Below are 55,878 nucleotides of genomic sequence, written 5' to 3' on the forward strand. Positions count from 1 at the left end.
TCATTGTGAAACCAAAACGACCGAAGTCGCTTTCGACCACAACCACCAAGCACCCACACTTATCGGTTGTTCAATTTTTTAAAGAGCGACAGACATTCATCAACTGTCTTTTTGCTTGAATCCTGCTTACGTCGAGCGCTGATTTTTCGCACAACATCTAACAGAACTCTCACTCCCCTTAAGCGCCGAACTCTTTTTGAAAAGTGTTTTTCGTTCAGGAGAGCCGCGCATTATAGAGATAAAAAAACGCCGGTCAACAGGAAATCAATAAAACTTCCTTTTGCGCCTATCGGAGCGGAACTTGGAGAGCACACGGCCTTGCCCGCGACACTGATGCACTCACCCTTCAGCTTACCGGCGGCCCGCATCGCCCCCCGTAACCCGAGTCACGAGCGGGCCAAGCTTGAGCTCAACTACCCCACTCTCGCACTCACCCAGAACGCTGGCAGCAAACCGCCACTCCTTGGACGCCGGCCGGTAGATCATGCCGGTGCGGACCTCGAAGAGTTCGTCGCGCTGCTTGATGCGTACCGGGCACACCTCGACGACGCGAGCAGTGAATGGTGTGTCGGCCGGGACCCGGAGGTACTTGCTCGGCTCCGAGCCTTGATCGAAGGGACCGTAGGCAACCACGCGAATCGGCACCCGATCGTCCTGAGCTCGCTTCAAGCCCGTGCAATCCTGACTTGGGGGGAAGACCACAGTCCGAGCAGCGCCCACCTGGCGCAAGGGGATACCCAACCAGGCGGGACCGAACTCGAACGCAGCGTCAAACGGCGCCCGCTGCTCGGACTCCTCTCCGGAATAACGCCTCTCCATGGCAACGGCGTTGCCAGCAGCGCCCCTTGGCCGAGCATCTGAATAGGCACCCCCGGTGGAAGCCGGCACAAGCCACACCTCCGCGGCGTGCACGGGCAGCCCCAGGTCGGCCAGCCGTGCCTCGTCGACTGACGCCGGGTAGTCAAATGCACGGCTGTCAAGCAACCATGCCGGCGGCTTGTCGCAATCAATCGGCCGATAGAGCGCCACCTCCACCCTTACCAGACTCATGACCGGGATGGGCGCCTGCGCATGATCGACGGCATCGCCTACCACCATGGGCGCACGCAGGACCTTGTTGATGGCCAGCGGCGTACCCTCGGGCCAGCGCAGATGCATCCGGGGGTCTGCCACCCGGGCGCCTTGCAGCGGATCGGCCAGTTCCAACTCCGCCTCCCTCGATTCGAGCAAGCGATCGCCACAGCCGGCGAGGAGCAGTGCGGCAGCAGCCACCCGGATGATTGTTGTGCCAGCGCGGACATGTCGAGTGCGATGCGTCATGGCCTTTCCATCATGATCCAGATTCGGTCGCGCTCAGGGTCGATTGACCCAACCTCGAGCACGACGTTGCGGATGAGGTCATGCCGCCTTGATGCACAAGCCTGCTTCATCGCCTGGCCAAAGGCATCGGCAGAGCACGCGCGCGCGCTGCACCAGCCACCGTCGAACACGATGTCGCCGTCGCGAAAGGGCACGGCCGGGTCGCTCGCAATGATCTCGGCCTGAGCCGCGATACGGATACCCTGGTAATGACCGTCGATGAAATAGGGCTCGCCCTGAATCGGGCGCTGGATGCGCCCAAGGACCTTGCACAGCTCGGGCGCGGATGTTCTCGCGCGCGACGGATCACGTCTCATCCACCGCTCGATCGAGAGCGGGACATCGCTCGCATCGGGAAGGTCGGCGTGTGCACTTGCAGCGGACTGACGCACTGGCGCCTCTACGACCCCTATCGTCTGCCGCGCACCATCGGTCATGTGACATGCCGCAGGCTCCAGCCGGCACAGTGCAGGATTCTTCAGCCCCTGACTGTCTCGTCGAGCACGCAGATAATCACCAAGTGAAGGGTTGAGCATGGGACGGGGAACGAGATCTGGAGTCGAGTAAGCACGCAGTTCGACCGGCGGTGACGACGTGGCACCCGCTTCAGGCTCGAAACTGACGAGATGACTTCCGTAGTGGCTGAAACGCAGCATGCCGGGCGCGGCCCGAGCCCCCTCATCGAGTGGAAAACCTGGGCGGATTTCATACAGCGCTGCTGGATCGGCCCCATCCGGCCGATCCGGGGAAATCTCGCGCGGCGGGAACACACTGGCGTCTAGGATGATCGGACGACCGTTGTAGCCGTCCCAAGCTACTAGCAGCCTGGCATCATTGCTGGCGACGTAACGCGTGCGCACCAGCACGTCCACAGCCTCGAGCATGGCGCCGGGCGGCAGGAAGGCCCTGCGGGCACGCTCCAGCTCCCGGGCCTTTGCGCATGCGCGCAGGCTCTGCGTTGACGTTCCGGCACATGCTGGGGTCGAGGCCCCCTGCGCAACCCATGCCCGCGGCGCCCAACTTCCTGCGTCGGAATCGTCGGACAGCGCGACGCGATGAAGCGCAGTTGCGCTCATCCCCAGCAGTGTTGAACCAAAAGACACCCAGGCAAACGGACTATCGTGCAGGACCCCCGAGGCCGACGGCGTCAAAGGCGCAGACGGATCGGCCCGATCAAGGTCAACAAGGTAGTAGCCTGGCAAGGGCTGCTGTCGCGTCGAGCGCGTAAGGAACGCAAGCCAGCGCTCGTCTGCGGAAAGGGCTATCGCCCCTTGTTGCATGCTCCACGCGTAGCCATCACGGAGCTGGTCGAGCTGACGCCCGTCCGGCACTGCGATCCGGCGCAGATTTCGCTGGCGCTGATCCCAGACCATCAGGTAGCCGTCGTCGAGCGAGAAAACAGCAAGATTCACCGCGTTGGTGCGATGAGCGCGGACATGCTCCGCCTCCGGAAAGCGCGCCTTGAAGATCATCCTGTTGGCAGCGATGTCCCAGACCTGGAACTCAGTCACCGAGACGTCCTTGTCCTTGGTGAGCACCGCAAGATGAGCGCCGTCTTCGCCGAGCAGCGCGAAACCGTAAGCATCCTCCAGAGTGAAGGCAAGCTCGCCGGACGCCATGCGCCACACATAGCTGTGCACGCGTCGACTGGAGGCCTCGCCCGCCACCGTCCGGCTATGGACCACGGTCTGGCCCAACGGCGCGACAACCGTCCGAAGCAACCCCTGGTCAATCGGGAACAATCGCAAGCGATCGTCGGCGCGCTGTATCAGAGCCTCCGGTAAGCGCGGACTCATCGGCAGCACATTGAGAATACGTCCGTTTGCGGGATCGAGTACGAGCAGATCGTGAAAGCGGAAGCCTTGGATACCACCGCGTGCTTCCACCACGACGAAGTCCTGCACCGGTGCCGACATGGGATCATCGGCGTACCCGGAAAGCGCGAAGCACAGGATCAGCGCTACCCCCAGCACCTTGATGCCGCAAGCCCAGGTGCTTGCCGGGCGCGAGCCATATGCGCGCTCCTCCTCCGATGCAACACCTGCGCCGGCCTTCATCGGAAGAACGCCCGCAGCCCGCTTCCGTTACGCAGCAGTGTCATGATGCGAAACGGGATCGACCCGACCACGAAGACGCTGAACAGCGTCAGCCACGCACCCCCCTTCCACAAGATGTAGCCGTTGATTCCCCAGAACAGCCAAGCCAGCGAACTGCCAAACAGGAGATAGCACAGTAAGCAGGCAGAACCGGCGACGAACAGCACATAGAAGGTGAACATCACCCTGTCGCGCGCGCGTCCAGCCCCGAGTCGGATCATGAGCAGGGCTACGACGGCCACCACGAGCACGAAAGGCAGCAGGGCGAGCACGTAGGCGAGCAGTTCCACGAGCGCCCCCGCCACGAAGGCCTCGACGCTCGCACTTAAGGGTTCGGCCCATCGCAGCCAGTCGTGATCGCTAAGCCACGCTGGCGCACTGGCGTTGAAACTCGAGACCCAGGTCCGCGGTACGATGCTCGACAGCACCAGCCCCCAGAACAGTGTGTTGAGACACAGCACCAGCAGCGTCAGCATGACACGCCGGCCGGCGCCCATGGGCTCTCCCGCCGACCGCTCACCCCAGCCCTCGAACCGAGCGCGCCATAAAGCATGCGCTGCAGTACTCAAGGCACCGAGAGCGATCACCCACTTTGCGTGCGTCACGAGCAGAAAGACAAACGCAAACGGAGACACCAAGGCAATGAGCAGGCTCACGACAAGCTCAAGCACCCCGGTGGCCCTGCTGATGCGCTCGCCGATCGTCGACCGCGCCGATACCCCGAGCATCATCACGCTCGGGTCCGCACGGTGATGCGTCAGCGGTCGGGGTTGTGGCATGCAAGAGCGCCCAGCAGGAGTGCACACGCACCCCGAGAGGAGCGCATCGTCACGTCATTCGCGGTCGCGTCGCCGGCCGCAGCATGGCCAGACCAGACACGATCAGGATGGCATGGAAGTCGACCAATTATAGTCAGACTGGCTGGACGCAGTCTTCGATCTCGACGCGACGCTCATCGATTTGTCGGAGCCTGCCAGAGTTTTTGATCTAGACGCCCTACCGACTGGAGCACAAGGCGCCAGGACGGTCAGTTGTCCAACTGGGCGTCGACAGGCGCGAAACCATAGTACGAACCGTAGGCTGAAGGCTCCGGCGCGTAGGCCGCGACCTTTATTGCGTCGGTCAAGGTCACGGTGTCGGTGAAACCGTCAATGCCCCGCTCGTCCGCCAGCCATGCGGCTTCGACCTGCTGGTCAGACATGCCCTCGAGGCTCAGATTTGCGTTCAGGCGTGCCGACCGGTACTCGAAGGCCGTATCGTGGGCAATGAACAAGGTGTGCTGGCAAGCCGTGATGCGGGTTTCGTCGAGCGGATCGGCGCCCATGACACGCGTACCGCAGAACGGACAGTGAACAGGCGTGTAATAGAACGTTTTGAGTTCGGTGCGTTGTATGAACTGGGACATCGGGATCTCCTTGAGCGCGCTGATGATGTAGCTGCGTGCACCGCACAGCGAAGCTGCAGCGCACGGGCCTTGTTGGTGAGCTCCCCGTTACGGCGAACCCCTTCTGTAACGCAAGGCATTGGCGCCTGTCTTGCCGCCGCTGAATGCGCTTCGGGTTATCGGGTTTCAAAAAGCAAAAGGCCCGGCGCTTGCCGGGCCTTGCGACAGCCTGCGCTTTACGCGCGACGGCTGGGATGCAACTCAGTTGGCGGCGCGAATGTTCGACGCCTGCAGCCCCTTGGGGCCGGTGGTCACGTCGAAGGTGACGCGCTGGCCTTCAGCCAGGGTCTTGAAGCCTTGGCCCTGGATGGCGGAGAAGTGCGCGAACAGGTCGTCACCCCCGGCCTCCGGCGTAATGAAACCAAAGCCCTTCGAATCGTTGAACCACTTTACGGTACCAGCTGCCATGTCTTGAATCTCCTGAAAACGGGGAAAGCCCCCTGGATGGGGCGAGTATCAAGACAGCAAGGTATGACTTGGGGGAATACGGCCGAACGGTGCGACCATGAGACCGCAACCGAAAATCGGATATGCCAACAAACAAACTGCACGACTTGAATATCGCTGGGCCACAGTATGCGCGCATCGGGCCAATAACGACAGCAATTTCTCTACCGATCGTAACCTGTCAGTGCGCTCCCCACCCGCGATGCCGCGCAAGGCGCAAGCGAGAGCACGCTGCCCGCCCCCACCCATGATGCCTTAAATCTTCCCGGACACACCTCCGCACGGGCGTTACAATTGCAGGCTTTCCAGGCCGCAACCGGAGCCTTCGCAATGCCGCTCACCCAGACCGAAAACCTCAACGTCCTCGCCTTCGATCACATGCCGTCGCCGGACGAGATCAAGGCCCGCGTCCCGCTCACCGAGCGCGCTGCTGCGTCGGTGGTCGCCGGGCGCAAGGCGGTGATGGACATCCTCGACCGCAAGGACCCGCGGGTGTTCGTTGTCGTCGGACCGTGCTCGATCCACGACCCGGTGGCCGGCCTCGACTATGCGCGCCGACTCAAGACCCTCGCCGATGAAGTATCCGACACCCTGCTACTGGTAATGCGGGTTTACTTCGAGAAACCGCGCACCTCCACCGGCTGGAAGGGCTTCATCAACGATCCCTTCATGGATGACTCGTTCCGCATCGACGTCGGCATGGAGCGTGCTCGCCAGTTCCTGCTCGACGTTTGCGAGATAGGCCTTCCCACCGCAACCGAGGCGCTCGACCCTATCGCACCGCAGTACTACGGCGATCTCATTTCATGGACCGCCATCGGTGCTCGCACCTCCGAATCCCAGACCCACCGCGAGATGTCATCAGGCCTGTCCACACCGGTCGGTTTCAAGAACGCTACCGACGGTGACCTTGAAGTGGCGATCAACGCCATCATCTCGGCCGCAAGCCCGCACAGCTTCCTCGGCATCAACAGCCAGGGCCAATCGGCCATCACCCGTACCCGCGGCAACCGCTACGGTCATGCAGTGCTGCGCGGCGGCGGCGGACGCCCCAACTACGATTCGGTGTCGATCTCGCTCGCGGAGCAGGCGCTGGCCAAGGCAAAGTTGCCAAAGAACATCGTGGTCGATTGCTCGCATGCCAATTCCTGGAAGAAGCCCGAGTTCCAGCCGCTGGTAATGAAGGACGTGATGCATCAGATTCGAGAAGGTAACGAGTCGGTGGTCGGACTCATGATCGAGAGCAACATCGAAGCCGGCAACCAGCCGATTCCAGCCGACCTGTCGCAGCTCAAGTATGGCTGCTCGGTGACCGACGCTTGCGTGAGCTGGAACACCACCGAGGACATGATCCGCAACGCCGCTGCCGTGCTGCGCGAGGTGCTGCCGGCTGTGGAGCGGCGCGCATGAACCTGGTCGTGCTGGCTGCCGACGTCGATAGCGTCGCGCTGAAGAACGTCGCCAAGCTCACCGAAACGCGCGAAATCCAGCAGATCACCCCGCGCTCGTTCCGCTTGCTCGGCGCCCGGCCGCACGAAGGTCTGGTCACGGCTTGTGCCGAGGGCGGACTGGACCATGTGTGGCTCCCCGAAGGCCGCCGGCTGGGCGACTTCGGCCTTTTCGTCACCGACATGGATTCGACGCTGATCAACATCGAGTGCATCGACGAGATCGCTGACATGCAGGGCCTCAAGCGCGAAGTGGCCACGATTACCGAGGCCGCGATGCAGGGCGAGATCGACTTTCGCGAATCGCTGACGCGCCGCGTAGCACTGCTCGCCGGACTCGACGAGCGCGCACTGGCCGAGGTGTTCGATCACCGCCTGCAGCTCAACCCCGGCGCCGAGCGCCTGCTGCAGGGACTGCAGCGCGCGGGCATCCGCAGCATGCTGGTGTCGGGCGGATTCACCTACTTCACCGAGCGCCTCAAGCAGCGTCTCGGCTTCGACTACGCTTACGCCAACGAACTGGAAGTGATCGACGGCAAGCTGACTGGAAAGGTGATCGGCGACGTCGTCGATGGCGAGGCCAAGGCAAACCATCTGGTACGCATGCGTGACGAACTTGGCCTGAAACCTGAGCAGGTGATTGCAGCTGGGGATGGCGCCAACGACATTCCCATGTTGCGCGCGGCAGGCTTTGGCGTTGCATTCCATGCCAAGCCTGTACTACGTGACGTAGCCCACTGCTGCCTTGACCACTCCGGGCTGGACGGCATCCTCGACCTGTTCGGCAACGACGTGGGTTGATCATCCGGAGCAGCCTGCGCTCAGGCGGGCGCAGGCTGCTCCGCCAAGCGCCCGGCCTGCATGCGCAACACACGCCCGCAGCGGCGAGCCAGGGATTCGTCATGCGTGACCAGGATCAGGGTGGTGCCAGCCTCGCGGTTGAGGCGGAACATCAGTTCGATCACCGATTGTCCGGTTTCCGCGTCGAGATTGCCGGTCGGCTCATCGGCCAGCAGCACCCGAGGATTGGGCGCAAAAGCACGTGCCAGTGCCACGCGCTGCTGCTCTCCCCCTGAAAGATGCTTGGGATAATGACGCAGCCGGCCACCCAGACCCACCCGTTCCAGCCACTGCGAAGCGACCGTTCGAGCATCGGCAACGCCGGCAAGCTCGAGCGGCAGCATCACGTTCTCCAGCGCCGTGAGCGCGGGCAAGAGCTGAAAGGACTGGAACACGAAGCCGATCGATTCGCCTCGCAAGGCCGCCCGCGCATCCTCATCGAGCGCAAACAGATCGGTACCCTGCAGCCGCACCGTGCCGCACACGGGAACATCCAGGCCGGCGAGCAATCCCAGCAGCGTCGATTTGCCCGAGCCGGACGCGCCGACAATGGCGACCGACTCCCCCGCCCCCACCGCGAAACTCACGTCCTGCAGAATGTGCAGATCGCCCTGGCCATCAGCCAGCCGCACCTGCTTGGACAGGCCATCGACCTCGATGACCGGACTGGAGAGCTCAATGCCGCTACGATCCATCGCAACCTTCTTCGTCATGTTGTTGTTCACCGCCATGGCCCACGCCGCACCCTCCATCCTGGTCTGGGGTGACAGCCTGTCGGCCGGCTACGGCCTCAAGCCTGGCGAGGACTGGCCCGCCTTGTTGCAGACGCGTCTGCGACAGGAAGGGTTCCTGCACGAGGTCGTCAATGGCAGTGTATCGGGTGAAACCTCTGCGGGCGGACGCACGCGCCTGCCCGCAGCGCTGGCGCGCCACCGGCCGACCATCCTCATCCTCGAGCTTGGTGCCAACGATGGACTGCGCGGGCTGCGCCCGCAACTCATGGGCGACAACCTGCGGGCGATGATCGCCGACGCGCGCACGGCAGGCGCACGCGTGCTGCTCGTCGGCATGCAGATGCCGCCCAACTATGGCGCAGCCTACACCCGCCGCTTCGCCCAGACCTACGTCGACGTCGCCGCCGACACCAAGGTGCCACTGATACCCTTCCTGCTCGAAGGTTTCGCCGACCGCCCCGAAATGTTCCTGGCGGACGGCATTCACCCGAGCGCCGAGGCACAGCCTCTGATCCTCGATACCGTCTGGAAGGATCTTGCGCCAATCCTGCAGTAAGGCCGCTCAGGCCACTTGCACTCGGACGGCACCCGCCGCCATGGTACCGATGACGGTACCGGGCACCCCCTGCTCGGCACAAATGGCCGACTGCACGGCATCCACCGCGTTCGGCGCGCAGGCAATGAGCAAGCCGCCTGAGGTCTGTGGGTCGGTAATCAGCTTGCGCCGCCACTCGGGTGCGTCGGCAGCCAGATCGATGCTGTCGCCGTAGCTCGCCCAGTTGCGTGCAGACGCGCCCGTGGCCGTGCCCGCCTGGACCAGCGCCAATGCTTCCGCAATCACCGGCAGCGCATCGAAGCGCAGCATGGCGCCAAGCTTGGCACCGCGGCACATCTCCAAAAGGTGGCCAGCAAGGCCAAAGCCGGTCACGTCGGTCACCGCGTGTACGCCATCGATATCGGCCATGCGCGCACCGGCCCGGTTGAGCGTGGTCGTCCAGCGCAACATCTCGGTGTAGCCCTCTGCCGACAGCGTGCCCTTCTTGAGACCTGCAGACAGGATACCGATACCGAGCGGCTTCGACAGGATCAACACGTCGCCTGCCCGTGCGCCGGCATTGGTGCGCACCCGCGCCGGGTCAACCACACCAAGGCCCACCAGGCCGTAGATCGGCTCGAGCACATCGATCGAATGCCCGCCGGCGATCGGGATGCCCGCCTGGCGACACACCTCGGCCCCGCCCTGCAGGATCTCGCCGATCACCGCGCGCGGCAGCTTGTCGAGCGGCATGCCGACGACGGCCAGCGCGAACAGCGGCGTCGCACCCATCGCATACACGTCGGAAAGCGCATTGGTGGCGGCAATGCGACCGAAGTCGCGCGGATTGTCGACGATTGGGGTGAAGAAGTCAGTGGTGGCAACGATCGCCTGGCGCTCGTTCAGTCTATAAACCGCGGCGTCGTCTGCGGTGTCGGTACCGACCAACAGGTCGGCGGGCACGACACCGGCAGGCATCGCAGCCAACAGTTCGGTGAGTACGCCGGGCGCGATTTTGCAGCCGCAACCGCCACCGTGGGAGAATTGGGTCAGTTTGATTTCATTCATGTTCAGTGAGGAGTGACGGCAGGCCGGTGCGCACACCGGATGGAGCCGCATCAACCATGCAAAAAGGCGTCGCGACCGTAGCACAGCTGTCCGGGTTTGACGAGATCATTGACGCCCGCACGCCGGCCGAGTTTGCAGAGGACCACCTGCCCGGCGCAGTCAACCTGCCGGTGCTCGACAACGAGCAACGCATCATCGTCGGTACGATGTACAAGCAGCAATCCGCTTTCGAAGCGCGGCGTGTCGGCGGCGCGATGGTGGCCGCCAACATCGCGCATCATCTACAAACCGCACTATGCGACAAGCCTCGCAGCTGGCGCCCGCTCATCTACTGCTGGCGCGGCGGCCAGCGCAGCGGCTCATTCACCACCTGGCTGCGCATGGTGGGCTGGGATGCCTGCCAGCTTCAGGGGGGCTACAAGGCCTTTCGCCACCACGTCATCGCCGGTATCGAGCAGATTGCGCCAGGGCTCGATCTGCGCGTCGTCTGCGGCCCCACCGGCAGCGCCAAGACACGCGTACTCGAGGCCCTTGCCACGCTTGGCGCGCAAACACTAGATCTGGAAGATCTCGCTGCCCACAAAGGATCGGTACTGGGCGCCCTGCCCAACCGCCCGCAGCCTGCGCAGAAGCACTTTGAGACGATGCTGCATGCTCAACTCGTCACGCTGAACCTGGCACGCCCGGTGTACATCGAAGCCGAGAGCCGCAGGATCGGCATGGTGTTCGTACCCGAGCCGCTGATCATGCGCATGCGTGCCGCGCCTTGCATCATGATCGACGCGACGCGGGACGCCCGCCTCGAGTTCCTCATCCGCGACTATGCCTACCTGGGCGACGACGTGGCCGGCCTGCAACGCAGCCTGCAAAGGCTGCGCGAACTGCAGAGCCGCGACACACTGGCACGCTGGCATGCACTCGCTGAAGCGCACGCCCTGCCGGCGCTGTTCGGCGAACTCATGGACCTGCACTACGACCCGCTCTACCGCCGCTCGCAGAACGGCAACTACCTGCGCTACGCGGACGCCCCCAGCCTGCACACCGACGACCTGAGCCCGGCCGGAATACACGCACTGGCCCGGCGCATCCTGGAGCTCGGCTGAATACGGGGCACGGCTTCGGATCGGACGCCGGGGCCCGAGCCCATGTTCAGGCCGCAGGCAGCTGCGGCTCGACCTTGCCGCGGATCGCACATATGCGCTGAACCACTGCAGGGCGTGCGCCCTGCACTTCGCCCTGTTCAAAGGCAACCAAGGTCCAGTCGCCCTCGAGACGGTCGATGAGCTCCATGGGTTGGAGCAGGAAGTCGGCCCGCGACGGTTTGCCGAAGCGCTCGTTGCCCGCCATGAAGGTTTCATAGATCAGGACGTCGCCTTGCCCCAGCAGAGCAAGCATGTCCGCAAAGCGCGGTCGGTACAGATAATTGGTCACGACCACCCCCCGATAGCGCTCGCCGGCCAGCGGCCAGTCGGCACCCTCCAAGTCGAGTACGCGCGTCCGGATGCCGGGGATGTCCCGCAAGGCCTCCAGCGCAAGGGAATCGCGATCGACAGCAGCCACCTCGTAGCCCGCGCTTGCCAGCCAGCGCGCATGGCGACCATTGCCGCAGGCGTAGTCGAGCACACGCGAACCGGCGGGGATCAGTGGGGCAAAACGCAGCACCCAGGGCGACGGGAGCGCAAGGCCGGGATGGGCGTGAGTGTTCGAGGTGGAGAGGGGCATGTCTTGGTCCTGCCGGGGTTGTCGTGCGCGTTGACCGGACGCAATTCTATGCGCTGTTGATCCGGTACCGGTGGCGCGAAGTCGATCTGTGATATACAGGAAGTCGCCCACGAGCGCATGCCCGGGGCACCCCTGCCTACCACGATCGTGCTTCCGTGACTGCCCGACCGCAAGACCGCGAATCGCCCCCCGAGGCCCCCACCGAGTCGCCGGCCCCAGCTCGCCCGCCCATTACTGGAATCTCAGCGCCAGCGGACGACAGCGCACACTGGCTCGAGATGCTGCAGTCGGTGAAGCAGGTGCTGTTCCGCACCGACAATATCGGTCAGCTGACCTTTCTCAACGACTTCTGGAAGGTGCTATCCGGCTTCGCGATCGAACAAAGCCTCTGCCGCCCGCTCGCCGACTTCCTGCACCCGGACGATTGCCAGCGGGCGCGTGCGGCATTCGCCGAACTGCTCGACGGCCAGCGCCAGGAATGGGCCGACGAGCTGCGGCTGCGCACCCACGGCGGCGAGATCCGCTGGATCGCGATCAATGCACGCCGGCCGAGTGCGGGCAGCGGATCGCCGAGCTGGATAGCCGGCACCCTGGATGACATCTCTGCGCGCAAGATCGCGGAGATGACCCTGCGCAACCTCAACCTCGAACTCGAAGCCCGGGTGCGAGCGCGAACCGCCGAGCTCGAGGCCGCGAACCGTGAGCTGGAAGCCTTCTCCTACTCCGTGTCGCACGACCTGCGCGCACCGTTGCGAGCCATCGACGGTTTTGCCCGCATCCTTTACGAGGACGCCGCTGACCGGCTCGAGGCGCACCAGCGCGAGCAGCTTGGGCGCATCCGCAAGGCCGCCGAGCGCATGGCCATCCTCATCGATGCACTGATCGGGCTGGCAACGGTGGCTCGCCAGCCACTCAAGCGCCAGCAGGTTGACCTGTCGGCACTGGCCGAATCGGTCATTCAGGAGCTCCATGCCGAGGACCCGGAACGCAGGGTCGAAGTCGAGATCACCCGGGATCTGAGCGTGAATGCAGACCCTGGACTGATGCACGTCATGCTCGACAACCTGCTCCGCAACGCCTGGAAGTTCACACGCGACACCCGTATGCCGCGCATTGCCTTTCTTGCTCGCCAGGAGGGTACACGCACGGTGTACTGCGTCGAGGATAACGGTGCCGGGCTCGACATGCGCTATGCGAACCGGCTCTTCGAACCCTTCTCCCGCCTGCACACCACGGAATCGTTCCCCGGAACGGGCATCGGCCTTGCCACGGTCAAGCGCATCGTCACTCGTCATGATGGCCGGATTTGGGTGGAGTCCCGCCCAGGCGAGGGAGCACGCTTCCATTTCACCCTGAGCCATTGAGTGAATCGAGGCAATGCGGGCTAAAACGGAACCAGTTCGCAAAAAGCAACAAGCCGACGAAGCGACTTTTGTGCACCGCAGTATAATGCCCGCAGACTCCAGGCTGACGCGCCTTGCCGCGCCCTCGGAGCGGATGCCGCACACCAGACCCTGACCTCTCCCCCTATTCCATCCCCAGGTTTCCATCATGAAAGAGAAACACTACCTGACACCGCTGCTGGAGCCACGCTCGGTAGGCATCATCGGCGCCAGCGAACGCGAGGCGTCGCTCGGCAGCGTGCTGATGCGCAACATGCTCGAAGCCGGCTACAAGGGCAAACTGTTCGCGATCAACCCCAAGCACGACAAAGTGCATGGGGTTGCCTGCTACAAATCGGTGGAGGACGTGCCGCAACGACTCGATCTCGTCGTAATTGCGGTGCGTGCCGAGAAGGCGCCCGCAATCATGGAGAGCTGTGGGCGGGCCGGCGCCAAAGCGGTAATCATCCTGTCGGCAGGCTTCTCCGAGGCCGGACCGCGCGGCGCACTGCTCGAACGCCAGGTGATCGATGCTGCTCAACGTCACAAAATCCGTCTGCTTGGCCCCAACTGTCTGGGCGTGATGCGCCCGCAACTCGGCGTCAATGCCACCTTTGCCCATGCCAGCGCACTCAAGGGCAGCATTGGCCTGATCTCGCAATCGGGTGCGCTATGCGCGGCGATTCTCGACTGGGCAAAGCCGAACAACGTCGGTTTCTCGTCGGTCGTCTCCCTGGGGTCTTCCTCGGACATCGATTTCGGCGAGGTGCTCGAGTACATGATCTCGGACCCGCGTACCGAGAGCATCTTTCTCTACGTCGAGGGCATCCGCGACCCACGCCGCTTCATGAGCGCCCTGCGCGGCGCGGCGCGAGTGAAACCTGTGCTGCTGATCAAGGCTGGCCGCCACCCCGAGGCGTCGAACGCCATCCTGTCACACACCGGCGCCCCCATCGGTGACGACGCCATCTTCGACGCGGCACTTCGTCGCGCCGGTGTCATCCGCCTGTACAACCTCGGCCAGCTCTTCGCCGCCGCCAATGCCCTGTTCTCGCACTTCCGCCCGCGCGGCAACCGTCTGGCGATCATCACCAACGGCGGTGGCCCCGGCGTGATGGCGGCCGACCGCGCGCTCGACATTGGCATCCCGCTGTCCCAGTTCTCCGAAGGCACGATGGAGAAGCTCAATGCAGCGCTGCCTGCGAGCTGGTCGCGTGGCAACCCGGTGGACATCCTTGGCGACGCCGACCCGGAGCGCTACGGCAAGGCGCTCAAGGCAGTACTCGAAGGCCCCAACGTCGATGGCGTGCTGGTCATGCTGACCCCGCAGGCAATGAGCAACCCGACGGGCGTGGCCGAGGTCATCATCGAACTGGAAAAAACCGCAGACAAGCCTGTTGTCGCATGCTGGATGGGCGAGGACCTCGTCGGCGAGGCACGCCAGAAGTTCAGCGCGGCGGGCATCCCGCACTTCCGCACTCCCGAGCCGGCGGTCGAGCTGTTCAGTCACATCTCGGCCTACTACCAGAACCAGAAATTGCTGATGCAGACGCCGTCCTCGCTGTCGGACCTGCCCGCACCGTCGATCGAGAGCGCACGCCTGGTCATCGAGATGGCGCTCAACGAGCGCCGCAAGAAGCTCAACGAGATGGAGTCGAAGGCGCTGCTCGCCGCCTTCCGCATCCCCATCGCGCAGACCGTGGTCGCGCGCTCGGCGGCAGAGGCCATGGTGCTGTCGGCCGAGATCGGGCTACCAGTGGTCATGAAGATCGATTCGCCAAACGTCAAGCACAAGTCGGACGTCGGCGGCGTACGCCTGAACATCCGCAGCCTGGCTGCGGTGCGCTCGACTTACCAGGAGATCCTGGACGAAGTGAAGCGCGCACAGCCCGAAGCGGTGATCAACGGCATCGCGATCGAACCGATGATCCAGAAACGCAACGGCCGCGAACTGGTGGTTGGCGTCAAGCGCGACCCCGTGTTCGGCCCCGCGATCAGCTTTGGCGAGGGCGGCAACCTGGTGGAAGCCAACCGCGACATCGCAGTGGCCCTGCCCCCGCTCAACAGCTTCCTGGTCCGCGACATGATCCGCTCCACGCGCATCGCGTCACGCCTGGGCGAGTTCCGCAACATGCCTGCAGTGGACATGGATGCGCTCGAACTCGTGCTGCTGCGCGTATCGGAGATGGTCTGCGAATTGCCGTGGATCACAGAGATGGAGATCAACCCGCTCATCGTCGATGAGAACGGTGTGGTGGCGGTCGACGCCAGCATCAGCGTGGAAAACGTATCGCCGACGGCGGATCGCTATGACCACATGGCGATCCACCCCTACCCGTCGCACCTCATCAGCACCTGGACCGTGCCCGACGGGACGACGGTGACCATCCGCCCGATCAAGCCCGAGGATGCCGAACTCGAAGTCGAGTTCGTGCGCGGTCTATCGGCCGAGACCAAGTACTACCGCTTCATGAACACGATGCGGGAGCTGCCGCCGGCGATGGTTGCGCGCCTGACACAGATCGACTACGACCGCGAGATGGCCTTCGTCGCCACGCTGATGGTCGAAGGCGTCGAGAAGGAAATCGGTGTGTGCCGCTACGCGGTCAACCCGGATGGCGAATCCTGCGAGTTTGCCGTGGTGGTCGCCGATGACTGGCAGCACCGCGGCCTGGCTCGCAAGTTGATGGGTGTACTCATCGAGACCGCACGCAGCCGAGGCATCCAGTACATGAACGGCGTCTTCCTCGCCAATAACGAACGCATGCTCAAGTTCGTGCAGAAGCTTGGCTTCGTGCTCAGCAACGACCCTGAGGACAGTTCGGTCAAGCTCGGCGTACTGCCGCTTCAGGACTGAACGATGAAAGCCGGCATCGAGCACATCGACTTTCATGGTCTGCCCGCGCTGAGCCTGAGCACGCGTGCAGGCGCCCGCGCGGTCGTCAGCCTGTTTGGCGGCCAGGTCCTGTCATGGACACCACCAGGCGGCGGCGAGCGCATCTACCTGAGCCCCACGGCGGTCCTGGATGGCCACACGCCGATCCGTGGCGGCATACCCGTATGCTTTCCTCAGTTTGCCACGCAAGGCGCGCTGCCACGCCACGGTTTTGCACGCAATGCCATATGGCAGGTAGAGACCGAACGCAGCGATGACGACTTTGCCCTCGTTACGCTCGGCTTGCGCGATGATGTTGCCAGCCGCGCGCTGTGGCCGCACGCATTCCACGTCGAGTTGGGCATCCTGGTTGAAGACAGCCGCCTGGACATCGAGATCGAGATCGAGAATACCGGCGATGCGGCCTTCGAGTTCACTGCAGCGCTGCACACCTACCTCGCAGTGCGCGAGGTCGAAGAATCCCGCCTGGAGGGGCTGCACGGCCACATGTTCCACGACATGAACGCTGACGGGCAGGTGGTGCGGGAAAGTGGCGACGTTGTGCTGGTCGAAGGCGAGGTCGATCGTATCTATCGCGACGTCAAGCGCCCCTTGCTGCTGCGTGAGTATGACCGCAGCCTGGGCATCAACACCGAAGGCTTCCCCGATGTCGTGGTATGGAACCCCTGGGAGGAGCGCAGTGCGGCGCTTCCCGACATGCCGAACGACGGCTTCCGCCGCATGCTTTGCGTCGAGGCCGCAGCGGCAGTCGCCCCGGTGACGCTGCCTGCGGGCAAGATCTGGCTCGGCAGGCAGACCCTGGTCGCGCTCTGATCAGCGCGGGGCGCCATCCGCAATGGCGGCGCCCCTCAAGCCCCGGACGAGCGGCCACGAGAATGCGCAGGCTGCCAAAGTGAACGCACAAATGCAAAAAGAGGCCTGAGCCTCTTTTTGCATTTGTGCGTCGCTAAATCAACGACGCACAAGAATATCTGGAGCGGGAAACGAGTCTCGAACTCGCGACCTCAACCTTGGCAAGGTTGCGCTCTACCAACTGAGCTATTCCCGCTTTAACGACAGGGCGCAAATTATAGCAACTTTGCAACCACATCGCAACACTACAAAACTACTTTTTACTACTGGAGGCGCGACTCGGAATCGAACCGGGGTACACGGCTTTGCAGGCCGCTGCATAACCACTCTGCCATCGCGCCACGACCATTTTGGTCGGCTGCCCCTGGCCTCAGCCCGGAGCCGCCTTCCAGACCAAGCAAAGCGCTTGACCAACGAATACTTGGAGCGGGAAACGAGTCTCGAACTCGCGACCTCAACCTTGGCAAGGTTGCGCTCTACCAACTGAGCTATTCCCGCTCGGGAAAGACCGCCATTATAGGCAAGTTTTTTAATTCGTCAACCGCAATCACAAAATTAGTTCGTGTTCGTTGCATTCACTGGCGTAGCGCAACACTCAGTCACCGCCCTTATCAAGCAACAAAGGCATCGCTCGGTGCAAGTAGTAACCCATCGACCACAGGGTGAGGCCTGCTGCGACATAGATGAGGATGGTACCAACCAGCACCATGTCGATACCGAGCACGGGGGCGTTGAACAGCAGCATGGGGATCGCCGCCATCTGCGCCGCAGTCTTGAGTTTGCCGACAAAGGCTACGGCAACACTTGCCGATTGCCCAACCCTTGCCATCCACTCGCGCAGTGCCGAGATCGTGATTTCGCGGCCGATGATCACCACTGCAATAAGCGCATCTACGCGCGACAGTTGCACAAGCAGGATCAACGCCGCCGCCACCATCAGCTTGTCCGCTACCGGATCGAGAAAGGCACCGAAAGCCGAGGTCTGCCCCAGGGCGCGTGCAAGGTAGCCGTCGAACCAGTCTGTGACGGCGGCTACCACGAAGATGATCGTGGCGATCAGGTTCTTGGTTTCGACCGACAACGCCCCGTCGGACAAATAGAAGACGCCGACGAAGACCGGGATGAGAACGATGCGCGCCCAGGTCAGCGCGTTTGGGATGTTGAGCGGCATGCCGGGGGGCGTTTCGCATGAGGAAAGGGGACGCGCAGTATATCAGTCCCACTCAAGCCGATGCCCCGGACGGCGTCACCTGGATCGCCGGGCGGGCATCAAGGCTTGAGCGGCTCCCAGCCAGGGTGGTCGTATTCACGCCCGTAGTAGTTGAGTGTTTCAACCACTCGCATCAAACCCAGCCGCTTGGCCGGCGCGCGCGGCGCATCGCGCATCAACTGTACGCCATCGGTAATGTCGCCGAGCAGCCACTGGAGATGACGGCCTGCCCTGTTGTGAAAGTCACGTCCGGCACTGATGGCCTGCACCTGCTGTTCGATCTTTGCAGCCAGTGCGACGTAGTCCGCTTCCGCGACCGGCTGCCCGCCCTCCATGCCCTGTGCGAGCAGAGCGCGCAGATCAAGCATGCCGGCGCGCAGGCGCTCATCGGCCGGACGGGGAATCTCGTCGGCAGGGGTACTCAGGCGGGGCGCCGCACGCGAGTCGGAATCCGCGTATACCGGCGCAGGCCCCGCAAACCCGAGGCCGACCACCACTGCAAGCATGGGTAGGAACTGCATGCTGACTCTCCAGGAGGAATCGAATTGCGTCCATGCTATCGACTTCGTCCGCCGTACTGCTTGAACTGGATCAAGTTCATTCAGCCGCATGAGGCGATACTCGATATTCACGGTAGCGGCGGCTGCGCTCGCACCACCGCAACACGCTGCTTGAGCGCATCGGCGTACAGCAGCAAGCTACCGTGTGCCCACTGCCCGACGTGGATCACATCCGCCCAGCCGGCATCGTCAGGCAGCAGCTGGGGCAGGACGTTGGGTCGATCGAGCAACCGCGCCTCATCGAGCATGTTGCCCTCCAGCCTGGGGAACAGGGCGAAGTACAGCAGGTCGCCTTCGATGAGCTCGTTCAGGAAGTGCGTCCCGAGTGAGACATCGGGGATCAGGTTGTCGTGCATGGCCACGATCTCGCACAGTGCGGCGATGTGGTTGATCTCCGAGAACAGCACCGGTATGCCGAGAAACGGATCGCGTGATCCCCAGCGCCCGGGGCCCAGCATCAGTACGCAGCGTCCTGCTGCAAGCCCATTGAGCCGGCCGATCACCCGCGTGACGGCAAGGCGCTGCGACTGGTTGAGTACCCCGAACGCGGCGGGCCTGACGTGAATGACCCAATCCGGCTGGATGACTCGACTCGGGCCGATCACCGCACCACGGGCGCACACAAGTTGCTCTGCCTCCGCCGGAGGCTCCGCATCGGCCACTCCTTCTACACTGCGGACCTGCATCGGCCGGCACTGGAGCAGGTTGACACGGTAGCTGCCATCGGCGAGCACATTGAGGGCGAACTCTGTCTCCACGGGATGTGCATAAGCGGCATGCAGCGTTGCCAGCAGCGCTCGCAGATCAGCGACAAAGGGCGTGCGTGCAATCAGACCATCAAAGGTCAGGAAAGGCGGACGCCCCGGTTCCTCGCGGGTTGTGAACAGATCGAAGGGGAACCCTTCCTGGCCCCTGACCAGGTCGGCAAAGACACCCGAGACGACGGCATTGCGCTCGAGATCGAGCGTATCCATGCGCCTTTGTGCATGGCGGGCGATCGCGCCGAAGTTTGTCTCCGGGCGGAGTTCCGGCGCGTTCAGCGCCACCAGCCGGGTATAGTCGTCATCCGAGCGATCCACTGCACGCGTACCCAAGCCTGCAACCAGCCTTACCACGCCTGCCCTCATGTCGATCTGCGGGTTCCATGGATAGGGATTGACCGACAGCCCCACCCCTGCCGCGTGCGGATGGAAGTAACGGCCGCCGGCCGTTCCCGAGACGCGCATGATCAGCAAGGCCATCTGCTCGTGTTCGTCGAGCAGGCCGCGGCGCTTGCGGTAGCGCAGTGCCTGCTCGGACAGACTGCTCGCATAGACAGCCCTCACCGCGTCGAGCAGATCGGCGAGCCGCCGTTCGCGCGTACCCTGATTGACGCAGAACACGCTGTCGTACTGTCCCGCGAAAGCATTGCCATAGCGGTCTTCAAGGCGCGAGCTGGAGCGCACGATGAAAGGCCACTCGCCGAAGTAGTCCAGCATGGCCTCGAACTGGCGCAAGGTGCTATCCGGGAAAGTCCCCTTCAGGATGCGCTGGCGCGCACCCTGCTCGCCGTCCAGCCCCTGCAGGAAGCCCGCATCCTCGCGCTGGCGCCGCCGCACCCACCACAGCCCATTGCTGACGAAGAAGGTGTCGAACACCTCGGCGCCGACATAGAAGGAGTCGTGCGCCTCCATTCGCGCGTGCAGCGCGGGGGCATCGCGGCGCAGCACCGCGCGCGCAACCAGCATGCCCGCGGCCTTGCCGCCGATCGTACCGATACCAATCATGCGCGCGCGGACGGCGATCAGATCCTCGAGGCCAAGGTAGCGCGCGATCAGCCCCTGCAGACCTGGTTCGTCGGGAAACAGCATGCACGCAAGACGTGCGAACGCTTCGGCCTCTGCGGCCATGTCCGGCACACCCGCCTCGCGCAGGGCGACGAGCGTACGCGCAGCGTCGAACAAATGCTGCCAGTGGCTTCGGATCTGCTCGTCCTCGAGCCCTGGCCAGCCCGACCCGGCGAGGATCTCAGCGACGGTGCCGCTGTCTGCAACTGGACGGAAATGGTCGCCCGCGTCCCAGGCGTGGATCAGGTTCATCACCGCCGCGGAACGGTGCTGCACCTTGATCGGCCGAACATAGAGCCGGTCGCGGCAACGGAAGACGTCGAGCAGGTACTGCGTTGTTTCGGTGATCATGCCCATGCCCGCGCGTGCATGGCGGTGCCGCAGCACGGCGAAGTAGGTCACTGTATCCAGATCGAACAGGCGCGGGCAGGTAAGCCTGAAGAAGTTGCCCATCATGCGATCCGACTGCCAAGCATCTGCCAGTTCCGACAGGCAATCGAAGATGTACATCGTCTCGGGTCCGGCCGCCTCGATCACCGAGTGCACCTGATCGACGAAGGCGTCGAAACCCGCCGCGGGCTGCGGATAGTGAATCTCCGCCCCGCTCCCTGCATCGAGCAAGGCGCGATGGGACGCGAAGCGAAAATAGACCAGACGCCGACACTGCGCCCGCGCGGCATACGCATAGGGCGTCACCAGCGCCTGGTAGTCGTCGAGCGACTGGACCTGCCAGACGATGTTGTCACCGCGCGCCACCCCGCTGATGACGGCATCGAGTGAGCTCAGGCCGGTGGTGGGAGCGAACTCGGCGGACTGGGAAACAGGGTGCGGCGCCATGAGGACCCCCGGCAGCGAGTAAGAGAAGCCGGCGCGAAGAAGGGAACTTCATCCGGCGTAGACAGACCCAGACGCGATGGTATTCCTTTGTCCAGCCCACGGCTGCAGACACCTCTCGCCGGACTAGCCCAGACAAGCGCGTATACTGCGCGCCCCACTAAGGATCGAACCGATGCACCGTATGAAACCGACCGCCCGCATTGCCCTGACTGCCCTGTTTGCGCTGAGCCTGACGGCGTGTTCGCAGAAGGTCGAGGATACCCACCCGGACCAGCCCGTTACCAAGCGCCAGGAAGCCTTCAAGGCCATGCTGCGGACCTTCGAGCCGATGGGCACGATGCTGCGTACCGAGCGCTTCGACGCCGACGCATTCGCGCGCCTCGCGCAGCAGTTGAACACCCTGCGCGACCAGCCCTGGGCACACTTCGGTGCGGACACGAACTACCCGCCAACCAAGGCCAAAGCCGCCGTGTGGCAGAAGCCAGACGAGTTCGAAGCCAAGCGAGTGCGTTTCTTTGAAGCAACGGATGCCTTGCTGGCAGCGGCCGAGCGCCGCACCCAGGCCGACGCCCGCAGCGCATACGAGGCGGTTCAGAACAGCTGCAAGGCCTGCCACAACGACTTCCGCCGCTGACACCACCAGCGCAAGAAGGTTGCCACGGCGAAGCGAGCGCGAGGGAAAAGGCGAAGCGGGCCCGCGGACTCAGTCGTGGCGACACTGCCGGGGGTGGATCGCTGAGGGGGGACGATCGTACAGTTTTCACGATGCGGCCCCGCTTCGCAGTTCTCTTAAAAGCAAGCATCATGCCAAAACTTTGAATTCTTTCGATTCAAACACTTGCACGATCGACCGGCTCGTTTGAGCTGACACAGCACTGCCTAAATCTGCAGATCTACCGCCACCAATGACAGAAGTGGCAGCATCTGGCAGCGGCAACCTCCTGCGTGCCTCACGCGAGCGTGGCTGCTCCATGATCAACCAGACCCAGTTCCTTGAGCCGTCGATACAGGGTGCGCTCGCTTATTCCGAGGCGTGCTGCAAGCTCACGACGGCTGCCGCGGTGGCTGCGCACCGCCCGCAGTAGCGCCTGGCGCTGAACTTCGAGCAGATCCAGCACGGGCGCCGTAGGCTCGATAGCGGATTCGCGATCCGAGGCCCCTGCCCCAGTCAGATCCAGGTCCACCTCCGGATACAGTAGATCCTCTGCCAGGTGCTCGAGCCCGATGGTTTCGCCGTCGCACATCAGGCTGGCCCGCTCGAGCACGTTGCGCAGTTCTCGCACGTTGCCCGGAAAGGGGTAGCGCGCAAGTGCCTGCAACGCGGCCGCGGAGAGCGCCAGACGGCGGTTAGGTGCCACGCGCTCGAGCAATGACGCGATCAGCAGCGGCAGATCCCCTTCGCGCTCGCGCAGCGCCGGAACCCGAATCGGGAACGTGTTGATACGGAAATACAGATCCTGACGGAAGCCGCCCTCCACGATCATGCGCTTGAGCGGCCTGTGCGTTGCCGACACCAAGCGAATATCGGCCCGGCGCAATTCGGTGGAGCCGACACGACGATAGGTGCCGGTCTCGAGCAGGCGTAGCAGCTTGACCTGCATGCCGAGAGGAATGTCGCCGACCTCGTCCAGGAAAAGTGTCCCACCACTCGCCGCCTCAACCAGGCCGGGCTTGCGTGCGCTGGCGCCGGTGAACGCCCCGCGTTCGTGGCCGAAGACCTCACTCTCGAACAAGGTCTCTGGCAGGCCGGAACAATCGACCACCACGAAGGGACGGTCGGCGCGCCGACTCGCCTCATGAACCGCGCTGGCAAGGAGCTCCTTGCCCGTACCCGACTCGCCCTGCAGCAGCACACTGGCGTCAGAAGGCGCAACCCGCGCAATGAGCTCCAGCATGCGTTGGAATGCTGGCGAGCGGCCGATCAGGCCGCGATGATCCGAAACGCCGCGCGCAACATGCATTGGCTCCATCTTCTCGATGAACCAGGCAATCTCACCATCGGCGTCGCGCACCGGCGAAAGTTCAATGTTGACGTACTCCTCTCCGCGCGGCGTGTGATGAAGGTGCAACACGCGCTCGCGCTGCCCAGAACTCAGGCTGCGCGCCAGCGGGCAGGACTCGCCAGCACGGTCACAGGGTACGCTGTAGCGGTGAGAAACCTCGTAGCAGGTCCGCCCCACGACGCTGGCACCATCCGCGCATGAATGCCGGTAAGCCTCGTTGGCGGCAATGATGCGGTAATTACGGTCGCACAGAATGTGCGGTTCAGGCAGCGTCTCGAGAAATGAGACCAGCTCAGGCAGCGGGCGCGAGTCGTGTGGCATGGCTGTCACCAATGGCAGATGTCTGCCGAAAGTCTGCCGGCTGCGAGCCCTGACGGTCAATGATCACGATCGAAGGCGCGCAAGCTCATTTAGCGCCCCCTCCCCGCTGCGACACTGATACCCCTTCTACTAGTAAGTATTTCCTTATATAGTTATGTTTAGAACTATTCGAGTCCCTGGACCCCACGGAGATGAAGGAGGAACACATGAGACAAACGGCATCTGACAAACCCGACGAGCGGCCTTGCGACAGCACACGGCGTCGGCTGCTATTCGGCGCCTCTGCCCTGCCGGTTGGGCAGGCTTGGGCTTGACCGTCCCCGCAGGGAAAGCGGGTGCGAGCATCAAGACCAGCGCACGCATCGTGATCGCCGGCAGCGGCTTGGCTGGCATCGCCGTGGCGAACCGCCTCGCCCGCGAACTGGACGGCGCCAGCATCACCATTGTCGACCGCAAGGAAGTTCACAACTACCAGCCTGGCTACACCTTGGTCGCCACTGGCGTATGGCCGGTTGACAAGGTCATCGACCGCAACAGCGATCTCCAGCCCCGTGGCATCGAGTGGGTGAAGGAGATGGTCGCCGAGTTCGACCCCGACGCCAATGCCGTGGTCACCGACAGCGGCCGCCGCATCGGCTACGATTACCTCATCGTCGCCACCGGCGTCCACCTCGACTACAGCCAGATCGAGGGCATGGACGTAGACGCGATCGGCCGCAACGGCCTGACCAGCGTTTATCCGAGCTCGGACGCTGCCGTGGCAACCTGGAAGGCGATGGACGAATTCAGGCGCAAGGGCGGCAAGGCCTTGATGACCTTGCCTGCCACCCCGATCAAGTGCGCCGGGGCACCGCTCAAGACGACCTTCATGCTGGTCGACCGCCTGCGCCAGGCAGGTACGCTGGCGTCGTCCGAGGTGTCCTTCCATTCAGCTCTTGGCGTCGTCTTCAGCGTGCCCAAGATCAACGACAAGGTGCTGGCGGACTGGGCTGCACAGAACGTCGAAGTGGTCTTCAACAGCAAGCTCGTCGGCGTCGACATCGCCGCCCGCCGCGCCACCCTGGTCACGCCGGATGGTCAGCGCGTCGAGGAAGACTACGACTTCATTCACGTCGTGCCGCCCATGCGTGCGCCGGACGCGGTCAAGAACAGTCCGCTCGCCTGGCAGGAGGGCAACTTCGCCGCTGGCGGCTGGCTTGAGGTCGACCGCCAGACCCTGCGCCATCGGCGCTACCCGAACGTCTTCGGCCTCGGCGACATCAACGGCACACCGCGCGGCAAGACCGCCGCCACCGTCAAGAAGAGCGTGCCGATGGTCACCCAGAACCTGATCGACGTCATCGCCGGTCGCGAGCCCTCGCAGCTGTTCGACGGCTACACCTCGTGCCCGATGATCCTGCGCGAGGGCTCGGCGATGCTCATCGAGTTCGACTACGACGGCAAACTCACCCCATCGCTACCGATGATCGACCCCATGCAGGAGAGCTACTTCGCCTGGGTCATGAAATATCGCCTGCTCAAGCCCGCCTACATGGCGGTCGCCAAGGGCCGGGTCTGAAGGGAGACGAGACATGTACGAAATCTGGTTGACGCTGAATATCCTGTTCGAACTCGGGCTGATGTACCTGCCGGTGGTGGTGGGCACCGCCGCACTGTGGCTGGTGCTCATGGTGGTCGCCGCCCGCCGCGGCAAGCCGGCCTGGTGCAAGGCCATCAAGCCCGCGATCGTGGTCGGCCTCGTTGTCACCGCGATCACGTTTGCGATCACCCCCGGGCTGACGCAATCGTCCTTTGCCAACGTGAGCTACTGGGTGGACTGGGGTAACCTGCTGCTTTATGCCGCCTCCTTCGGCGCCGTCGGTGCGGCACTTGCCTGGCCGCTGGCGGCGACGATGTGCCGGCAGGCCTGACCCAGCCGCACGGCACCGAACGCAGGCTGGGCCCGGCACCGAGGGCGCGACTGCGCTAAACTCCGTGCGCTCGCGGGGCGCCCCGATGCGGCGCCCCGGCTGAACAACATCACGGAGAAACGAATGAGCCTTCTGGCCCAACTCAAGAAGGATTCCCTGCTCGCACGCAAGGCCGCCGACGGCGTGCGCGCCACCCTGCTGAGCACCCTCATCGGCGAAGCCGAAATGGTCGGCAAGAACGCCGGAAACCGCGAAAGCAGCGACGACGAAGTCCAGCAGACGATCCGCAAGTTCCTCAAGAACAACCAGGAAGCACTGGGCGTGATCAAGGACGCGGGCCGCCGCGCAGTGCTCGAGCAGGAGTCCGCCATCCTCACCGCCTATCTGCCGCCGATGGCAACCGAAGAGGAGGTGAAGGCCTTCATCGCCGACACCGTCGCCGGTCTGGCCGAGCGCAGCCCCAAGCAGATGGGCGTGGTGATGGGCGCGCTGAAGGCAAAGTACGGCAGCGGCTTCGACGCCAAGCAAGCCAACGCCTGGGTGAAGGCCGCACTCGGCTGACGCCGCTCCCGGCCGGCGCCGCGCCCGCCTGCCGCCGGGGGCCGCAGCCTGCGATCAGGCTGCCTCGTATAGGCGCCCCTGCCAGCTTCCCCGCCGCGCCAGCTCGGCGCTGAGCCGTGGCGCCAGTTCGGCCAGCCGCATGTTCCACTGCGGGGCAAGCTTGAGCGCAGGCGGTACCTCGCTACCCAGGCGCTGCAACATGATGTGCGGCGCCAACCGCTCCACGAAATCGGCCAGCAGCTCGATGTACGCCTCCTCGTCCAGCAGGGGTACGGAGGCGGGATCCCGCTGCCAGTCGCGTGCCATCGCCGTGCCGCGCACCAGCTGCAGTTGGTGCAGTTTCAAGGCTGCCAGCGGCAGCACGGATAGCCGCCGCGTCGCATCGAGCATGCCCGTGCGGGTCTCTCCGGGCAGGCCAAGGATCAGGTGGGCGGTGCTCTCCAGGCCGCGCGCAGCGGCGCGGCGGATGGCGTCCTCGCTGCAGGCGAAGTCGTGACCGCGGTTGACCCGCCGAAGCGCCTCGTCGTCGCAGGACTCGACACCGATCTCCAGCTCCACGATATGCTCGCGCGCAAGTTCAGCCAGGTAGTCGAGCACCGCCTCCGGCAGGCAATCCGGCCGCGTGCCGATCGCCAGTCCGCTGATGCGCGGATGCGCGAGCGCCTCCTCATATACCGCTTTCAAGCGTTCGAACTCACCATAGGTGTTGGTGTAGCTCTGGAAATAGGCGATGAAACGCACGCTGTCGGGATAGCGCCGGTCCAGAAAGCGCAGCCCGGTGTCGATCTGCGCATGGATCGAATCGCGGCGATCGAGATAGCCGGGGGTGAATCCGGCATTGTTGCAAAAGGTGCAGCCGCCCTGCCCCAGGGTGCCGTCGCGGTTCGGGCAGGTGAAGCCGGCGGCCACCGACACCTTCTGCACGCGCCCGCCGTAGCGCCGCTTCACATGGTCATTCCAGGCGTTGTAGCGGCGCCCACCGAAGGGCGAGCTGATCTCGGTAGCAACGGATGCGGCGGCGAGGTGCATGGGTACGGCCTGGGCGGGGCAGATCGGAGGCGGCGCAGTATGCGCCCGGCCCCGGCCGCCGCCCTTGACCAGGCGCAAATCGCTCCCCGACTTCAATGCAAAGCAGCGTGGATCTGTTCGGCCAGCTTGCGGCTGACGCCATCGACGCGGCACAGGTCTTCCACCGTGGCGTCGCGCACACCGTCGAGGCCGCCGAATGCGGCGAGCAGGTTGCGCCGGCGTGACGGGCCGACGCCAGGGATGTCCTCGAGTTTGGAGCCCACGCGCGCCTTGCCGCGCTTGGCGCGGTGGCCGGTGATGGCGAAACGGTGGGCCTCGTCGCGGATTTCCACGATCAGGTGCAGCGCGGCCGATTCGCCGCCAAGTGCCAGCCCCTCGCGACCGTCCGGGAAGATCAGCGTTTCCAGCCCGGCCTTGCGACCCTCGCCCTTGGCCACACCGACCATCGCCACCGACTCGAGGCCGACCTCGGCGAGAATGGCGCGCGCGGCGCTGACCTGGCCCTTGCCGCCGTCGATCAGGATCAGGTCGGGACACACTCCCTCACCCGCCGCGACCTTGCCGTAGCGGCGCTCCAGCGCCTGACGCATCGCGGCGAAGTCATCGCCCGGGGTAATGCCGGTGATGTTGTAGCGGCGGTACTCGGCGCGCTTCATGGCGCCCGCCTCGCACACCACGCACGACGCCACCGTAGCCTCGCCCATGGTGTGGCTGATGTCGAAGCATTCGATGCGCTGCGGCGCCTCGTCCATGCCCAGCACCTCGCGCAGGGCTTCAAGGCGCTGCTCGAGGCGGCCGGTGTCGCGCGCACGAGCCTGAATGGCGAGGCGAGCGTTCTTCTCTGCCATCTCCATCCAGGCTTTCTCGGCGGCGAAGCGCGGCGACACCACGCCGGGCGGGCGGTCAGTGATCTCGGCCAGCGTTTCCTTGACCGCCTCAGGCGGGAGATTCACCAAAATGCGCGCGGGGATGGGGTGCTGGCTGTAGTGCTGCTCGACGAAGGCGAGCAGGCTGTCCGCAGCGCCCGACACCGCCGCACCGCTGGGAAACTGCGGCCGGTCGCCGAGGTGGCGGCCGCCGCGTACCATGGCGATGTTCACGCAGGTCATGCCGTCCTCCTCGATTGCAGCAAGCACGTCGACATCCTCATCCTTGCGGCTGTCTACGAACTGCTTGTGCAGCACCGCCTGCAGCACACGTACCTGGTCGCGACAGGCGGCGGCCTCCTCGAAGGCGAGGCGCTCGGCGGCAGCCTGCATGCGGTTCGTCAGGTCATCGATCACCTCGCTCGCCTGGCCGTCGAGAAAGCGCGTTGCTAGCCGGACGTCGGCCGCATAGGCCTCGGCTTCGACAAGGCCGACGCAGGGCGCAGTACAGCGCTTGATCTGGTGCAGCAGGCAGGGCCGCGAGCGGTTCGCGTAGACGGTGTTCTCGCAGGTGCGCAGCTGAAAGGTCTTCTGCAACAGGTGGATGCTCTCGCGCACCGCCCAGGCGTTCGGGAAGGGGCCGAAGTAGCGCGCGCCCTTGGTGAAGGCGCCGCGGTGGTAGGCCAGACGCGGAAACTCGTCAGCCGAGAGCTCGATGTAGGGGTAGGTCTTGTCGTCGCGGAAGAGGATGTTGTAGCGCGGCGCCAAGCTCTTGATGAGGTTGTTCTCGAGGATCAGGGCCTCGGCCTCGGAGCGCGTGGCGGTGATGTCCACGCGCAGCACCTGGGCAACCATCATGGCGATGCGCGGGCTGGAAACGGTCTTCTGGAAGTAGCTGGAGACGCGGCGCTTGAGGTTCTTGGCCTTGCCGACGTAGAGCACCTTGTCGTCGGCGCCGATCATGCGGTAGACGCCGGGCTCCTCGGTGAGGGTGCGCAGGAAGGGCTTTGGGTCGAAGGCGGCTGTTTCGTTCTTCGGGTCGGACATGCGCATACTCGTCGGCTGCTTCTGGCGCCAGCGGCGTTGGTGATGAAAAGCCGCTGCCTATGGGAATTATCCGTCCTGGCGCAGGACTTCGGTACGCTGCTGGCCGATGGTGGCTGCTGTCATCGCCGGGGCTGCGCTCATGTCTTCGGGAATGGACGCGATAAGCCCGCGGGCCTGGACATAGGGGGCGTGCAGTTCGAGTGCGAAAGGGTCGACAACCCAGGCGGGGCGGGTCGTACCCGGCCCGATTGCGGCCAGGCGGGCAAGGCTGTCGGCGTCGGCGACCGGGGCCCAGCGGTCGAGCAGTTCGGCGGCGAGGTCCGGTCGATTGCACACCAGGAGCATGTCGCAGCCGGCGCCATATGCGGCCCTGGCGCGGCCGACGATGTCGCCGGCGACACGGGCGCCCTCCATGTTGAGGTCATCGCTGAAGATCACGCCCTTGAAGCCCAGACGCTCGCGCAACACATCCCTGAGCCAGAACGACGAGAAGCCCGCCGGATGGGGTTCGGTGCTGGGGTCGGCATTGGGATAGATGACGTGGGCGGGCATCACACCTGCAAGCTGGCGGCCGAGACGATGGCGGTAGGGGGCGATGTCCTCGGCCCAGAGGGTATCGAAGTCGCGTTCGTCGACCGGTACGTCGTGGTGCGAGTCGGCCTCGACGAATCCGTGTCCGGGAAAGTGCTTGCCGACGCAGCCCATGCCGGTTTCGGCCATCCCCGCGCACAGTGCCTGCGCAAGTGCGGCGACGGCCTGCGGGTCACGGTGGAAGGCGCGGTTGCCGATGGCGCTGCAGCAGCCGTAGTCGAGGTCGAGCACCGGCGTGAAGCTGAGATCGACGCCATGCGCCAGCAACTCCGCGGCAAGCACGAATCCGGTGGCGCGGGCGGCATCGAGCGCGGCGAGGTGGTCCCGCTCCCACAAGGCACCGAGGCTGCGCATGGCCGGCAGGCGGGTGAAGCCGTCACTGCGAAAGCGCTGCACCCTGCCACCTTCGTGGTCGACCGCGATGATCAGCGCCGGATCGCGCAGCGCGCGGATCTCGGCGGTGAGGGCGCGCAGTTGGTCGGAACCGATGTAGTTGCGCGCAAACAGGATGACACCGCCGACCAGCGGGTCGAGCAGGCGTTCACGCTCCTCATCGGTCAATGCAGTGCCGGCAACGTCGATCATGACGGGGCCGCGCGGGCGGTGGATGGGCTGGGTCATGCTGTCGGCTCCGTTGCGCTCAGACGCGCTCAATGAGCGCAAATGCAACGACGTTGTCGTCCTCATCGCTGATGCTCAGGTGCGCGCGCAATCCGTGCTCGCGCATGTGGGCAGCAAGGCGGTCATCATAGAGGTAACCAGGCTTGCCGAGCGCGTCGTGGCCCACGGCGACCGCGTGCAGCGTGGCAGGCACGGCAACGCCGGTGCCAAGCGCCTTGCCAAAGGCCTCCTTGGCGGCGAAGCGCTTGGCTAGAAACCGCCCCGGGTCGCGATGGGCGCGCCAATCCGCCACCTCGCTGGCGGCGAGGATGCGCAAGGCAAAACGCTCGCCGTGGCGCTCGAGCGCGGCGCGCATGCGCTGCACGCGCACGATGTCGGTGCCGATGCCGTGGATCACGCGCAGCCCTCCGCGAGCATCAGGCCGTGAGCGCGGCTTCGCGCAGCAGCCGCTTCATCTCGGCCACCGCTTCTCGCAGGCCGACGAAGACCGAACGGCTGACGATCGAATGGCCGATGTGCAACTCGCGGATACCATGCAGGCCGGCAATCGGCTGGACGTTGTAGTAGTTCAGCGCATGGCCGGCGTTGAAGCGCATGCCGAGCTGGCGCACTGCTTCGCCGGCGATGCGGATCTTGTCGAGCTCGTCGACCACCGCCGGCGCCTCGGCATCGCGGCCGGCGGCATGGAAGGCGTGGGCGTAGGGGCCGGTGTGGATCTCGCACACGCGCGCACCGATGCGCGCAGCGGCCTCGATCTGCTCGAGCTCGGCATCGATGAACACGCTGGTGACGATGCCGGCGTCGGCCAGGCGGGCGATCACGTCACGCAGGCGCGTCTCCTGCGCCAACACATCCAGCCCGCCCTCGGTGGTGACCTCGTGGCGTCCCTCTGGGACCAGCATGGCCATCTGCGGCTTGGTGCGGCAGGCGATGTCGACCATCTCGTCGGTGGCCGCCATCTCGAGGTTGAGCTTGACCTGGGTGAGTTCGGCGAGGCGGCGCACGTCGTCGTCGTTGATGTGGCGGCGGTCCTCACGCAGGTGGATGGTGATGCCGTCCGCACCGCCGAGATGGGCCTCGACCGCGGCCCACACCGGGTCAGGCTCCCAGGTGCGGCGCGCCTGGCGCAAGGTGGCAACGTGGTCGATATTGACGCCGAGTTCGATCATCAGAGTTCCTGCAGTTCCTTGAGCACCCGGCGCGATTGCAGCGGCTGGCCGCCCAGGGTGTGGTTGATGAGCATGCGCAGCAACTGCTTGGACTGGGCCAGCGTTTCCGCGCGCGAGAAATCGTCGGCGGCCATGTCGAGCAGGGTCTGCCCGGACAGCAGCGCCTGGTCACCGAGCGCAGCGGGGTCGACGCCCTCCCCTTCAAGGGTTTCCAGGCGCAGCGGGCCGCGTTCGATAATGTAAATGTAGCGCCCTTCGGGGCGCACGGTACCGCCACCGTCGGCCTCGTTCGCGAGCCCGGCCTCGTAGCCAAGGTCCTGCAGCAAGGCAAGCTCGAAGCGGCGCAGGATCGGTGGCTCGGATTCGCCGCGACCAAGGGCACGCACGGCCTTGGCGTAGGCGATGAAGAGCTGCGGGTGGGGATCTTCTCGGGCGGTCAGGCGCACCAGCAACTCGTTGAGGTAGTAGCCACAGATCAGCGCACGACCAGTGAGCAGTGGCTGTCCGCCCTGCCACTCGGCGCGCACGAGCGTCTTGACCTCGCCGCCGCCCGACCAGTCCATCGACAATGGCTGAAAGGCCATCAGCACCCCACGCAGCTGCGAATGCGGCCGGCGCGCCCCCTTGGCGACGAGCGCAACGCGGCCATGATCGCGCGCGAACACCTCTACGATCAGGCTCGTCTCACGCCAGGGATAGGTGTGCAGCACCCAGGCCGGTTGCTGCTCGACGCGCTGCTTGGCTCCCGCCATTGCCCTGCGCCCGGATCACTCGTAACCGAGGCTCTTCAGCGCGCGCTCGTCGTCGGCCCAGCCGCTCTTGATCTTGACCCAGACCTCGAGAAAGACCTTACCGTCGAACAGCTTCTCGAGCTCGACGCGCGCCTCGCTGGAGATGCGCTTGAGCTTCTCGCCGCCCTTGCCGATCACCATCGCCTTGTGGCCTGGCTTGTCGACGATCACTGCAGCGTGGATGCGACGCAGGTTGCCCTCGACCTCGAACTTCTCGATCTCCACCGCGATGCCGTAGGGCAGCTCGTCGCCGAGCAGGCGGAACAGCTTCTCGCGCAGGAATTCGGAGGCCAGGAAGCGTTCGCTGCGGTCGGTGATCTCGTCCTCCTCGAACATCGGCGTAGCCACGGGCAAGAGCGGCGTCGCCGCCTTGACCAGGGTGTCGACGTTGCGCCCCTTCTCCGCAGACAGCGGCACGATCTCGATGAACTCGCGTGCCTGGCGCACCTGGTCGATGAAGGGCAGCAGACGGGCCTTGTCCTTCAACTGATCGACCTTGTTGATCACCAGAATGACCTTGGACGTCTCCGGGATCACCGACAGCACCTTGCGGTCATCGTCGGTGAAGCGGCCAGCCTCGATGACGAAGAAGACCAGGTCCACATCGGCCAGCACCTGCGACACGGTGCGATTCATCGACCGGTTGAGGGCGTTGCGGTGATGCGTCTGGAAGCCCGGCGTGTCGACAAACACGAACTGCGCATCGGCTTCGGTGAGAATGCCGGTGACGCGATGGCGGGTGGTCTGCGCCTTGCTGGAGACGATACTGATCTTCTGCCCGATCAGGCGATTGAGCAGGGTCGACTTGCCGACGTTGGGGCGGCCGACAATGGCGACAAAGCCGGCGCGGAAGGCGCCGTCCGAGTTGCCGTCGGCCGGGCTGTCGAGAGTATGTTCGTTCATTGCTTCCTGAGTGCCGCGAGGGCGAGTTCGGCTGACTGTTGTTCGGCGATACGGCGGCTCGGGCCGCGGCCCAGCGTACGCACGCCAAGCTTGGGCACTTCGCAGGCCACCTCGAATTCCTGCGCATGGGCCTCGCCCAGCGCCTGCACCATCGAATAGGTCGGCACCGCGATCCTGCGCGCCTGCAGCCACTCCTGCAAGGCCGTCTTGGCATCCTTGCTCGGCCGCCGCGGATCGACTTCGGAGAGCAGTGGCGCATAAAGGCGGTCGATGACCTGCTTTGCAGCGTCGAAACCACCGTCGAGAAAGACCGCCGCAAAAACGGCCTCGAGCGCATCGGCCAGTATCGATGGCCGCTTGCTGCCACCCGACTTCAACTCGCCTTCGCCAAGGTGCAGGAACGCACCCAGCTCTAGCTCCAGGGCAATGCGATAGAGCGCGTCCTGGCGTACGAGAGAGGCACGGACGCGCGACAGGTCACCTTCGCGCAAACCACCGAAACGCTCGAACAGCGCAATCGAGATCACGCAGTTCAGGATGCTGTCGCCCAGGAACTCGAAGCGCTCGTTGTTGGGCTGGCCGAAGCTGCGGTGGGTCAGGGCCTCGCGCAGCAGCCGGGGATCACCGAATACGTGGCCCAGGCGCGACTGCAACTGATCGGGCGCCATGGGGTCAGCGCGCCTCGCTGTTCGGCTCGAAGTCGAACAGCAGGCTGACATTGGCAATGAGTGGCACCGTTCGCGAGTAGCGTGCGGAGATCTGCGTGCGCGACGCGGTCTTGTCGATCTTGAGGTCCGCGCCACGGATACTCTTCACATCGTCGATCTGGCGTCGCGTGTCGAAGCCTCGGCGAAGATCCGCCACCGTTGCCCCTTTGTCGCCCTCGTCTGCAAGCACTACGAGGATACGTTTGATGGCGAGGTATTCGTTGAACACCGGTACCGTGCGAAAACCGAGGATCAACAGGAACGCAGCCAGTGTGCCGACCACGAGAACCCCGGTCAGCGTGACGCCGCGCTGTGACTTCATGCGCATGCTGATACCCCTCGATCAGTGGAAGCCGCCAATGCGCTTCATGTCGTTGAAGTTGAACCAGATGAAGAAAGCCTTGCCGACGATGTTCTGCTCCGGCACGAAACCCCACACCCGGCTGTCGCTGCTCGCATCGCGGTTATCGCCGAGTACGAAGTAGTGCCCCTGAGGCACGGTACAACTGACGCCGGCGCTGGTGTAGGTGCAGTTCTCACGCCCGGGGAAATTCATCACCTGCGGGATGAAGGCCGGAGCATCGCGCTCGATCAGGACCGAGTGCTCGACTGCGCCAAGGCGCTCGGTGAACTGAGGCGAATAGTACAACCTGTCCGGATGCAGGTAGGCGCCGACCTCCTCGATCGGCACCGGCTGGCCGTTGATGCTGAGACGCTTGTTCACGTATTCGACGCGGTCGCCCGGTAGCCCGACCACGCGCTTGATGTAGTCCAGCGAAGGGTCGGCCGGATAGCGGAACACCATCACGTCACCGCGCTCGGGGGCGTTGATATCGATGACCTTTTGGTTGATCACCGGCAGCCGGATGCCATAGGTCCACTTGTTGACGAGGATGAAGTCGCCAACCAGCAGCGTCGGGATCATCGATCCGGAGGGGATCTTGAACGGCTCGACGACAAAGGAGCGCAAGCCGAACACGATCAGAATCACCGGGAAGAAGCTCGCGCCATATTCCACCCACCAAGGGTTCGGCGCGCCTGCCGCGCGCAGCTTGCGCGCATGGAAGCGATCCAGGAACCAGAGCGCACCGGTGGCGACAAGCAGCAGGAAGAGGATGAGTGCAAAATTCATGCGCTATCCGTCACTTGCCTTCGTCAGTGCGCAGCACGGCGAGGAAGGCTTCTTGCGGGATCTCGACGTTGCCAACCTGCTTCATGCGCTTCTTGCCTTCCTTCTGCTTCTCGAGCAGCTTCTTCTTGCGGCTGATGTCGCCGCCGTAGCACTTGGCGAGCACGTTCTTGCGCAAGGCCTTGATCGTCTCGCGGGCGATGATGTGGGCGCCGATCGCAGCCTGTACCGGCACGTCGAACATCTGGCGCGGAATCAGGCCACGCAGCTTGCTCGCCAGCTCGCGGCCGCGGTACTGCGCGCTGGCACGGTGCACGATCACCGACAGCGCATCGACCTTCTCGCCGCCGACCATCAGGTCGAGCTTGACCAGATCGGCCGTGCGGTATTCCTTGAAGTCGTAGTCCAGTGACGCGTAGCCGCGCGACACCGACTTGAGCTTGTCGAAGAAGTCCATCACCACTTCGTTCATCGGCAGTTCGTAGATCAGCTGCACCTGGCGACCGTGGTAACGCATGTCGACCTGGTTGCCACGCTTCTGGTTGCACAGCGTGATCACCGGGCCGACGTAGTCCTGCGGCAGGAAGATGGTGGCGGTGATGATGGGCTCACGGATCTCCTGGTACTTGCCGGGTTCGGGCAGCTTGGCCGGGTTCTCGATGCGGATGATGCTGCCGTCGTTGAGCACGACCTCGTACACCACCGTAGGCGCGGTGGTGATCAGGTCCATGTCGAATTCGCGCTCCAGGCGCTCCTGCACGATGTCCATGTGCAGCAGGCCGAGGAAGCCGCAGCGGAAACCAAAGCCCAATGCCTGCGAAACCTCGGGTTCGAACTGCAACGAAGCATCGTTCAGGCGCAGCTTCTCGAGCGAGTCGCGCAGCTGGTCGTACTCGGAGGACTCCACCGGATACAGGCCGGCGAACACCTGCGGCTTGATCTCCTTGAAGCCGGGCAGCGGCTCGCTCGCGGGCTTGTTGGCGAGCGTGATGGTGTCGCCGACCTTGGCCGCCTCGATCTCCTTGATGCCGGCGATCACGAAGCCGACCTCGCCCGCGCGCAGTGCATCCCGGCTCACCGAGCGCGGCGTGAACACGCCCACCTGGTCGCAGGGGTACTGTGCGCCGTTGGACATCAGCAGGATGCGGTCCTTAGGCTTCAGCTCGCCGTCGACCACGCGCACCAGCATCACCACGCCGACATAGTTGTCGAACCAGGAGTCGATGATCAGCGCCTTGAGCGGGCCATCAGCCTTGCCCTTGGGGGAAGGGATGCGGGCGACGATTGCCTCGAGCACGTCCTCCACGCCCAGGCCGGTCTTGGCCGAGCACAGGATAGCCTCCGAAGCATCGACGCCGATCACGTCCTCGATCTCCTGACGGGCGTTGTCCGGGTCAGCCGCCGGCAGGTCGATCTTGTTGAGCACCGGCACCACCTCGACATCGAGATCGAGCGCGGTGTAGCAGTTCGCCACCGTCTGCGCCTCCACCCCTTGCGAGGCATCCACGACCAACAGCGCGCCTTCGCAGGCGGCCAGCGAACGACTGACCTCGTAGGAAAAATCCACATGGCCCGGGGTATCGATCAGGTTCAGGTTGTATACCTGCCCATCCTTGGCCTTGTAGTGCAGGGCTGCTGTCTGCGCCTTGATGGTGATGCCGCGCTCACGCTCGATATCCATCGAGTCGAGCACCTGGGCTTCCATCTCGCGCTCGGACAAGCCGCCGCAGAAGTGGATGAGTCGATCGGCCAGGGTCGATTTGCCGTGGTCGATATGAGCGATGATGGAGAAGTTGCGGATGTGGTTCATGCGAAACGAAAAGGGTGCCTTGCAGCACCCGTTTTCGGAATGGTTGGCCTTGTCAAGCCCGTGATTCTAGCGGAAAACGGCTGCAATAAGCGCGCACCGCAGGCTCATCGAGGTGGTAGTGGCAGAGTTCGTGCTCGCCGTGAAGCAATACAGGGACAAGTTCATCCCAGCGTGCCTCGAGGATCGCATCCTGGTCCACGTCGACCACCTCGATCCGCCAGCCATGCTCAGCCGCGATGGGCTCGAGCGCAGCGACAAGGTCGTGACAGAGGTGGCACCACTCCCGACTCAGCACGGTAAATACCCTGCTCCCGGCTATCCCCGTCATTTCTCCGCTCTCAAGCTCACGTAGGAAACAAAGTCGGCTCGCCGGATGAGCACACTCACCTGTTGACCGGGGCGCAACTCACCCAACACATGATTGTACGCATCCAGGGTGTCGAGCTTTACATGACGGCCGGCAACCACCATTGCAAGTGCAACGTCGCCAGGAACGATCTCGGCCCGCGCTGCGGCACCCTGTACGCGCTGCACCAATAACCCCTGGTCGACCTTGCCCTCGCGGCGCTGCGCAGGTGTCGGCACCACCAGATCCAGGCCGAGTGCATTGGCTGCCCCACCGGGATCGCCGCCGAGCTCCTCGGCCTCTTCCGCCTCAGGATCCTCCCACTCGCCAACCGTAATCTTCAACGAGCGTGCCGCGCCAGCGCGATGGATGTCGACGTCGACCTCCTGCCCCGGACGTGCCGCTGCCACGATACGCGGGAGATCGGCCGAGTTTTCCACCGGGCGGCCATTGAAGCGGACAATGATGTCGCCCTGCTCGACACCGCCGCGCGCGGCAGGCCCTTCGGGCTCGACGGCACTTACCAATGCCCCTGCGGCACGCATCAGCCCAAAGCTGTCGGCAAGTGCGCGCGTGACCTCCTGGATCGACACCCCGATGCGACCGCGTTGCACCCTGCCCGAGGCGCGCAGTTGCTGCTGGATATCCATCGCAAGATCGATCGGGATCGCAAACGACAAGCCCATGAACCCACCCGTACGGCTGTAGATCTGCGAGTTGATACCGACGACCTCACCCCGCAGATTGAACAATGGACCGCCCGAGTTGCCAGGATTGATCGCGACGTCGGTCTGGATGAAGGGCACGAAGTTCTCATCCGGCAGGCTACGCCCCTTTGCACTCACGATGCCTGCGGTAACCGACTGTTCGAAGCCGAAGGGAGAACCGATCGCGAGCACCCACTCGCCAACCTTCAGCGCATCGGGATTCCCGAACACGACGTGAGGCAGATCGCTTGCGTCGATGCGGATCAATGCGACGTCACTGCGTGCATCGGCGCCGATGACCTCGGCGCTGTACTCACGCTTGTCAGCGAGGCGAACGAGAATCTCCTCGGCCTCCTCGATCACATGTGCGTTGGTCAGGATGTAGCCATCGGCACTGATGATGAACCCTGAACCGAGCGACTGGTTGTCAGGGTCACCACCCGGCGCCTCCGGGGTGCGCGGAATGAACTTGCGGAAAAAGTCGAACATCGGGTCCGACTCGTTGAGCTCGGGAATCTGAAACGGCAAGCGGCTGGCCGCCTTGCGCGCCTGCCTGGTGCTGACATTGACCACAGCCGCACCCTGCTTCTCCACCAGACGGGTGAAGTCCGGCAAGGCGGCACTGGCCGCCCACGTCGGCGCACCGAAAGCAGTGAGGCACGCGAACAGAACCAGCAAGCGCAGGAGCGCCCCCACGCCGGGCACAGCGGGCATCCGCGCCATCACCGTTGTGGGCCGCCCTGCACACACGCAGAGGCCGGCGCCAGGTCCATGCGCAGGCCCAGGCGCCAGTTCCTGCTGCGCGCGAGCACCCTGTTCGTCGCCCACGCCAGCAGCAAGCCGGCAAGCCCCCCCGCGAGCGCATACGTATCGCCCGAACGCCCATCAGCGAATAGACCACCAAGACCTGCGCCCGAAACCAGCAGCACGGTCGCCAGACCATAACTGGCAAGCGCCGCGCGCAGCGCCGCGCCGTCGGGGATACTGATCACGACGTCGTCGCCCGGACCGATGCCGGGAACCAGCGGCAGCGCAAACTCATCCTTGCCGGCACCGAGCGCCTGCGTGATCTGCATTGACCGGCAGCCACCAGGTTCGTCGCAACGCCCGCAACCACCCGCCTTGTCGCTCAGCTTGACCCAAGCCTTGCCACGCTCGACCCTCAGCACCCGCGCCCGAGCCTGCATCACCGCGACACCGGACGAATGTGGTCGCCCACATGGCGCACCGCGCGCTCGGGCGCCTCGCCCAGCGCCGTTACCAGATGGCCATCCTGGGCGCGTTTGTAGATGTTGATGGCCCCGGTCGACACCGGCCCCAAACCGATCTCGGACCCATCGCCAACCGGTTCGATGAAGACCGAAATGGCCGCCAGTCCGTCACTGAACACCATGTGCACCGCCTGCCCGCGGTCACGCCCCAAGGGCCGTTTCATGACCGAAGTGAGCAAATAACCCGGCAGCGGCTCGGTCAGCACCCACCCGGCTTCTGTCTTGGGCATGTCGTCGCCGCGCGCGTTGACAACCTTCCAGTCGCCATCGGGCGTGAAGCGGGATTCGAGCAAGGCCGCATCGACATCGCCGCCAATGCGGATGTCGCTGAAACTGAACTGCTCTATGAGCAAGCCATGCTCGTCCACCATGCGCGATTTGAGCAACAGCCCGCTCTGCACTTCGGCCCACAGCGTGTGGCCGTAGCGGAGGTCGTCACGCGGATCGAGCACGATGGCCTGAGCCTCGTAGCCCGCGACCCTGCTCAACTCACCCTTGCGGATCCGGTAGTACTCCGCGAGGTCGGTCAGACTTGCCGGCAGACGGGCTGGAAAGGCCCGCCTGCCGCTGGCCTGGTCGATGATGACCGTGCGCTCATCGGGAAGAACGCAGTGCACTTCATTGCCGCGGCGGATGATCTCCCGCGGACTGCCATCGAGCACCTCTAGCCGCTCGAGGGCACCTGCCGCATCGACACGGTGAGCAACGCGAGATGTCTCGACATGCCCACCCGACTGATAAACGAAGGTTCCAACGTAATTGAGGCGCTGCCCTGCGGACTGGATCCTGCCGAGCCAGGACAACGGGTCCGAGGGGCCTTCGGCGTGAGCAGGCGTTTGCAGCAGCAAGGCGCAGGCGGTCAGTACGGCTGCGCTGAACCTCATCGGCCCGTTCCCTGGCGCTGATCGGAAACAGTCCTCACGTACTGCACGCCAGCGGGCAGCGGACCGACGCCGCTCAGGCCCTGATGCGCAAACACATATTCGCGATGCGGGTCCAGGCCCACCGGCTGGACCGACGCACGCACGGCCGGCGCAGCCACCACCTGAACCTTGGCAGCCTCGCTCGCCAGCTTCGCAGGTGCGCGATCGTCCTGGGAGTAGAGCGTTGCAGCCACGAGCCCCACCGCGGCCACACCCATCACCGACGCAGCGATCGGCAACAAGGACTGCCAGACCGACCGCCTGACGCTGTCGCCGGCAGCAGGCCGGGGAGCAAGAACAGTCGGCTCGTCGTCGAGCCGGGCCATCACGCGATCGACGAAATCACTCGAGCCGAAGCGATCGCCGCGGATCGCATCGCCGATCAAACAATATGCATCCCACTGCCGCTGCAGTCCCGAATCGACCCCCATGCGCTCGATGACCGAACGCGTGGCCTGCTCGTCGAGATCTCCATCAAGCAACGCCGATACCTTGTCCTTCATGTCTGCCACCTACCAACGTTTGTCCGGCGCCGTGTCGAGCAACGGCCGCAGACGCTCTGCAATCGCTTCACGCGCGCGGAAGATCCGCGAGCGCACCGTGCCTATGGGGCACTCCATGATGCTGGCGATCTCTTCGTAGCTCAGACCCTCGAACTCTCGCAGCATGATCGCCGTCCTCAACTCCTCGGGCAGATCGCCCATTGCCCCCTCGACGGCCTCACCGATCTGGCGTGTCATCAACAAACGCTCGGGCGTGTTGATGTCCCGCAACTGGTCTCCATCCTCGAAGGTCTCGGCCTCTTCCGAGTCGAAACTCGTCGATGTCGGCGCTCTTCTGCCCTGAGATACCAGGTAGTTCTTCGCCGTATTGACTCCGATCCGGTAAAGCCATGTGTAAAAGGCACTGTCTCCGCGGAAAGAACCCAACGCCCGGTAGGCCTTGATGAAGGTCTCCTGCGCAACGTCCTCGACTTCGGCGGGATCGCGGATCAGACGCGACAACAAACGATTCAACTTGCGCTGGTACTTGGATACCAGCAAGCCGAATGCCTGCTTGTCGCCGCGCTGTACGCGCTCGACGAGTTGCTGATCGAGCTCACGATCGCTCATGTAATAAGTTCTTCCGGATATTCAGAATATGAAGCGTCCGGATTATAAGCGACCGAGTGGGCAATCAGCAGCAATCGAAGACATGGTTCAAGACAGGCGGCCGTTAAAATAGTTCAGCCCCCGACAGGGTCATTCGATCAGGACTTACCGGCCCCCTGCCAGTACGCTCCACCGGGCCTGGCCACGCGGCACGGCGCCGCGACATGCTATATTTCGCCCCTTCCCACGAGCCAGAGCGACATCTTGCTGAAACAGTACGACGTACTCATCCTTGGCAGCGGCACCGCCGGGCAGTCGATGGCACTGCGCCTCGCCGACAGCATGCGCGTCGCCCTCGTGACCAAGCGCGAGCTTTCGGACAGCGCGAGCAACTGGGCGCAGGGCGGCATTGCCGCCGTACTCGATACTGCAGACAGCGTCGAAGCGCATGTGCGCGACACCTTCGTCGCCGGCGCCGAGCTGTGCAATCCGCGCTCCACACGACTGGTCGTCGAAAACGGCAAGCGTGCGATCGACTGGCTCATCGACCGCGGCGTACCCTTCACGCGCGAGGCGGACTCCAGGCTCGGCTACCATCTCACACGCGAAGGCGGACACTCCCACCGGCGCATCATCCATGCCGCCGACGCCACTGGCGCCGCGGTGCAATCGACGCTCGGCGCGCAGGTGAGCGCGCATCCGAACATCGACGTCTTCGAGCATCACATCGCGATCGATCTCGTGATCGGCGACAAGGTGGGCCAGCCCGGGGCAGGCTGCCTCGGCGCATACGTGCTGGATATCGATGCCGATCGCGTGGTGACGTTTGCGGCGCGCAACACAGTGCTGGCCACGGGCGGCACCGGCAAGGTCTATCTGTACACGACGAACCCGGACGTCGCCACCGGTGACGGCGTAGCCATGGCGTGGCGAGCAGGCTGCCGAGTCGGGAACATGGAGTTCATCCAGTTCCATCCGACCTGCCTCTACCACCCTCATGCAAAATCGTTCCTGATATCGGAAGCCGTACGCGGAGAGGGTGGACTTCTGAAGCTACCCGACGGCACGCGCTTCATGCCTGACCACGACCCTCGCGAAGAGCTTGCGCCGCGCGATGTGGTTGCGCGGGCGATCGACTTCGAAATGAAGAAGCGCGGCCTGGACTGCGTCTACCTCGACATCAGCCACAAGCCGGCAGAGTGGCTTCGCGGTCACTTTCCGAACATTTACCGGCGCTGCCTCGAGCTTGGGATAGACATCACCCGCGAACCGATTCCGGTCGTACCGGCTGCACACTATTCCTGCGGCGGCATCGTTACCGACCTCGCTGCACGGACCGACGTACCGGGGTTGTACGCCGTTGGCGAGTCGGCGTTCACCGGGCTTCATGGCGCCAACCGCCTCGCTAGCAACTCGCTGCTGGAGTGCCTGGTATTTGGCGAAGCGGCCGCCGAGGACATCTTGTCCAAGCCGCGCACGCAACCGCCCGTACTGCCCGACTGGGACGAGAGCCGGGTCACCGACGCCGACGAGGAAGTGGTCATCACCCACAACTGGGCTGAACTCAGGCGCGCGATGTGGGACTACGTCGGCATTGTGCGCACCACCAAGCGCCTCCTCCGCGCCCAGCACCGGATTCGCCTGCTGGCCAGCGAGATCCACGAGTTCTACAGCCATTTCCGCGTGAGCAACGACCTGATCGAACTGCGCAACCTCGTGGTCACTGCCGACCTCATCGTGCGCTGCGCCCTCAAGCGCAAGGAAAGCCGCGGACTTCATTACTCCAACGACTTCCCTGAGACGCTCGCCCGCCCGCGGGACACCATCCTTCGCCCGCCAAAGGCCAGGCGCTCTGCACAAGGCTGACACTGCCCGGCACACCCTGTGCCGGGTCAGGCGGCACGCCCATCGGAGGCATCGGCACGCACGGCCTCATGACGCAGCCAGATGCGCAGCCCGCGCCATTGTTGCGCATCGAGATTTGCAGCCACGATCATGAAGCGCCGCGAGCGACCTGGACGCATACGGCCCTCGAACTCCGGGCACGACTGAAACCACACGGCCCATTCGAACACCACGATCGAATGCGGCACCACCCTTCCCCGCAATGGCGGAGCGGCTGGCTGCAGAAGTGAAATCTCACCCGCCTCGTTCAGTGCCAGGTGCAGCCTCCTTTTGCGCCACTCCTGGACCAACGCCCTGATCAGCGAGGCGAACAGCACGCAGCCAGCGCCACCGGCGATGACCGCCTGCATCACACCCTGCCCGCCGAGCAGTGCCTCGAGCCCAAACGCAGGGACATGAAAAAGCGCCAGTGCAGCCGCAACATGCGCGACCGACACTGACGCCATCACCCCCGGGGAGGGGCGCAATGCTATGATCAGCGGCTCATGCATGGGAGGCCATGCATATCGCCATCAAATCCGGCGGAAAACCAGGGTGCCGTTTGTACCGCCAAAGCCGAAGTTGTTCTTGAGGGCGACATCGATCTTCATCGGCCGCGCCACATTGGCGCAGTAGTCGAGATCGCACTCCGGATCCTGCTCGAAGATATTGATGGTGGGCGGCGAGACCTGATGATGCACGGCAAGCACCGTCAAAACCGACTCCAGACCACCGGCCCCACCGAGCAGATGCCCGGTCATCGACTTGGTGGAGTTCACGACGAGCTTGCGCGCCGCATCGACACCAAAGGCAAGCTTGATCGCCTCGGTCTCGTTCTTGTCACCGAGCGGCGTCGAGGTGCCGTGTGCGTTGAGATAGTGCACCTCGTCGGCATTGACGCCGGCGTTCCTCATCGCATTGACCATACTGCGCCGCGGCCCATCGGTATCGGGCGCCGTCATGTGGTAGGCGTCACCGCTCATGCCGAAGCCCGCAAGCTCGGCATAGATCTTCGCACCGCGCTTGACCGCATGCTCGTACTCTTCGATGACCAGGACGCCCGCCCCCTCGCCAAGCACGAAGCCATCACGATCCTTGTCCCAGGGGCGGCTGGCCGTGGCGGGATCGTCATTGCGGGTCGACAATGCCTTTGCCGAACCGAAGCCACCGATCGCGAGATGCGTGACAGTCGATTCGGCGCCGCCGCATACCATCACGTCGGCGTCACCGTACTCGATCATGCGCGCACTCATGCCGATGGCGTGCAGGCCGGTCGTACACGCAGTCACGACGGACAGGTTGGGCCCCTTCATGCCATGCATGATCGAGAGGTTGCCCGAGATCATGTTGATGATGGTGCCCGGAATGAAGAAGGGCGAGATCTTGCGCGGACCACCGTTGAGGTAGTCGTTATGCGTGTCTTCAATCATCGGCAGGCCACCAATGCCCGATCCGATGTTCACGCCAATCCGGTCGGCATTGGTCTCATTGACCTCGATGCCGGAATCGCGGATTGCCTGGATGCCCGCCGCCATGCCGTAGTGGATGAAGACATCCATGCGGCGCGCCTCTTTGGGCGACAGGTAGGCCGAAACGTCGAAGCCCTTCACCTCGCCTGCGATGCGTGCTGCGAATCCGCTGGCATCAAAGCGCGTGATGGGGCCGATACCACTCTTGCCGGCAAGAATATTTGCCCAGGCTTCCTGGACGGTATTTCCGACCGGCGAAATGACGCCCAGACCGGTGACGACGACTCTGCGACGCGACACAGGCAACTCCGATATGAAACGATGAAAAGGGTAAAACTGACCTGCCCGGGGCCACGCGCAAACGCGGCAACCGGACAGGCTACGCCTTGAAAGCGCTGATGCTGCTTACTTCTTGAGGTGGGCGTTGACGTAGTCGATCGCCTGCTGGACGGTGGTGATCTTCTCGGCCTCTTCGTCCGGAATCTCGCACTCGAACTCTTCTTCCAGCGCCATGACGAGTTCCACGGTGTCCAGCGAATCCGCGCCCAGATCATCGACGAACGAAGATTCGGTCTTGATCTCCGATTCGTTCACGCCAAGTTGCTCAGCGACGATCTTCTTGACGCGCTGTTCGATGTTCTCCATGAACCAACTCCTTCCTGAGGGTGACAGGTGTATTGAAAAAAAGCCGGCGTATTCTACCAAAACGCCGGGGAACCGCTATCCCGATCCGTTATCAGGACATGTACATACCACCATTGACGTGCAGCGTGGTTCCGGTCACATAGGCGGCGGCAGGAGAGGCCAGGAAGGCGACCGCAGCGGCGATCTCCTCGGGACGACCCAGACGGCCAAGAGCAATGTTGCCTAGCAGCGCATCGCGTGCCGCCTCGGGCAGCGCACGCGTCATGTCGGTGTCGATGAAGCCAGGCGCCACGCAATTGACCGTGATGTTGCGGCTGCCCAACTCGCGCGCCAGTGCGCGCGTCATGCCGGCCACACCGGCCTTGGCCGCTGCGTAGTTGGCCTGTCCGGGATTGCCGGCACTCGCCACCACCGAAGTGATGTTGATGATGCGACCATTGCGCGCCTTCATCATGCCGCGCATGACGAGCTTGCTCATGCGAAACACAGCGCGCAGATTGGTGTCGATAACCGCATCCCACTCCTCATCCTTCATGCGCATCGCAAGGTTGTCGCGAGTGATGCCAGCATTGTTGACCAGGATGGTAACCGCACCGAACTGCTTCTCGATGTCGCCGATCAGCGCCTCACAGGCGTTGGCATCGGTCACATTCAGCGCCAGCCCTGTCCCCTTGGCGCCCAACTCGGCAAGCGCAGCCGCAATGTCGGCAGCGCCGGAGGCGGAGGTTGCCGTACCCACAACGATGGCACCAAGCCGCGCCAACTCGAGCGCTACCGCGCGGCCGATGCCGCGGGAGGCGCCAGTAACGAGTGCGACCTGCCCTTCAAGCGAAAAGCTCATGCGTTACCTCACTGCGGCGATGGATTGTTCGAGGCTGGCCGCATCGTGTGCCGAGCCTCCTTCGACTTCCTTGGCGATGCGCTTGGTCATGCCTGCCAGCACCTTGCCCGGACCGCATTCGATCACATGGCTCATTCCACGGCGTGCCATCTCCTGCACCAGTTCGATCCAGCGCACCGGAGAATAGGCCTGGCGAACGAGTGCATCGCGAATCTTCTCAGGCTCATCATAGACGGCCACGTCAACGTTGTTGATGACACCGATCGTGGGTGTGGAGACAGCAACCGTTGCCAGGCGCTCGGCAAGACGCTCCGCAGCCGGGCGCATCAGCGCACAATGAAACGGCGCCGACACCGGAAGCAGCACGGCGCGCTTGGCACCCTTCGCCTTGGCGATCTCGCTTGCACGCTCGACAGCCGCCTTCGCACCCGCGATGACGATCTGCCCAGGCGCATTGAGATTCGCAGCTTCGACCACCTGGCCCTGGGCCGCCTCGGCGCAGGCTTCTCGCACCGCTTCAGCCTCGAGCCCCATCACCGCCGCCATTGCACCTTCGCCGGCCGGCACCGCCTCCTGCATCGCCTGGGCGCGGAAGCGCACCAGCGGAACGGCGTCGGCAAAGGCCAGCGCACCGGCAGCAACCAGCGCGGAATACTCACCCAGGCTGTGTCCGGCGACCAGGGCGGGCGCAGGCCCACCTGCCGCGATCCATGCGCGATAAGTCGCCACCCCTGCGGTAAGCATCAGGGGCTGGGTATTCACCGTCAGCGACAGGCGCTCGGCCGGCCCGTCGCAGACCATGGCCCACAAGTCCTCGCCCAGGGCATCGGAAGCCTCGGCAAACGTGTCACGAACGACGGCCGACTCGCCGTAGGCGGCCATCATGCCGACCGACTGCGAACCCTGGCCGGGAAAAACCAGCGCAAATGCCATGCTGTTCTCCACCAATCAGAAAAAAGTGAAAGCAGGAAGCGATTCAGAAATCGACCAGGGCTGCGCCCCAGGTGAAACCACCACCGACCCCCTCGAGGATGAGTCGATGCCCGGGGCGGATCTGCCCCGAGCGCACAGCCTCATCGAGCGCGAGCGGAATGGAGGCGGCCGATGTATTGCCATGGTGATCGAGGGTGGTCACCACCTTGTCCATCGGCAGGCCGAGGCGTTTGGCCGTAGCCTGGATGATGCGGATATTGGCTTGATGCGGGATCAACCAATCGACGCTCTGTGCGGACTCCCCGGCGCGCTCGAGCACCTCGTGCGCGACATCGCCAAGCACCTTCACGGCAAACTTGAACACGGCCTGCCCGTCCATGCGCAGAAAAGGATCGCCGATCACTTGACCGGAGGCCACACCACCGGGCACACAGAGAATGGGATGATGACTGCCGTCGGCATGCAGGGCAGACATGCGAATGCCGGGACTCGTCGACGCTTCGAGCACGACCGCACCGGCGCCATCACCGAACAACACACAGGTTGACCGATCGGACCAGTCAAGAATGCGGGAGAAGACCTCGGCACCGATGACTAGCGCACGCGTATGACTACCGGAACGAATGAACTTCTCGGCCACGCTCAACGCGTACACGAAACCGCTGCACACCGCCTGCACGTCAAACGCAGCGCCGCCGTTGCGGATACCGAGCTTGGACTGCACCAGAGCGGCGGTACTCGGGAAGATGAAATCAGGCGTGGATGTGGCGACGATGATCAGGTCAATGTCGTCGGCTTCGCAGCCCGCAGCATCGAGTGCTCGCTCGGCGGCGAGCTTGGCGAGATCGCTTGCCCCCACGTCGGCGGCGGCGAGGTGTCGGCTATGGATGCCCGAGCGACTCACGATCCAGTCATTGGAGGTATCGATTCCACGCGCGACCAGATCGTCATTGGTGACCGGATCGCCCGGCAAGTAACTGCCCGTTCCCGCGATGCGTGCGTAAATCATGCGTTTACCTCGTTCATGCTCGCCATGCGCTCCGTGATGCGCTCGATCAGCCGGTTCGATGCCGCCTCGGCAGCTCGCCCCAACGCATTCTCGAAGGCAACCGCATCGGCCGAGCCATGGCTCTTCAGGACGACACCGCGCAACCCAAGCAAGGGCGCACCGTTGTAGAGACGGTGATCGACACGCTGCTTGAAGCGCTTCAAGACGGGAAGCGCCACAACTGCCATCAGCTTGGTCAGCAGCGAGCGCTTGAACTCCTGCTTCAGGAAAGCGCCGATCATCTGCGCGAGGCCTTCAGAGGTCTTGAGCGCGACATTTCCAACAAAGCCATCGCACACGACGACGTCCACCGTACCTTCGTAGATATCGTTGCCTTCGACATTGCCCTGGAAGTTCAAGCCGCTGTTGCGCAGCAGCTCGCCCGCTTCCTTGACGACGTCATTGCCCTTGATCACCTCTTCGCCAATGTTGAGCAAGCCCACGGTCGGGCGCTCCTTGTGCTCGATCGCTGCTACGAGCATCGCCCCCATGACGCCAAACTGAAGCAGATGCTCCGCCGTGCAGTCAACATTGGCGCCGAGGTCGAGCACATACGTGTGACCATGCATTGACGGCAGGACGGTCGCGATCGCAGGCCGATCGATACCCGGCAAAGTCTTGAGGACGAAGCGCGAGATCGCCATCAGCGCACCGGTATTGCCGGCGGAAACCGCGGCGTTCGCTTCACCCGCCTTGACGAGATCCATGACAACGCGCATCGAAGAATCCTTCTTCGTGCGCATCGCGATCGCCGGCGGATCGTCCATCGCCACCACCTCGGTGGCATGTCGTACCCTGATTCGTTCGCCGAACTCGCTTGCAGTGCTGACGAGCAGGGGCCGGATCGCCTCCTCGAGCCCCACCAGGATGACCTTCGCGTCCCGGTGACGGCGCAGGAAGGCAAGTGCGGCAGGCACGGTCACGACCGGACCATGATCGCCACCCATGCAGTCGATCGCAATGGTGACACCCATCGGCATCTCGCGTGCTATTTATTGTTTGAAGACTGGAGTCGGAAAAAAGGCGGCGCAGGCGCCAAGCGCCATGCGCCGCCCTCGATACCTGGGGCTTGAACTTACTCGCCCTTGACCTTGACGACCTTCTTGCCGCGGTAGAAACCGTTGGGGCTGATGTGGTGACGCAGATGGACTTCACCCGAGGTCGGCTCGACGGCGAGCGCCGGACCGGTGAGGAAATCGTGTGCGCGATGCATGCCACGCTTGGAGGGGGACTTCTTGTTCTGTTGAACGGCCATGAGTAATGCTCCTAAAGCTAAATATCGCGCCTATTCCGCGCTGGGACTGCCTCGCAGCGACGCCAGCGCAGCGAAAGGCGATTCTTTGTTCGAGCCAGCCATGTTTCGGGGCGACTCGCAGTTTTCATGCCGTGGCGCAATCGGCAAGGCCAGCAGGATCTCATCCTCTACCAATGCCAGGACATCGAGCTCTGCAGCGACCTCGATCGCATCCACTTCGTCGTCTTCCAGCTCCCCCTCGGGAATCGCCTGCCCCGGCCGTACGGGCTGAAGGACATTATCGACCTTCAAGCCCCACGACAGCCCACCGAGGCAACGCTGGCAGCTGAGGGAAAGCTCCCCCTCGACGACCAACCGCAGCCTGGGCTCGAGCCCCACGGCCCCTTGAGCCATGGAGCCCTCCAGCCGCCATGCGAGCGCGCCCTCGAGCGACGCAAGCACGTCCGACAGGCGCAACAGGTCCGCGACAGCGACCTCGCCCACCAAGGAGCGGCCGTCTGCAGCAAACCTGAAGGGATCCGGAATCGTCCGGGAAGGGATGCCTTGTTGCGACATAAGCCGTGCATGATATTATTTTTTCGACGCTTCTGTAAAGACCACCATGACGCTCGTCCTCGCCTCCACATCGGCCTATCGCCGCACGCTCCTCGAACGCCTTCACATTCCGTTCGAGACCGACCGTCCGGAAACGGACGAGACGCCACTCGAGGGCGAAGCGCCGCCCGCCACTGCAGAGCGCCTTGCAGCTGCAAAGGCGCGTGCCGTGGCCGCGCGCTGGCCGGACGCACTCATCATCGGCAGCGACCAAGTCGCTTACATGGGCGACGAGGTGTTCGGCAAGCCGGGCACGGAGGCGCGCGCAATCGCACAACTTCAGCGCATGCGCGGTCGCATCGTCACCTTTCACACCGCCCTCGCGCTCCTCAATACGCGCACCGGTACGCTGCAGGTCGAAGGCGTCCCGACCCAAGTCCGCTTTCGCGATTTGAGCGACGCTGAAATCGAGCGCTATGTCGCCAGGGAGCGCCCACTGGACTGCGCCGGCAGCGCCAAATCCGAGGGACTGGGCATCACCCTGCTCGATGCCATGCCGGGCGACGATCCCACCGCACTGATTGGGCTGCCGCTCATCGCACTGTCCCGCATGCTTCGTGCCGAAGGCCTCCAACTGCCGTGAATGCCCCCACTCCAGACACCCGACACGGCACCCTTTACCTGGTCCCGGTAAGCCTTGGCGAAGCAACCCCATGGACCGACTTCCTGCCCCAACAGGCGCAGCGGATCACCGCCGGGCTACGTCACTTCGTCGTCGAAACGGCTCGCACCGCACGAGCGCACCTGAAGCAGCTCGACTACCCGCACCCGCTGCGGGACACCGACGTTCGCGAACTGCCGACCGAGCCGCAGACCACCAACGCAACCCTAGATGCGCTGCTCGCCCCCGCACTCGCCGGCAAGGATGTCGGCCTGATGTCCGACGCCGGCTGTCCGGCAGTCGCCGACCCCGGAGCCAGATTGGTCGCGCGCGCACATGCACTTGGCATTCAGGTAGTACCATTGATTGGCCCCTCATCGATCCTGCTCGGACTCATGGGCTCGGGACTCAATGGACAGAGTTTCTGCTTCCATGGCTACCTGCCGGTCGGCGAGCAGGAGCGCGACAGCGCGCTACGCACCCTCGAAGACGAATCCCGCCGCTGCGGGCGCACGCAGATCTTCATCGAAACCCCCTACCGCAATGAGCGCATCTTTGATGCTCTGCTCAAGCTGCTCAAGCCAGACACCCGCCTGTGCATCGGCTGCGACCTCGGCACGCCAGAAGCCTGGCTGCTCACCCACAGCATCCGGGACTGGCGCAAGGCCGCGCGCCCGGCAATCGCCCGCCGGCCTGCGATCTACCTTCTACTCGGCTGAATGACGGGGCGCCAGCCTCACGCCCCAAGCCTCAAGTCTCACGAAGCAACCAATCGACCAACTCGCGAGGGGAATCAAGGCACGACAGCGGCGTCTCGGCCTGCAGTGCCGCGCGCGGATGCGCACCGAAACTCACGGCGAGCGCCGCCGTGCCAGCATTCCTCGCCATCTGCAGATCATGCGTGGTATCGCCCACCATCAGGGTCCGCTCGGGCAGTACACCGAGCTCACTCATGATCTCCTCGAGCATGGCAGGATGCGGCTTGGAGAAACACTCGTCCGCACAGCGGGTGCTATGGAAATACGCCCCCAGCCCGGTCCGCCCAAGGACGCGGTCCAGACCCAAGCGGCTCTTGCCGGTCGCCACTCCGAGCAGGTGTCCGCGCTCAGAAAGCGCCCCCAGAACGTCGCCAACCCCGTCGAAAAGCACCAGTTCATGGTCCCGCGACAGGTAATGGTGACGGTAACGCTCGACCATGCGCGCATAGTCTTCCGGCGCCAACTCCGGCACGGCATGCTGTAGCGCATCGACCAACCCGAGCCCGATCACGTAGCGCGCCCGTTCCTCCGCCGGCTCAGGCAGACCGAGGTCACGCGCAGCGGCCTGCATTGCGCGCACGATCGCCCCGGCAGAGTCCATCAGGGTTCCGTCCCAGTCAAAGACAATGAGATCGAAGCGCTCAGCCATGCCCCCTCTCCTGAATGTCGAGATACGTCAGAAACGCCTGTAGCTCTGCAGGCAGCGCCGCCTCGAAGGACAGCACCTCGCCCGTAAGCGGATGCGCGAAGCTCAGCATTGCCGCATGCAGGAACATGCGCTTCAACCCTTCGGCCTCGAGACGCTTGTTGAGAGCGAAATCGCCGTATTTGTCGTCTCCACACAGCGGGAAACCGAGATGAGCAAGATGAACGCGGATCTGATGCGTCCGCCCGGTCTTGAGCTCGACCTCGAGCAGACTGTAATCACGCCAGCGTCGCACCAGACGCATGACGCTGTGCGCCGGCTTGCCGTCCTCGCTGACGCGCACCCTGCGCTCACCCTCGGCGGTGAGGTACTTGTGCAATGGAGCCTTCACATGTTGCAACGCGTTAGCCCAGCGCCCGGGCACCAGCGTCAGGTAACGCTTCTCCACCCTACCCTCGCGCATCATGTCGTGCAGTGCGGTAAGTGCAGAGCGCTTCTTCGCAACGATGAGCAGCCCCGAGGTCTCGCGATCCAGCCTGTGCGCCAGTTCGAGCATGCGCAACTCCGGACGCTGCACGCGTAGCTGCTCGATCACGCCGTAGCTCACCCCGCTGCCGCCATGTACCGCCTTGCCCGACGGCTTGTCGATCACCAGCAGCGCATCGTCCTCGTAGACGACCGGAAGCGGCTTGCCGGCAGGCGCCGGTGCGCTGCGCTCGGCCTGAGCGATGCGCAGCGGCGGAATGCGCACCTCGTCACCCTCGGCCAGGCGGTAGGTCTGCTGCACCCGGCGGCCATTGACCCTGACCTCACCGCTGCGCAGGATCCGATAGACGTGGCTCTTTGGCACGCCCTTCGCTATCCGCATCAGGTAGTTATCGATCCGCTGGCCAGCCGCCGCATCGTCGATGCGTTCGTGCCGGACTGCGATCGCTTTGCCATCAATCATCGTCATGAAATATACTTCTGCACGGTTAACCCGGTCGCTGCCACCCAAGTGCGGCGCGTCGACGTCAAAAGCAGGTCGAAACATCTGCACCGGCGATGCGCGCAGACTGCTGGCAATGAGCCCTGAAGAGCGCTCCCGGCTTGACCGTTGCAAGCCATCCAAGGCCCAAAAGGCGCCGATGGTAACGCAACAGACCCACTTCGACATACCCATCCAGCCCACGGGTTGGATTTTGACGTGCAAGACGCACACGCAGGATCAAATGATCCGCCCGCCTGGCCTCGACGGCCTGGCGGGCGGGGTCAAGAGAATATCGACCAGCCGACCCATCACAGCCCTGAACACACACCGGATGAAAGCAGCAGTCCTCAAGAATCGCTCCTGATCCCGGAAAGCGCGATGGTGCGCGCCGTTCGTCCTGCCCGTGTGAATTGCGCGGGAGAACGATCCCAATGAAACGCATGCTTTTCAATGCGACGCAGGCCGAAGAACTGCGCGTCGCGATCGTAGACGGTCAGAAACTGATCGACCTCGATATCGAATCGGCCGCAAAAGAAGAACGCAAGAGCAACATCTACAAGGCGGTGATCACCCGCATCGAGCCTAGCCTCGAGGCGGCCTTCGTAGACTATGGCGCCGAGCGCCATGGCTTCTTGCCCTTCAAGGAAATCTCGCGCGCCTACTTCCAGCCCGGCGTGGACGCGAGCAAGGCCACCATCCGTGAAGCCCTGCGCGAAGGCCAGGAACTCATCGTCCAGGTCGAAAAGGACGAGCGCGGCAACAAGGGTGCGGCGCTGACCACCTACATCTCGCTGGCCGGCCGCTATCTGGTGCTCATGCCCAACAACCCGCGCGGCGGCGGCGTGTCGCGTCGCGTCGAGGGCGACGAGCGTGCCGAACTGCGCGAGAACATGGACCAGCTGGAAGTGCCCGGCGGCATGAGCCTGATCGCTCGCACCGCAGCCATCGGCCGTAGTGCCGAAGAGCTGCAGTGGGACCTCAACTATCTGCTGCAACTGTGGCGCGCCATCGAGGGTGCGGCCCAGGGCCAGGCCGGCGCTTTCCTGATCTATCAGGAAGGCAGCCTCGTCATCCGCGCCATCCGCGACTACTTCCAGCCCGACATCGGCGAGATCCTGATCGACACCGACGACATCTACGAACAGGCCACGCAGTTCATGGCCCATGTGATGCCGGGCAATGTCGCCCGCGTGAAGCGCTACAGCGACGACGTGCCGCTGTTCTCGCGCTTCCAGATCGAACATCAGATCGAGTCGGCCTACTCTCGCCAGGTCAATCTGCCCTCGGGCGGCGCAGTGGTCATCGACCACACCGAAGCCCTGGTATCGATCGACGTCAACTCCGGCCGCGCCACCAAGGGCTCGGACATCGAGGAAACCGCCTTCCGTACCAACTGCGAGGCCGCCGACGAGATCGCCCGCCAGCTGCGCCTGCGCGACCTGGGCGGCCTCATCGTCATCGACTTCATCGACATGGAGTCGGCGAAGAACCAGCGCGAGGTCGAAAACCGCCTGCGTGACGCCCTGCGCCACGACCGCGCGCGCGTGCAGACCGGCAAGATCAGCCGCTTCGGCCTGCTCGAACTGTCGCGCCAGCGCCTGCGTCCGGCACTGGCCGAGACCAGCTACATCACCTGCCCGCGCTGCAACGGCACTGGCCACATCCGCAGCACCGAATCGTCGGCGCTGCACATCGTCCGCATCCTCGAAGAGGAAGCGATGAAGGAAAACACCGGCGCGGTGCACCTGCAGGTGCCCGTCGACGTGGCCACCTTCCTTCTCAACGAGAAGCGCGTGGATATCGCCCGCATCGAGATGCGCCACAAGGTGCAGCTCATCATCGTGCCGAACCGCCACCTCGAAACGCCGGCGCACGAGATCATCCGCCTGCGTCACGACCAGCTCAACGCCGAGGACATCGCCTTGGCGAGCTACCAGATGGTGCAGAAGCCCAGCGAGGACGACGAGCGCCTGCCCTCGAAGGCAAACGACCGCCCGGCACGTCCCGAAGCGGCCGTGAAGGGTATCGCTCCTGCGCAGCCGGCGCCGGTGGCACCGGTTGCCGCCGAGGCCCCCACAGCCCCGGCCGCCGTCGAGAGCAAGGGCCTCATCGCCCGCATCCTCGGCTGGTTTACCGGCAGCAAGCCGGCACCGGCCGCCGAGCCCGTGGCTGCAGCCGAAACACCTGCGAAGCGCGAGCCGCGCCCGCGCGGCGAGCGCAGCAACGGCGGTGACGGCCGTCGTAACAACGGCAGTCGCGGCCGTCGTAGCGAGCGTGACGGCGAAAGCCAGAACGGCCGCAACAGCCGCAGCGAACGCAGCGAAAGCGACAAGCCGCAGCGCAGCACGGCGCCCGCGGAGAAGTCCGAGCGTAGCGACACTGGCCGTGGCCGCGGACGTGGGCGCGGCCAACGGACGGAGGACGCAGCCGAACGTACTGATAAGGCTGTAGAACAGCGCACGGGCGCACCCGACGACGACAAACTGAAGCTCGCGGCTGGCCTTGCCGCTGCAGTGGTGAGCGAAGAGCGCGTACAGGTTGCCGAAGCAGCCGGAACGGTGGTCGCAGACACGCCTGCCGGCGAGGACGGCGCCCCCAGCGAGAAGCGTCGCCGCCGTGGCCGCGGTCGCGGCCGCCGCTCGGGCGAAGGCCAAGCCGCCGACCTCCAGGGCGGAGTCGAAACCAGCGAAGCCGGCGAGTCCAGCGCAGACGCTGCTCAGCTCGCTTCCGGCACCACCGACGAACCTGCAACCGCTACGCCTGCAGCCGTGGTGGAGACCGTCGAGAGCGTGGCAAGCGAGACCACCGAAGCGCAGGCCATGACGCCCGTCAGCGCTGCAGCCGAGTCGGCTGCATCCGCTGCGGATGCGACTCCGGCCGAACTCCCGGTTGCCGTTTCCGAACCGGAGACCATCGAGCCGCAGGCTCAGGATCGCTTCGCGGAAAACGCAGCAGCCCCCTTGCCTGTCAGGGTAACGATGCAGGCCGAAGCAGAGGCTGAAGTCGCAGCCGCCGAACCAGCCGCGCCGGCCACCGAGACGGCCCCTGAGGCTGCAGTTCAGGCCGAACCGCAGGCTGCAGCTCAGGCCGGCTCCGCAGCAAGGACTGAGATCGACCCTGATGTACCGACCTTGGTGGTGAGCGAGCAGGCCGAGGCTGTTGCGACCAACGAGCCGCATCGG

At 64.2% G+C, this 55,878-nt stretch carries 55 protein-coding genes and 3 tRNA genes (1 of these 58 only partly in view); 15 read left to right on the top strand and 43 right to left on the bottom strand.

Going from position 1 to position 55,878, the window contains the following annotated elements:
- Positions 1-351: 351 nt before the first annotated feature.
- The 5 genes from C662_RS13160 to C662_RS13180 form a co-directional block, all read right to left on the bottom strand.
- Positions 352-1,320, bottom strand: coding sequence for a hypothetical protein (locus tag C662_RS13160; protein ID WP_002929949.1), 969 nt, complete (start codon positions 1,318-1,320; stop codon positions 352-354).
- On the bottom strand, positions 1,317-3,416 hold the full coding sequence (locus C662_RS13165) for a hypothetical protein (protein WP_002929951.1): 2,100 nt from the start codon (positions 3,414-3,416) through the stop codon (positions 1,317-1,319). Before C662_RS13165 ends, C662_RS13160 begins: the two co-directional genes overlap by 4 nt.
- A complete protein-coding gene (locus tag C662_RS13170; RefSeq protein WP_198291904.1) occupies positions 3,413-4,189 on the bottom strand; it encodes a hypothetical protein in 777 nt (258 codons plus the stop codon). The genes C662_RS13165 and C662_RS13170 overlap by 4 nt, the downstream gene beginning before the upstream one ends.
- Positions 4,190-4,482: 293 nt before the next feature.
- Positions 4,483-4,860: a hypothetical protein gene (locus C662_RS13175; RefSeq protein WP_002929956.1), complete on the bottom strand. Its 378-nt coding sequence runs from the start codon at positions 4,858-4,860 to the stop codon at positions 4,483-4,485.
- Between the two features lie 240 nt (positions 4,861-5,100).
- Complete coding sequence (locus C662_RS13180) at positions 5,101-5,307, bottom strand: cold-shock protein (RefSeq protein ID WP_002929959.1); 207 nt, start codon at positions 5,305-5,307, stop codon at positions 5,101-5,103.
- Between the two features lie 369 nt (positions 5,308-5,676).
- Here C662_RS13180 and C662_RS13185 point away from each other — a divergent pair, with 369 nt between their 5' ends.
- Together C662_RS13185 and serB are read left to right on the top strand one after the other, a co-directional pair.
- Positions 5,677-6,756 carry a 3-deoxy-7-phosphoheptulonate synthase gene (locus tag C662_RS13185; protein WP_002929962.1) on the top strand — a complete coding sequence of 360 codons (1,080 nt, stop codon included), beginning with the start codon at positions 5,677-5,679 and terminating at the stop codon, positions 6,754-6,756.
- Entirely contained in the window at positions 6,753-7,595 is an 843-nt protein-coding gene (gene serB, locus C662_RS13190; protein WP_002929964.1) for a phosphoserine phosphatase SerB, read from the top strand. Before C662_RS13185 ends, serB begins: the two co-directional genes overlap by 4 nt.
- A 20-nt stretch (positions 7,596-7,615) precedes the next feature.
- On the opposite strand, the gene C662_RS13195 is transcribed toward serB, so the two are convergent.
- On the bottom strand, positions 7,616-8,329 hold the full coding sequence (locus tag C662_RS13195; protein WP_198291800.1) for an ABC transporter ATP-binding protein: 714 nt from the start codon (positions 8,327-8,329) through the stop codon (positions 7,616-7,618).
- On the opposite strand from C662_RS13195, the gene C662_RS13200 reads away from it, so the two are divergent.
- Positions 8,313-8,924 carry an arylesterase gene (locus tag C662_RS13200; protein ID WP_051018570.1) on the top strand — a complete coding sequence of 204 codons (612 nt, stop codon included), beginning with the start codon at positions 8,313-8,315 and terminating at the stop codon, positions 8,922-8,924. The genes C662_RS13195 and C662_RS13200 overlap by 17 nt on opposite strands.
- 6 nt (positions 8,925-8,930) lie before the next feature.
- On the opposite strand, the gene selD is transcribed toward C662_RS13200, so the two are convergent.
- Positions 8,931-9,971 carry a selenide, water dikinase SelD gene (gene selD, locus C662_RS13205; protein WP_002929973.1) on the bottom strand — a complete coding sequence of 347 codons (1,041 nt, stop codon included), beginning with the start codon at positions 9,969-9,971 and terminating at the stop codon, positions 8,931-8,933.
- A gap of 56 nt (positions 9,972-10,027) precedes the next feature.
- On the opposite strand from selD, the gene mnmH reads away from it, so the two are divergent.
- Complete coding sequence (gene mnmH / locus C662_RS13210) at positions 10,028-11,074, top strand: tRNA 2-selenouridine(34) synthase MnmH (RefSeq protein ID WP_002929974.1); 1,047 nt, start codon at positions 10,028-10,030, stop codon at positions 11,072-11,074.
- 46 nt (positions 11,075-11,120) lie between these two features.
- Here the strand turns inward: mnmH and C662_RS13215 are convergent, their stop codons facing one another.
- Positions 11,121-11,693: a class I SAM-dependent methyltransferase gene (locus tag C662_RS13215; protein ID WP_002929976.1), complete on the bottom strand. Its 573-nt coding sequence runs from the start codon at positions 11,691-11,693 to the stop codon at positions 11,121-11,123.
- A 155-nt stretch (positions 11,694-11,848) separates the two neighbouring features.
- On the opposite strand from C662_RS13215, the gene C662_RS13220 reads away from it, so the two are divergent.
- The 3 genes from C662_RS13220 to C662_RS13230 all read left to right on the top strand — a co-directional run bounded on the left by C662_RS13220 (position 11,849) and on the right by C662_RS13230 (position 16,784).
- Positions 11,849-13,057, top strand: a complete 1,209-nt coding sequence (locus C662_RS13220) for a sensor histidine kinase (RefSeq protein ID WP_232431619.1) — start codon at positions 11,849-11,851, stop codon at positions 13,055-13,057.
- A gap of 187 nt (positions 13,058-13,244) precedes the next feature.
- Entirely contained in the window at positions 13,245-15,932 is a 2,688-nt protein-coding gene (locus tag C662_RS13225) for a bifunctional acetate--CoA ligase family protein/GNAT family N-acetyltransferase (protein ID WP_002929979.1), read from the top strand.
- Between the two features lie 3 nt (positions 15,933-15,935).
- Positions 15,936-16,784: a D-hexose-6-phosphate mutarotase gene (locus C662_RS13230; protein ID WP_002929980.1), complete on the top strand. Its 849-nt coding sequence runs from the start codon at positions 15,936-15,938 to the stop codon at positions 16,782-16,784.
- Positions 16,785-16,943: 159 nt separating this feature from the next.
- On the opposite strand, the gene C662_RS13235 is transcribed toward C662_RS13230, so the two are convergent.
- The 6 genes from C662_RS13235 to C662_RS13260 form a co-directional block, all read right to left on the bottom strand.
- A tRNA-Gly gene (locus tag C662_RS13235) sits at positions 16,944-17,019 on the bottom strand.
- A gap of 71 nt (positions 17,020-17,090) precedes the next feature.
- A tRNA-Cys gene (locus C662_RS13240) sits at positions 17,091-17,164 on the bottom strand.
- A gap of 81 nt (positions 17,165-17,245) precedes the next feature.
- Positions 17,246-17,321: transfer RNA gene (locus tag C662_RS13245), tRNA-Gly, on the bottom strand.
- 97 nt (positions 17,322-17,418) lie between these two features.
- Entirely contained in the window at positions 17,419-17,994 is a 576-nt protein-coding gene (gene pgsA, locus C662_RS13250; protein ID WP_002929982.1) for a CDP-diacylglycerol--glycerol-3-phosphate 3-phosphatidyltransferase, read from the bottom strand.
- A 98-nt stretch (positions 17,995-18,092) separates the two neighbouring features.
- Entirely contained in the window at positions 18,093-18,554 is a 462-nt protein-coding gene (locus tag C662_RS13255; protein WP_002929983.1) for a hypothetical protein, read from the bottom strand.
- Between the two features lie 107 nt (positions 18,555-18,661).
- Positions 18,662-21,256: a PEP/pyruvate-binding domain-containing protein gene (locus C662_RS13260; RefSeq protein WP_002929984.1), complete on the bottom strand. Its 2,595-nt coding sequence runs from the start codon at positions 21,254-21,256 to the stop codon at positions 18,662-18,664.
- 172 nt (positions 21,257-21,428) lie between these two features.
- On the opposite strand from C662_RS13260, the gene C662_RS13265 reads away from it, so the two are divergent.
- Positions 21,429-21,890 carry a c-type cytochrome gene (locus C662_RS13265; protein ID WP_002929985.1) on the top strand — a complete coding sequence of 154 codons (462 nt, stop codon included), beginning with the start codon at positions 21,429-21,431 and terminating at the stop codon, positions 21,888-21,890.
- Between the two features lie 316 nt (positions 21,891-22,206).
- Here C662_RS13265 and C662_RS13270 read toward each other — a convergent pair whose 3' ends face one another.
- Positions 22,207-23,580 (bottom strand): sigma-54 interaction domain-containing protein, encoded by a 1,374-nt coding sequence (locus C662_RS13270; protein WP_002929986.1) that lies wholly within the window; start codon positions 23,578-23,580, stop codon positions 22,207-22,209.
- Positions 23,581-23,890: 310 nt separating this feature from the next.
- Here C662_RS13270 and C662_RS13275 point away from each other — a divergent pair, with 310 nt between their 5' ends.
- From C662_RS13275 to C662_RS13285, 3 genes are all read left to right on the top strand, one after another.
- On the top strand, positions 23,891-25,138 hold the full coding sequence (locus tag C662_RS13275) for an NAD(P)/FAD-dependent oxidoreductase (RefSeq protein ID WP_002929987.1): 1,248 nt from the start codon (positions 23,891-23,893) through the stop codon (positions 25,136-25,138).
- A gap of 13 nt (positions 25,139-25,151) precedes the next feature.
- Entirely contained in the window at positions 25,152-25,490 is a 339-nt protein-coding gene (locus C662_RS13280) for a hypothetical protein (protein ID WP_002929988.1), read from the top strand.
- 123 nt (positions 25,491-25,613) lie between these two features.
- Entirely contained in the window at positions 25,614-26,051 is a 438-nt protein-coding gene (locus C662_RS13285; protein ID WP_002929989.1) for a GatB/YqeY domain-containing protein, read from the top strand.
- A 54-nt stretch (positions 26,052-26,105) separates the two neighbouring features.
- Here the strand turns inward: C662_RS13285 and C662_RS13290 are convergent, their stop codons facing one another.
- The 17 genes from C662_RS13290 to rpoE form a co-directional block, all read right to left on the bottom strand.
- Positions 26,106-27,080: a TIGR01212 family radical SAM protein gene (locus tag C662_RS13290; RefSeq protein ID WP_002929990.1), complete on the bottom strand. Its 975-nt coding sequence runs from the start codon at positions 27,078-27,080 to the stop codon at positions 26,106-26,108.
- A gap of 92 nt (positions 27,081-27,172) precedes the next feature.
- Positions 27,173-28,999: an excinuclease ABC subunit UvrC gene (uvrC, locus tag C662_RS13295; protein ID WP_002929991.1), complete on the bottom strand. Its 1,827-nt coding sequence runs from the start codon at positions 28,997-28,999 to the stop codon at positions 27,173-27,175.
- Positions 29,000-29,059: 60 nt separating this feature from the next.
- Positions 29,060-30,205: a beta-N-acetylhexosaminidase gene (nagZ, locus tag C662_RS13300; RefSeq protein ID WP_002929992.1), complete on the bottom strand. Its 1,146-nt coding sequence runs from the start codon at positions 30,203-30,205 to the stop codon at positions 29,060-29,062.
- 19 nt (positions 30,206-30,224) lie between these two features.
- The gene (gene acpS, locus C662_RS13305) at positions 30,225-30,602 is read right to left on the bottom strand and encodes a holo-ACP synthase (protein ID WP_002929994.1); all 378 of its coding nucleotides are present in this window, start codon (positions 30,600-30,602) and stop codon (positions 30,225-30,227) included.
- 19 nt (positions 30,603-30,621) lie between these two features.
- On the bottom strand, positions 30,622-31,374 hold the full coding sequence (locus tag C662_RS13310; RefSeq protein ID WP_002929996.1) for a pyridoxine 5'-phosphate synthase: 753 nt from the start codon (positions 31,372-31,374) through the stop codon (positions 30,622-30,624).
- On the bottom strand, positions 31,374-32,126 hold the full coding sequence (gene recO / locus C662_RS13315) for a DNA repair protein RecO (RefSeq protein WP_002929997.1): 753 nt from the start codon (positions 32,124-32,126) through the stop codon (positions 31,374-31,376). Before recO ends, C662_RS13310 begins: the two co-directional genes overlap by 1 nt.
- Positions 32,127-32,141: 15 nt before the next feature.
- On the bottom strand, positions 32,142-33,068 hold the full coding sequence (gene era / locus C662_RS13320; protein WP_002930001.1) for a GTPase Era: 927 nt from the start codon (positions 33,066-33,068) through the stop codon (positions 32,142-32,144).
- Complete coding sequence (rnc, locus tag C662_RS13325; protein ID WP_002930005.1) at positions 33,065-33,736, bottom strand: ribonuclease III; 672 nt, start codon at positions 33,734-33,736, stop codon at positions 33,065-33,067. The genes era and rnc overlap by 4 nt, the downstream gene beginning before the upstream one ends.
- A 4-nt stretch (positions 33,737-33,740) precedes the next feature.
- Positions 33,741-34,103: a DUF4845 domain-containing protein gene (locus C662_RS13330; protein WP_002930007.1), complete on the bottom strand. Its 363-nt coding sequence runs from the start codon at positions 34,101-34,103 to the stop codon at positions 33,741-33,743.
- Between the two features lie 15 nt (positions 34,104-34,118).
- The gene (lepB, locus tag C662_RS13335) at positions 34,119-34,907 is read right to left on the bottom strand and encodes a signal peptidase I (protein WP_002930008.1); all 789 of its coding nucleotides are present in this window, start codon (positions 34,905-34,907) and stop codon (positions 34,119-34,121) included.
- 10 nt (positions 34,908-34,917) lie between these two features.
- The gene (lepA, locus tag C662_RS13340) at positions 34,918-36,714 is read right to left on the bottom strand and encodes a translation elongation factor 4 (protein ID WP_002930014.1); all 1,797 of its coding nucleotides are present in this window, start codon (positions 36,712-36,714) and stop codon (positions 34,918-34,920) included.
- 52 nt (positions 36,715-36,766) lie between these two features.
- Entirely contained in the window at positions 36,767-37,042 is a 276-nt protein-coding gene (locus C662_RS13345; protein WP_002930015.1) for a glutaredoxin family protein, read from the bottom strand.
- Positions 37,039-38,490 (bottom strand): Do family serine endopeptidase, encoded by a 1,452-nt coding sequence (locus tag C662_RS13350; RefSeq protein ID WP_002930016.1) that lies wholly within the window; start codon positions 38,488-38,490, stop codon positions 37,039-37,041. Before C662_RS13350 ends, C662_RS13345 begins: the two co-directional genes overlap by 4 nt.
- Complete coding sequence (locus C662_RS13355) at positions 38,490-38,954, bottom strand: SoxR reducing system RseC family protein (protein ID WP_083485764.1); 465 nt, start codon at positions 38,952-38,954, stop codon at positions 38,490-38,492. Before C662_RS13355 ends, C662_RS13350 begins: the two co-directional genes overlap by 1 nt.
- The gene (locus tag C662_RS13360) at positions 38,954-39,922 is read right to left on the bottom strand and encodes a MucB/RseB C-terminal domain-containing protein (protein ID WP_002930020.1); all 969 of its coding nucleotides are present in this window, start codon (positions 39,920-39,922) and stop codon (positions 38,954-38,956) included. The genes C662_RS13355 and C662_RS13360 overlap by 1 nt, the downstream gene beginning before the upstream one ends.
- The gene (locus tag C662_RS13365) at positions 39,919-40,464 is read right to left on the bottom strand and encodes a sigma-E factor negative regulatory protein (RefSeq protein WP_002930023.1); all 546 of its coding nucleotides are present in this window, start codon (positions 40,462-40,464) and stop codon (positions 39,919-39,921) included. The genes C662_RS13360 and C662_RS13365 overlap by 4 nt, the downstream gene beginning before the upstream one ends.
- Before the next feature lie 9 nt (positions 40,465-40,473).
- On the bottom strand, positions 40,474-41,073 hold the full coding sequence (gene rpoE, locus C662_RS13370) for an RNA polymerase sigma factor RpoE (protein ID WP_002930025.1): 600 nt from the start codon (positions 41,071-41,073) through the stop codon (positions 40,474-40,476).
- A gap of 243 nt (positions 41,074-41,316) precedes the next feature.
- Here rpoE and nadB point away from each other — a divergent pair, with 243 nt between their 5' ends.
- Complete coding sequence (gene nadB, locus C662_RS13375; protein WP_002930027.1) at positions 41,317-42,918, top strand: L-aspartate oxidase; 1,602 nt, start codon at positions 41,317-41,319, stop codon at positions 42,916-42,918.
- Positions 42,919-42,944: 26 nt separating this feature from the next.
- Here nadB and C662_RS13380 read toward each other — a convergent pair whose 3' ends face one another.
- The 9 genes from C662_RS13380 to C662_RS13420 all read right to left on the bottom strand — a co-directional run bounded on the left by C662_RS13380 (position 42,945) and on the right by C662_RS13420 (position 49,682).
- The gene (locus C662_RS13380) at positions 42,945-43,424 is read right to left on the bottom strand and encodes a hypothetical protein (protein ID WP_232433272.1); all 480 of its coding nucleotides are present in this window, start codon (positions 43,422-43,424) and stop codon (positions 42,945-42,947) included.
- Positions 43,425-43,469: 45 nt separating this feature from the next.
- Positions 43,470-44,705, bottom strand: coding sequence for a beta-ketoacyl-ACP synthase II (fabF, locus tag C662_RS13385; RefSeq protein WP_002930038.1), 1,236 nt, complete (start codon positions 44,703-44,705; stop codon positions 43,470-43,472).
- 105 nt (positions 44,706-44,810) lie between these two features.
- Positions 44,811-45,050, bottom strand: coding sequence for an acyl carrier protein (gene acpP, locus C662_RS13390; protein WP_002930040.1), 240 nt, complete (start codon positions 45,048-45,050; stop codon positions 44,811-44,813).
- A 91-nt stretch (positions 45,051-45,141) separates the two neighbouring features.
- On the bottom strand, positions 45,142-45,891 hold the full coding sequence (fabG, locus tag C662_RS13395) for a 3-oxoacyl-ACP reductase FabG (protein WP_002930043.1): 750 nt from the start codon (positions 45,889-45,891) through the stop codon (positions 45,142-45,144).
- Positions 45,892-45,894: 3 nt separating this feature from the next.
- Positions 45,895-46,824 carry an ACP S-malonyltransferase gene (fabD, locus tag C662_RS13400; RefSeq protein WP_002930046.1) on the bottom strand — a complete coding sequence of 310 codons (930 nt, stop codon included), beginning with the start codon at positions 46,822-46,824 and terminating at the stop codon, positions 45,895-45,897.
- 43 nt (positions 46,825-46,867) lie between these two features.
- The gene (locus C662_RS13405; protein WP_002930047.1) at positions 46,868-47,833 is read right to left on the bottom strand and encodes a beta-ketoacyl-ACP synthase III; all 966 of its coding nucleotides are present in this window, start codon (positions 47,831-47,833) and stop codon (positions 46,868-46,870) included.
- Positions 47,830-48,846 carry a phosphate acyltransferase PlsX gene (gene plsX, locus C662_RS13410; RefSeq protein ID WP_002930049.1) on the bottom strand — a complete coding sequence of 339 codons (1,017 nt, stop codon included), beginning with the start codon at positions 48,844-48,846 and terminating at the stop codon, positions 47,830-47,832. Before plsX ends, C662_RS13405 begins: the two co-directional genes overlap by 4 nt.
- 101 nt (positions 48,847-48,947) lie before the next feature.
- Complete coding sequence (rpmF, locus tag C662_RS13415) at positions 48,948-49,127, bottom strand: 50S ribosomal protein L32 (RefSeq protein WP_002930052.1); 180 nt, start codon at positions 49,125-49,127, stop codon at positions 48,948-48,950.
- A 30-nt stretch (positions 49,128-49,157) separates the two neighbouring features.
- Complete coding sequence (locus tag C662_RS13420) at positions 49,158-49,682, bottom strand: YceD family protein (protein ID WP_002930054.1); 525 nt, start codon at positions 49,680-49,682, stop codon at positions 49,158-49,160.
- Positions 49,683-49,728: 46 nt separating this feature from the next.
- Here C662_RS13420 and C662_RS13425 point away from each other — a divergent pair, with 46 nt between their 5' ends.
- Together C662_RS13425 and C662_RS13430 are read left to right on the top strand one after the other, a co-directional pair.
- Positions 49,729-50,304, top strand: a complete 576-nt coding sequence (locus C662_RS13425) for a Maf family nucleotide pyrophosphatase (RefSeq protein ID WP_002930056.1) — start codon at positions 49,729-49,731, stop codon at positions 50,302-50,304.
- Positions 50,301-51,041 (top strand): SAM-dependent methyltransferase, encoded by a 741-nt coding sequence (locus tag C662_RS13430; protein ID WP_002930057.1) that lies wholly within the window; start codon positions 50,301-50,303, stop codon positions 51,039-51,041. Before C662_RS13425 ends, C662_RS13430 begins: the two co-directional genes overlap by 4 nt.
- Positions 51,042-51,072: 31 nt before the next feature.
- Here C662_RS13430 and C662_RS13435 read toward each other — a convergent pair whose 3' ends face one another.
- Positions 51,073-51,729: an HAD-IA family hydrolase gene (locus C662_RS13435; RefSeq protein WP_002930065.1), complete on the bottom strand. Its 657-nt coding sequence runs from the start codon at positions 51,727-51,729 to the stop codon at positions 51,073-51,075.
- Positions 51,722-52,681, bottom strand: a complete 960-nt coding sequence (locus C662_RS13440; protein ID WP_002930070.1) for an RluA family pseudouridine synthase — start codon at positions 52,679-52,681, stop codon at positions 51,722-51,724. The genes C662_RS13435 and C662_RS13440 overlap by 8 nt, the downstream gene beginning before the upstream one ends.
- Positions 52,682-53,127: 446 nt before the next feature.
- Here C662_RS13440 and C662_RS13450 point away from each other — a divergent pair, with 446 nt between their 5' ends.
- On the top strand, positions 53,128-55,878 hold the 5' portion of the coding sequence (locus C662_RS13450; RefSeq protein ID WP_002930072.1) for an Rne/Rng family ribonuclease. It continues 312 nt past the right edge of the window; only the first 2,751 of its 3,063 coding nucleotides appear in the window; the start codon lies at positions 53,128-53,130; its stop codon lies off the right edge, out of view.

Origin of the sequence: Thauera sp. 28, assembly GCF_000310145.2 — a bacterium.
Classification (GTDB): domain Bacteria; phylum Pseudomonadota; class Gammaproteobacteria; order Burkholderiales; family Rhodocyclaceae; genus Thauera; species Thauera mechernichensis.

What these genes read in the sequence shown, in the direction of transcription:
- pgsA (WP_002929982.1), bottom strand. Translation starts at nt 17,994, where the DNA reads ATGCCGCTCAACATCCCAAACGCGCTGACCTGGGCGCGCATCGTTCTC.
- recO (WP_002929997.1), bottom strand. Translation starts at nt 32,126, where the DNA reads ATGGCGGGAGCCAAGCAGCGCGTCGAGCAGCAACCGGCCTGGGTGCTG.
- C662_RS13270 (WP_002929986.1), bottom strand. Translation starts at nt 23,580, where the DNA reads ATGCCACACGACTCGCGCCCGCTGCCTGAGCTGGTCTCATTTCTCGAG.
- C662_RS13285 (WP_002929989.1), top strand. Translation starts at nt 25,614, where the DNA reads ATGAGCCTTCTGGCCCAACTCAAGAAGGATTCCCTGCTCGCACGCAAG.
- C662_RS13265 (WP_002929985.1), top strand. Translation starts at nt 21,429, where the DNA reads ATGCACCGTATGAAACCGACCGCCCGCATTGCCCTGACTGCCCTGTTT.
- rnc (WP_002930005.1), bottom strand. Translation starts at nt 33,736, where the DNA reads ATGGCGCCCGATCAGTTGCAGTCGCGCCTGGGCCACGTATTCGGTGAT.
- lepB (WP_002930008.1), bottom strand. Translation starts at nt 34,907, where the DNA reads ATGAATTTTGCACTCATCCTCTTCCTGCTGCTTGTCGCCACCGGTGCG.
- C662_RS13350 (WP_002930016.1), bottom strand. Translation starts at nt 38,490, where the DNA reads ATGGCGCGGATGCCCGCTGTGCCCGGCGTGGGGGCGCTCCTGCGCTTG.
- lepA (WP_002930014.1), bottom strand. Translation starts at nt 36,714, where the DNA reads ATGAACCACATCCGCAACTTCTCCATCATCGCTCATATCGACCACGGC.
- C662_RS13420 (WP_002930054.1), bottom strand. Translation starts at nt 49,682, where the DNA reads ATGTCGCAACAAGGCATCCCTTCCCGGACGATTCCGGATCCCTTCAGG.
- C662_RS13215 (WP_002929976.1), bottom strand. Translation starts at nt 11,693, where the DNA reads ATGCCCCTCTCCACCTCGAACACTCACGCCCATCCCGGCCTTGCGCTC.
- C662_RS13290 (WP_002929990.1), bottom strand. Translation starts at nt 27,080, where the DNA reads ATGCACCTCGCCGCCGCATCCGTTGCTACCGAGATCAGCTCGCCCTTC.
- C662_RS13365 (WP_002930023.1), bottom strand. Translation starts at nt 40,464, where the DNA reads ATGAAGGACAAGGTATCGGCGTTGCTTGATGGAGATCTCGACGAGCAG.
- plsX (WP_002930049.1), bottom strand. Translation starts at nt 48,846, where the DNA reads ATGGGTGTCACCATTGCGATCGACTGCATGGGTGGCGATCATGGTCCG.
- C662_RS13200 (WP_051018570.1), top strand. Translation starts at nt 8,313, where the DNA reads ATGCCGCTACGATCCATCGCAACCTTCTTCGTCATGTTGTTGTTCACC.
- C662_RS13425 (WP_002930056.1), top strand. Translation starts at nt 49,729, where the DNA reads ATGACGCTCGTCCTCGCCTCCACATCGGCCTATCGCCGCACGCTCCTC.
- era (WP_002930001.1), bottom strand. Translation starts at nt 33,068, where the DNA reads ATGAACGAACATACTCTCGACAGCCCGGCCGACGGCAACTCGGACGGC.
- C662_RS13225 (WP_002929979.1), top strand. Translation starts at nt 13,245, where the DNA reads ATGAAAGAGAAACACTACCTGACACCGCTGCTGGAGCCACGCTCGGTA.
- serB (WP_002929964.1), top strand. Translation starts at nt 6,753, where the DNA reads ATGAACCTGGTCGTGCTGGCTGCCGACGTCGATAGCGTCGCGCTGAAG.
- C662_RS13330 (WP_002930007.1), bottom strand. Translation starts at nt 34,103, where the DNA reads ATGCGCATGAAGTCACAGCGCGGCGTCACGCTGACCGGGGTTCTCGTG.
- mnmH (WP_002929974.1), top strand. Translation starts at nt 10,028, where the DNA reads ATGCAAAAAGGCGTCGCGACCGTAGCACAGCTGTCCGGGTTTGACGAG.
- uvrC (WP_002929991.1), bottom strand. Translation starts at nt 28,999, where the DNA reads ATGCGCATGTCCGACCCGAAGAACGAAACAGCCGCCTTCGACCCAAAG.
- fabG (WP_002930043.1), bottom strand. Translation starts at nt 45,891, where the DNA reads ATGAGCTTTTCGCTTGAAGGGCAGGTCGCACTCGTTACTGGCGCCTCC.
- fabD (WP_002930046.1), bottom strand. Translation starts at nt 46,824, where the DNA reads ATGGCATTTGCGCTGGTTTTTCCCGGCCAGGGTTCGCAGTCGGTCGGC.
- C662_RS13255 (WP_002929983.1), bottom strand. Translation starts at nt 18,554, where the DNA reads ATGCAGTTCCTACCCATGCTTGCAGTGGTGGTCGGCCTCGGGTTTGCG.
- C662_RS13180 (WP_002929959.1), bottom strand. Translation starts at nt 5,307, where the DNA reads ATGGCAGCTGGTACCGTAAAGTGGTTCAACGATTCGAAGGGCTTTGGT.
- selD (WP_002929973.1), bottom strand. Translation starts at nt 9,971, where the DNA reads ATGAATGAAATCAAACTGACCCAATTCTCCCACGGTGGCGGTTGCGGC.
- C662_RS13175 (WP_002929956.1), bottom strand. Translation starts at nt 4,860, where the DNA reads ATGTCCCAGTTCATACAACGCACCGAACTCAAAACGTTCTATTACACG.
- C662_RS13435 (WP_002930065.1), bottom strand. Translation starts at nt 51,729, where the DNA reads ATGGCTGAGCGCTTCGATCTCATTGTCTTTGACTGGGACGGAACCCTG.
- C662_RS13280 (WP_002929988.1), top strand. Translation starts at nt 25,152, where the DNA reads ATGTACGAAATCTGGTTGACGCTGAATATCCTGTTCGAACTCGGGCTG.
- C662_RS13230 (WP_002929980.1), top strand. Translation starts at nt 15,936, where the DNA reads ATGAAAGCCGGCATCGAGCACATCGACTTTCATGGTCTGCCCGCGCTG.
- C662_RS13355 (WP_083485764.1), bottom strand. Translation starts at nt 38,954, where the DNA reads ATGCAGGCTCGGGCGCGGGTGCTGAGGGTCGAGCGTGGCAAGGCTTGG.
- C662_RS13345 (WP_002930015.1), bottom strand. Translation starts at nt 37,042, where the DNA reads ATGACGGGGATAGCCGGGAGCAGGGTATTTACCGTGCTGAGTCGGGAG.
- C662_RS13360 (WP_002930020.1), bottom strand. Translation starts at nt 39,922, where the DNA reads ATGAGGTTCAGCGCAGCCGTACTGACCGCCTGCGCCTTGCTGCTGCAA.
- C662_RS13160 (WP_002929949.1), bottom strand. Translation starts at nt 1,320, where the DNA reads ATGACGCATCGCACTCGACATGTCCGCGCTGGCACAACAATCATCCGG.
- C662_RS13195 (WP_198291800.1), bottom strand. Translation starts at nt 8,329, where the DNA reads ATGGATCGTAGCGGCATTGAGCTCTCCAGTCCGGTCATCGAGGTCGAT.
- C662_RS13165 (WP_002929951.1), bottom strand. Translation starts at nt 3,416, where the DNA reads ATGAAGGCCGGCGCAGGTGTTGCATCGGAGGAGGAGCGCGCATATGGC.
- C662_RS13310 (WP_002929996.1), bottom strand. Translation starts at nt 31,374, where the DNA reads ATGATCGAACTCGGCGTCAATATCGACCACGTTGCCACCTTGCGCCAG.
- C662_RS13440 (WP_002930070.1), bottom strand. Translation starts at nt 52,681, where the DNA reads ATGACGATGATTGATGGCAAAGCGATCGCAGTCCGGCACGAACGCATC.
- rpmF (WP_002930052.1), bottom strand. Translation starts at nt 49,127, where the DNA reads ATGGCCGTTCAACAGAACAAGAAGTCCCCCTCCAAGCGTGGCATGCAT.
- C662_RS13185 (WP_002929962.1), top strand. Translation starts at nt 5,677, where the DNA reads ATGCCGCTCACCCAGACCGAAAACCTCAACGTCCTCGCCTTCGATCAC.
- nagZ (WP_002929992.1), bottom strand. Translation starts at nt 30,205, where the DNA reads ATGACCCAGCCCATCCACCGCCCGCGCGGCCCCGTCATGATCGACGTT.
- rpoE (WP_002930025.1), bottom strand. Translation starts at nt 41,073, where the DNA reads ATGAGCGATCGTGAGCTCGATCAGCAACTCGTCGAGCGCGTACAGCGC.
- C662_RS13260 (WP_002929984.1), bottom strand. Translation starts at nt 21,256, where the DNA reads ATGGCGCCGCACCCTGTTTCCCAGTCCGCCGAGTTCGCTCCCACCACC.
- C662_RS13405 (WP_002930047.1), bottom strand. Translation starts at nt 47,833, where the DNA reads ATGATTTACGCACGCATCGCGGGAACGGGCAGTTACTTGCCGGGCGAT.
- acpP (WP_002930040.1), bottom strand. Translation starts at nt 45,050, where the DNA reads ATGGAGAACATCGAACAGCGCGTCAAGAAGATCGTCGCTGAGCAACTT.